Source organism: Epilithonimonas sp. (genome assembly GCF_056329745.1).
Genome location: NZ_JBWEYV010000014.1, coordinates 1 through 57,671, shown reverse-complemented (window position 1 = coordinate 57,671; position 57,671 = coordinate 1). Strand labels below are relative to the sequence as shown.

Below are 57,671 nucleotides of genomic sequence, written 5' to 3'. Positions count from 1 at the left end.
GCAACTGGAGAAGATATTCTTCCAGTGGTAGATCTACATGATAAGTTTCTAGGTTTTGTGGGGCTGAATGATGTCATCAGAATAGCCAAATTAAGGGAACCTACTGTGGAATCAATCATTAATTCCAATGTTCCTACTGTCAATACAAATACAACTGTAGAGGAAATGTTACCGCTCATCTCAGAGATAAGGTCGCCGATTGCGGTTGTTAATGAAGCTAACCGCCTGGTGGGTATCGTTACTCAAATATCGTTGATTATTGAGTCTACCAAGTATAACGAAGAAGAAATTATAGAACTAAAAGAAAAAGCAAACAACAGATAATATGGAAAAAATTATAGATATTGGACAGTACGTTGAAATAGCCATCAAATGGCTGATAGAGAATATGAAACCTCTTTTTGACTTGATTAAAAATGTAGGTAATGCAACCATATTAGGTGTTGAATGGCTCTTTTTGGCCGTGCCTTTTTATGTTGTTATAGGTCTTTTTACAGCACTGGCATGGTGGAAGTCGGGACGTACTGTGGCAATAATTACCCTTTTGGGATTCAGTCTTATCTATCTGATGGGTTTTTGGAAAGAGACCATGGAAACGCTTGCATTAGTATTAGTAGCCACCGTCACCGCACTTATTTTTTCTTTGCCATTGGGGATTTGGGCAGCTAAAAATAAAACAGCTGAAAAATTCATTCGTCCTATGTTAGACCTTATGCAGACTATGCCAGCATTTGTTTACCTAATTCCTGCCGTTTTATTTTTCAGCATTGGGAAATTACCCGGGGCATTTGCGACAATCATATTTGCAATGCCACCCGCAGTGAGGTTAACCACATTGGGCATTGAGTCTGTTCCTAAGGATATAGTAGAAGCAGCAAGGGCATTTGGAGCTACATCACGTCAAATCCTTTTTAAAGTAGAATTGCCACTGGCATCACAAACCATTTTAGCAGGTGTAAATCAGACCATTCTTTTATCATTATCCATGGTGGTAATTGCAGGTATGATTGCAGCAGGCGGATTGGGAGAGCGTGTTCTTGAAGGGATTAATAATCTGGATATAGGACTTGGTTTTGAAAGTGGACTTTCGGTCGTCATTCTGGCAATTATTCTGGATCGTATAACGCAGGGATTTGTCAAAAAGAAATAATTAATTATGAAAAAAATTACAGTAGTGCTGGGCGTGGTACTCCTACTTTTGGTAGCAGCTTGCCAGCCTGGCAAAAATAAAAAATATATAACAATAGGCACTGTAGATGGCTGGGCAGAAGGGATTGCAATGACAGAGGTCGTAAAACAGATTTTGGATGAGCAGGGGTATAATGTTGTCACACAAAAAGCGACACCGGATATGATCCTGGCATCCATGAATAATCAGGATACTGATCTCTATCTCGATATTTGGTTGCCTTTAACGCATGGCAGCAAAGTGGCTCGTTTCCCCGATTTGGTAGATATAGCTTCTACTTATGATCATGCAAAAAGTGGGCTGATTGTTCCAGACTTTGTTCCTGTTAATTCGATTGAGCAACTTAATACTTATGCTGACAGGTTTGGGCATCAAATCATCGGAATCGAAAAAGGTGCTGGCCTTACCAGAGCAACCGATAATGCAATAAAGGATTATAAACTCGATTATCGACAGGTCAACAGCTCAACAGTTGCTATGCTTACCGAATTAAAGAATGCAATTCGGGAAAAGCGATGGATTGTAGTGGCTGGTTGGCAACCTCACTGGATGTTTGGAGAGATGAAATTAAAATTTTTGGATGACCCCAAAAAAACTTATGGTACTACAGAAACCATACACATCTACAGCAGAAAGGATTTCCCCAAAGAGCATGCAGAGCTGATGCCATTTTTATCACAAATCAAATTTGATCAGTCTTCGATGTCGGAATTGCTGAAATCCATGGAGAAAAATAAAAGTAAAGAAAAGGCTGTCAAATACTGGATTGCACAACACAGGAGCCTTGTAAATAGCTGGGTAAAACATTTGCCGAGAAAAAAATAGGGAATAATGAGCTTAGATTTTGCATCTAATTAATATGGATCTATTGATTTTTGCATCTAAAAATATATCCCACCGAAACCATCCATCCACGATTATATATTTTAATATTATTGGTTTTGGTATCTCCATTAGTATAGCTATTGGTATATTGGAAAATATCGGTAAAACCGTGTGTATACTTTGCTCCTACGGAAAGTCCAAAATCAAAACGGTATTCTAATCCCAAATTCGCTCCGAAATCGAATTTTTGCAGGTAACGTGTTTCGGTTTCGTCATTATCGGTTGTGCCAAAAATGCTTTTATCCTTATACATTTTTCCGTTTGCATCGCTGCGCTTTACGTTTGCGTTCAGCAATGCACTGATATATGGACCGGCAAATAGCTGAAAACTTCCGACCTGAAAAGTCAGGCTGGCAGGCATCAGGTCAAGGTAGGACGTCGTGAGTTTCGATTTGTACATTTCATCGTTAGCATCTCTGAGCGATACACCGATGCGCTTTTGGCTGAACAGCAACTCGTGTTTCAACCCGAAATGTTTTGACATACGTGTATCTACGAATATCCCAGCGTGAAACCCGGATTGGTATTCCGTTTTGCCATCGGCAAACACATAGTCTATTTCCTTTCCGTAGAGGTTGCTGTAATTCCATCCTGCTTTGATACCGAATTGAAGATTTCCGATTTCCGATTTCGGATTTTCGATTTCGGATTGAGCAAAAGCGTTCAGGCTGATTAATCCAAAAAGTACTGCTGTGATTATTTTGATTTTCATACGATTTCTTATTTTTATTTCGGATTTCGGTTTTTTTGATTTCGCGCTAAATCCGCAATCTCACCTCCGTCTTCCTCAATCCTTTAAAAGTTAATATCCCAAATACCAGCTGCTCTTTCCAGTTCCACCAATGCGGCAGCGTGTTTGTAGAGGGTTTGATAATAGTTTTGCTGCACATCATTATACGTTCGCTGGGCATTCAGGACTTCCAGCAAAGAAGTTTCGCCCCTTTTGTAGCTGTATATCTTACCGTCCAAAATTGCCTTTGCTTCAGCAAGCAATCCCGTGTTGAACTGCAAGACCTGTTTTTGCGCAGCTTTGTAAGTATAAAAAGCCTGAGTCACTTCGGTTTCAATGGTCAGTTCCGTTTTCTTGTATAGTTGTTCTGCCTGTAGCGCACCATATTGTGCCGCCCGAAGTTCTCCAGGGCGGTTATTTGAAAATTTGAGTGGAATGCTAATCCCTGCATTCACCGTTGTAAAAGACGGCGTAGGGGCAATAATGTTCCGAACATACGAATTATAAACTGCGCCCACTGACAATCCTAGGTCAATGGCTCTGTTGGCTTTCGCCAGATTTACCGAGCTATGGGAAACATTTTTGTTCTGCAAAGCGGCTTTCAAGTCTGCCCTGTTGTTTTGAGCCATCGGTATCAAATCCTGTAGTACAAAATTCCTGTCAAAGCCCGTAAATTCTTCTTGAGGATAAAATAAGGCTTCCATTTGTTTTTGACCTGACAAAAGCGACAGGTTAGCCAATGTTGTTTTCAATTCGGCTTCTGCTTCATATACCTCATTCAACATCGTACCTGCTTCGAGCTTTGACTGCCGTGCATCAACCTGTGTAATAGAACCCAACTTAAAACGGATGCTGTCTGCTTCTGCCAGCTTTTTCATTTGCTGATAGGAATTGAGTTGCACATCTAATAAATGACGGTTCTGAATGGTTAACAGGTACGCCAGTGTAGCATCCGCCCGCAGGTTGCGAAAATAATCTTCGAGCAGATGACTGGTAAGCTGTGCTTCGTTTTTGGCAAGGTCTATCCTCGCTTTCCGTTTTCCACCGAGTTCCAGTGTCCAGGAAAGTTGAGAGGAAAAGCCATATCCCATTCCCATTCTTCGCTGACCGTTATCTGCATAGCCGAAACCAAGTTCAGGGTCGGGAAATATTTTGGCACTAAGGATGTTTGCTTCCGCAATATTGATGTTAAATTTCTCGGCTGAATATTCCAGGTTATTTTTACCAACCAACCCGATATAGGTAGGATAATCTATTTTTCTCTTGGTGAACAATGTGTCGATTTCCTGTGCATCTGCCGTATAGGAAAAATGCAGGAATGCCACACTGACAACTATTTTGATGTACTTTTTCATCCGTCTATAAATTGTTCTTTAAAGGTGATAAAGCAATCAGATTTATTCATTCCACTGTGTGATTTGAATAAATCATGATGGTTTCATTTGCACACTAATTTTTTACAGTGCAAAGGTCTTTATCCCCAACTGAAAGAGCCGTTAGAATGGGTATAGAAAAAAATTAGAATTTTATTAGAGGTTTTTTGAAATAGGCAGATAAGTCAAGTTTTTGAAGCTAAAAATTTGACATTTTAAGAATGAAAGTTCAGATTTTTGAATTGATAGGTACGCTTATAGAAACCCCAGTTACCAGAACGGGCTTTTGATTTTTAGTCGTCCAAGCCTTTATTGTCAAGAATTTTGGGAATATATTTTTCAATTCTCGCTTGTCTTGTTTTGGATTGTTTGGCTTGAGTGAAGTGAAATAAGTACCCTTTTTGCCGTCCGGGTGTCAAAGAATAAAATGCTTTGTTTAGAGCTTCGTCTTCGTCTAAAATCTTTTGAAATTCTTCGGGAACAGGATAGTCGTTTGCTTTCTTCATTTCTACTTTCTTTCCCGATTTTTCAATTTCAACCGCTTCATTGATATAGGCTTTAATGGCGGATTTTAGTTTTGTGATTTGTTCAACATTGGTAAATCTGATTTGCCTTGCCGACTGTACATTTTCAGTTTGCTGTATCAGAATGTTTTTCGGGTCTTTCAGTAAAACGCCCTTATGAAACAGCAAGGCAAAATAATCCTTAAAACCGTGAATGAGTACAATGTTTTTCCCTTGAAAAGTATAACAAGGATGCATCCATTTGTAATCTTCTTCAAGCGATGTGTTGTTACATACGATTTCACGCAATAAATTAAACTCCTTGTTCCATTTTTTTGCTTTCTCGAAAAATTGCTCTGCTTGTTGGTTCATTGAAGTTATTTTAATTTTTATCAAAGATGATTTTTCTGTCGGCAGGTCTAAAATACCAAGATAAAACAGTTACCGATAATAATATCAATGACGGAACAGCTTCGCTAAATGCTTGTCCAACTGCTAAATGAGAAACAAAAGCTCCCGACATTGCAAAGAAAAATCCTGCGTAAGCCCATTCTTTCAATAACGGAAATTTCGGGATAAGGATAACCACAACGCCCAATAATTTCCACACACCAAGAATGCTCAAAAGATAGAGCGGATAACCTAATGAGCTTACGATTTCATTATAACCACCGATTTGTAACATTTGTTGTACACCGCCTGCTGTCATTCCGATTGACAAAAATAGGGTAGTAACCCAATAAATTATTTTGTTTGTCTTTTGCATATTTTGCTATTTTAGGTTGCTTACTATTTCTTGTAGTTTGTTGTGTGCCATATCAAGACCTTGTGCAAATGGCATTTGCATTAATTGGTTTCTGAACTCAACGGACTTAAACACAATGTGCATAGTTAGTTTGCTTGTTTCGTTTGTCAGTTTTTCAAATTCTAAAAATTCAAGTTGAACGGGAAACGATGTGTCTTCCATTTCAAATGTTCGTGTGATTTTTTGGTTAGGGACAAATTCGTGTATTGTTCCGTTTGCACGAAAAACCACATTTCCGTTGTGCGATGTTTCAAAAGCATAAGAGCCGTGTTTTTTGTTTTCCATTTTCAGCACTTTGGTGTTCATCCACTGTTCAAAAAGTTCGGGTTCTTCGTATGCTTTAAACAACAATTCCAAAGGCAAATCAAATTCCCTTGTGATTACAATTTCCTGTGTGCCGTCTTCTGCATTTACTTTTGTTTTTTGTTCCATTTTTATTTATTGATTTGTTGTATAATTTTCATTGGTATCAATGCTACTTCGTGGTGTTATTATACTTTTTCATTACAGCTTCCAACTTGTTAAATCTGTCGTCCCACATTTGGCGGAACGGCTCAATAAAGTCTGCCACTTCTTTCATTTTTTTTGCGTTTAGATGATAATACATTTCTCTGCCGTTTTGCTCTTGTTTCAGTAACTCGCACTCTGTCAGAATTTGCAAGTGTTTTGAAACAGTTGGTCTTGCTGTGTCAAAGTTTGAAGCGATTGCCCCTGCGGTCATTGATTGCGTAGCAACTAACAAAAGTATTGCTCTTCTTGTCGGGTCGGCTATTGCCTGGAAAACATCTCGTCTTAAATTCATCAGTTGTTTTTTTTATTTTATTAATGGTATGATGGAACTTCGTTTCATTTATGAAGTTATTTGACTACAAATATAAATGTAGTTATTTGACTACGCAATTTTTTTACAAAAAAATAAGTCGTTGAAATTTAGGGCAGAGCGTTATTATTATGTCTGAACGGTTGTCTGTCGGAGTAACTTTTCTCATAGTCAGCATTGGACTGTCCAACTGCAAAAGTTGAGAAAAGAACTGCCGTTAAAGGATGTAAGTTCGTCAAGGACAGTCCTACGATTACTTTTTCAAGTGTCAGATTGTACGGTCATCTAACATTGTCTGTTATCTAAACGAAACTCCTTTTGTCAATGGTCTAAACCTGAAAATATAAAAAGGTGCTGTGGCTTTGTTTACTCCGTTATGAAAAACTGCTCCGAGATGAACTTGTGCAGCCGAAACATACATATAGCCGTCCACTTCGTTGTAACTTACTCCATCTGCCCAAAGTAATTTTTTGTCCGTAACAATGTTATGAACGCTTTTGTCTTTGGCAAGAATTACCGCAACGCTGTTACTTTCCATTGCGGTTAGATATAAATTGCCGTCAATGTCAATGCTTAAACCGCCATTGTTAGGCTTATTGGAATAAGTTTCTATCCGTTTGTCCAATTCAGTTTCGTTCAGATTTCCGTTTAGCAAATCATCCAATTTTACACGATACATTTTACTGCCGTTCAATGGTGCATAGTATAACCATTCAAAGTTTTTATCCGCAGTAATTCCGTCACAACCCACCAAAAGATTTTTGCCGTTAACGGTTAACGGTTTTCCGTTGATAATTGTCGGTAAATTTTCAGGTAAAGTCGTTCTATGACCTTGCAACAATCGTCTTGTTTCTCCTGTTTTCATATCTACAACAATCAAGGCTGCGGTATTTCCGTTGCCACCGTTTCCAATACCTTCGTCTGCAATTACAAAAACATTGTGTTTGGTATCTACCACCATATCATTTGGCTGTGAAGTAGGCACAACTGCCGTTTCTGGCAAATAATAAATCCGTTCTAATTTATCTGTAATGGTGTTCCAACCTACAATTTTTGGTGTTACAGGATTTCGTTGTCCCATATCTAACATCCACACAATTCCGTTTTTATCGTTTCTAATTCCCAAAACATTGCTCAAATAATGGTCGTCTGTTTCTCGAGGTGTATTCCATTCTTCATTGGGAAATGGCGTAGTTGTTTTGGTTTGGACATTGTATTTTACCACCCGAAATTGCGGATTAAAAAACGGGTGATGGCTGTACACCAAATCACCTTGATGTGTAAAAGCAATGTTTCCTACGGATTGCTCAACAGTGGCAAAAACTTCATAATCTGCTTTTTGAGAATAGGCGTTAATGCCTGTCAGCAGACTGAAAACTAAAATATACTTCTTCATATTCTTAAATAGATTTAATGATTTGCTCAAATGGTAAACGTGATTTGGGTTTTACAGACGGTTGATTGCTGTCTTCGGGATTTCTGTAACCAATAGCAACAGCAAACAATGTTTTGTAACCGTCCAATTTTAGGATTTTGTCATATTCATCTGGTTGAAGTCCTTCCATTGGCGAACTGTCAATTTCCAAACTTGCACAAGCCGAAAGGAAAAAACCGAGAGAAAGATATACCTGATGCCGTAACCAAGATTTAATTTCTGTTTCGCCTTTTGGTTTCAGAAATTGGTTATAGTAATTAACCGAACCTTCGGGTAGATTTTCTTTAATCTGTTTTTCAAAAAGGTCAACATCATCAATAGCACTAAACACAATTAAATGGCTTGCTTCGTTGATTTTTTGTTCATTAAAATAAGACACACTTGCCAATTCACTTTTTACTTTTTCATCGGAAATAAAAAAGAATTTCCAAGATTGGCTATTGATTGATGACGGACTTAACTGAAGGATTTCCTTTAACTGTTCAATTTTTTCGTCTGAAATTTTCTCGTTTGGATTATACTTTTTGGCTGTGTATCGCCATTTTGCAAGGTCTAAAAAATTCATTTTTCTAAAATTTGATTTATACTATACTTTTTAATGTTACAAAATTAAGTATAGTGATTTATCTTTGCAATAACGGTCAAAATTGATAGTATCAGATGTATTGTATAGACGATAAACAATTTCCTTGCAGCACAAGCCTGACAATGAAATATATAGGTGGAAAATGGAAGGCGGTAATCCTTATTCATTTAATCGAAAAAAAACGGTATAATGAGTTGAGAAAAGAATTACCAATGGTAACAGAACGCACAATTATTATGCAACTAAAAGAGTTGGAAGAGGACGGATTGGTTAAACGAACTGTTTACACAAGCAAACCGCCTTTGAAAGTGGAATACGAATTAACAGCATTTGGGAAAACGCTAATTCCATTGCTCAATGCTATTGCAGATTGGGGAAAAGAAACAGCAAAGAAAAATAAGCGGATTAAAGTCGTGAAATAGTTTTTGTTTCCTGCGTTATGTCTGTCTTTGGGTATGGCGGTTCGGTTGAGTAACATTGCTATAACGGTTCGGCGGATTGGCGAATTTCCCAATTGGAAGCTTGCTTCCTTTTGGGGATTTAGCCAATCCGCAGATGTGATGAAGGTTTTCGCGTAGCGAAGACGCTTTGACACATCTGCGGATGAAATCCGCCGAACCGATGTGCAAAAGGCGTAGCGTAGCGGAGGCTTTTGCACATCTCCTTTATAGATGCAACGAAATTACACATATATTCTGCTTCGCCTCCTACCTTTATTTTCATTTCGGATTTGGGATTTTCGATTTCGGATTATGGTTAAATCCGAAATCGAAAATCCACCCTCCGCAGTTATTTCTTCCATTTCTTTTCTACGAGGTAATACAATGCGGGCAGGGCAAATAGCGTGATTAAGGTGGAGAACAGCAATCCGTAAACAATGACCGTTGCCAACGGACGCTGTACATCGGAGCCGATGTCCGTAGCCAGCGATGCCGGAAACAGACCAAGCACCGCTACGGTTGACGTCATCAGCACTGGACGGAAACGGTGTTTTGCACCCTCTATCACTGCCTGTAATAAATCATAGCCTTTACGCCTTAGTTCGTTAATGTGCGAAATCATAATCACACCGTTCTGTATCGCTACACCAAACAGGGCAATAAATCCAACAGCAGAAGATACATTGAGCGTCATTCCTCTTACATTCAGTGCCAGCATCCCCCCGAATAGTGCCAATGGTACGATGCTCATCAGCAACCCTGCCTGACGAAACGAACCGAATGCACCATACAACAATATGAACATGATGCCTAATGCCAACGGAACGATAACTGCCAGTCTTTCATACGCCCTGTTTTGGTTCTCGAACTGACCGCCCCATTGGATATTAAACTTCTTATGTTCATACTGCACATTTTTCTCAATGGCTTTCTGTGCATCGGTCAGTAAGGATTTCAAATCCCTGTTGCGTACATTGAGTTTTACGGTCAGATGCCTTTTGTTCATTTCCCTTGTAATGGTACTTTCGCCTGTACTTAACTTTACTTCGGCTACCTGCGACAACGGTATTTTTGCCCCGGTTTTGGAGGTCAGCATCAGGTTGGCAATCTTATCGGGCGTGTTGCGGCTGGTTTCACTGTATCGGCAAATGATATCATAAACTTTGTGCCCGATGAATAATTGAGAAACGGCTTTTCCGCCAATAGCTACCTCAATCAATTCCGCCACGTCGGAAACATTCAATCCATATTGGGCAATCTTATCCCGGTCTGCGTGTATTTGAAGCTGCGGCAAAGGCGGCTCCTGGTCAATATCCAAATCCACTGCACCCGGTACGGTCTTCAACGTTGTCATTACTTCTTCGGCAATCCTGCGCGTTTCCTTAAAATCATCACCATATACTTTTACCACCAGTTCACTGTGTGCTCCCGAAATCTTGTCCATCACCCCGTCTATCATCGGCTGGGAAAAACCGACGGTGAAGCCGGGCAGTTGGTCATAGTCCTTTGCCAATTCTTCGATAAGGTCGTATTTGGTTTTGCCTCTTTTCCATTCTTTGTAAGGCTTGATGCCGACAGATACCTCAAAATGCGAAGCTGTCCACGGGTCTGTACCGTCATCGTTACGCCCTGCCTGCACCATAATGTAGTTTACTTCTTCGTACTTCATTGTCCTTGCTCTGAGTGTGTCGCTCATTTCTTTGGACTTTTCAACCGAAATGCCTGGTGGCAACTGTACCTGTAACCAAATAGAACCCTCGTCCAATGGCGGCAAAAAGTCTTTTCCCTCACGGATAGTCAGTACCGATGCCGCCACTAAAATCAATATCAATGGAAGAAATACCTTTTTCGGTTTACGCATTATTTTCTGTATTCTGCTGTTGTAAACGTTGGTCAGTTTTTCCAGCCATTTGTTGTGGTAAAGTTTCTGCGGCTTACGGTAGAGCACATACGCCAGTCCGGGGATAACCAATAATGCCACAGCCAAAGCCCCTAAGAGTGCATATCCCACGGTAAATGCCATTGGTGTAAAGAGTTTCTTTTCTACTCTTTCAAAAGCGAATAACGGCAGGTAGGCGGTAATGATGATAATGGTGGCAAAGAAGATAGGTTTGGCTACTTCTGCTGCCCGTTGTGCGATGGTTTTTTCCTGCAATTCTTCTTCGGGATTGTCTTCCCGTTTTTTCAGGATGGTTTCCATCATCACGATGGCTCCGTCCACGATGATGCCGAAGTCGATAGCACCGAGGGAAAGCAGGTTTGCCGGAATGTTGGTAAAGTGCATCAGTATGAATGCAATGAGCAATGACAGCGGAATAGTGATTGCCACGAGCAATGCTCCACGCCAGCTTCCGAGGAATACAATCAGCACGATAATGACCAATGTCATTCCCTCCATCAGCGTATGTGATACCGTGTTGAGCGTTGTATTGACCAAATCGGTTCTGTCAAGGAACGTATGAATACGCACGCCATCGGGCAGACCTCCGTTATTCAATTCATCAACGGCTGTGTGTATGCCCTCCAGCACGGTGGACGGATTTTGCCCTTTCAGCAGGAGTACGATACCCTCCAGACTTTCCGAATAGTTACGCTTCCGGTCGGTATAGCCCAACACACCTTTACGCTCCAATGTGCCGTATTTCAGTTCCCCGATGTCGTTCAGAAAAATAGGTACGCCGTTTTCGGATTTTACGACAATCTTTCCGAGGTCTTCCAAATTCTTTACTAATCCTATCCCACGGATTACATAACCCAGCTCGCCTCTTGGCAAAACGCTTCCTCCGGCATTCACATTATTCTTCTCTATGGTTTCGGTAACTTCGTTAAGTGTAATGTTGTACTGTTCCAGCTTGCGAGGATTTACCTCTACCTGGAACTGTGTGGTAATCCCCCCGAAATTGGTGACATCTGCTACGCCCGACACCTGTTTGAGACGGGGAATGATGGTAAAGTTTTGCAGGTCGGTCAGCTCCCGCAAATCCTGACCGCCGTCAGTCTCGATGATGTAACGGTACACTTCACCTATGGGCGATGTAAGCGGGTCAAGGCCCGGTACTGCCTGATACGGCAGTTCTACTTCATTGAGCCTTTCCTGAATACGCATTCTTGCCCAATAATCATCTACCCCGTCCTCAAACACAATGGTAATCATAGACAAGCCAAAGGTGCTTTTGCTACGCATCACGTGCATTCCAGGCAAGCCGTTCAATGCCCGCTCTACAGGTATAGTAATCTGCTGTTCTACTTCTTCCGCAGCCAGTCCGGGCACCTGCGTAACCACCTGTGAGGTAACGTCCGCAATATCGGGGTACGCTTCTATGGATAACTGTTTCCACGAATAGTATCCAAAAAACGCCAATAGGGTAAACAAGGCGACCATTACCCAGCGTTTTTCTATGCTTATATTTATTAGTTTATTCATTGTAATCCAATTGTTTAATATTCGCCATTTGTGTATTTATCAGTAGTTTCTGATCATCAGAAATCCTCCGTCGGTTACAATCACTTCGCCGGGCTGTAACCCCGATGTAACCACAATTTTTCCATCCGAAGTACCCGCAGTCTCAATCTGTCTTTTTACGAAATGGGTATTGTCGATTTTCACGAAAACAAATTGTTTTTCATTATTCTGAAATACCGCTTTGGCCGGAACCTGTACGGAGCTTTCCGGTGTGTCTTTAAAAAGTACGGTAACGTACATCCCTGGTTTCAGGTCGTGATCGGGATTTTTGCAGGCAATCAACACCTCCACACTGCGGGTTTCTTCATTCACGATTTCGTTGACGTGATATACTTTGCCTTTGATGATGCGATTAGGAAAGGCCAAAACTTTGATTTCAACTTCATCCAATTCGTGTATATAGCGAATATCTTTTTCTTTGACCTGTCCTACAATCCATACTTCCGACAATTCTGCAACCGTGGCAATAGCTGATGCATCTTCTTTTACATACTGACCCAACACGATGTTATTGTTCACTATTTCACCTTTGATGGGCGAACGCACGATTAAAGGCTGCCCCAATACCATATTTGCAGCATTGATGTTAAAGGTTTTTAGAGCAGCTGCCGCATTGGATAGTGCAGATTTTTTGATGGAAAATTCCGTTTCAGCTTCTTCGAGTTCCCGTTGTACACCTACGCCGTGTTTCAGCAGATCCTGCTGACGTTTCAGGTTCAGTTCGGCCTGGCGAAATTCCTGTTTTGCGTCAAAATATTCTTTTTGGGTGTTGAAATAATCCGGTGAGCTGATTTCAAATATGGGAGAGCCGGGAACTACTTTTTGTCCTAATTTTACATACGATTTCAACACTCTCCCGGCAAAAGGCGGTGCGATTTCGGCATAAGCATTTGGAATGGTTCTGACCGTGCCTGCAGTAGTCATTTCCCTTCTAAAATTCTGCTCGGCAATGGTGCTGAATTTCAAACTCGATATTATATTTGAGTTTTTAGTTAACACAACGGTATCGCCTTTTATGGTGTAGTTTGGTGTGTTTTCAGGACTATCTTCTTTTGCATTATTGCAGGAATAAAACAGGTACGAAGACATTGTGGTGAGCAATAAAAAGAGGATTGTAGTGCTTCTAACTTTGCGGGTTTTGATTGTCATCATCATAGTTTATTATGAGTTTGATTATGTTTAAAATTTCAATCTTCTGTTTCCTTTTCAGAAGATGCGGCAAAGGTCAGCAGACTACGGCCTTTTTACCGTTAGAAAACCCACAGAAAAAAATTAGAATTTTGTTAGAAAGCGTACTGTTTAAAAACAAAACAGGGATGAAATATGTACATTCCATCCCTGTTTATTATTATAAACTGGTTATACAGTTACAACCACGTATTAAATTTTTTGATAAACCAGTTTTTTACCCATTGCGTGAGGAAACAATATCCTGTTAATATCCCAATTAACCAAGGGAAATAGCTCATTGGCAAAGGTTGCATTTTCAGCATACTGGCAAAAGGTGAAAACGGTATCAAAATTCCGATTACCATAATGAGTGAAGTGAGTGCTACCACCGGTTTGGCAGCCCAACTTTGTATAAAAGGTATTTTTCGTGTACGGATCATATGGATAATCAGCGTTTGGGAAAGCAAGCCTTCTACAAACCAACCGGTTTGAAACAATGTCTGGTGTTCCGGTGAATTTGCTTTGAACACGAAGAACAACACGGCAAATGTCACAAAGTCAAATAAAGAACTTATTGGACCGATGTATAGCATGAATTTAGACACGCTTCCGGCATCCCATTTCTTGGGTTGTTCTATGAATTCTTTATCCATTTGGTCCCAAGGGATGGATATTTGCGAAATATCATAAAGCAGGTTTTGCACCAAAATCTGTACGGGCAGCATCGGTAAGAATGGTAAGAATGCACTGGCACCAATCATGCTGAGCATATTACCGAAATTGCTACTGGCTGTCATTTTGATATATTTAATGATATTACCGAAAGTTCTTCTCCCGTAAACAACGCCTTTTCGAAGCACCATCAGGTCTTTTTCCAACAAAATAATGTCGGCACTTTCTTTCGTAACGTCTACGGCGGTATCTACGCTAATGCCTACATCGGCCTCTTTGAGTGCCGCAGCATCGTTGATTCCGTCGCCCATGAAACCTACGGTATGCCCTTGGGCACGCAATGCTTTTACCACCCGCACTTTTTGCAATGGATTTAATTTGGCAAAAACCGAAACATGGTTCACCTGCTCCTGCAAATCTGCGTCGGACATTTTTTCCAGGTCGCTGCCGTTAATCAATTGCTGTACAGAAATCCCGACATCGCCGCATATTTTCTTCGTTACGGTTTCGTTGTCGCCCGTAATCACTTTGATGCCTATGCCCAATTTTTGCAATGCTTCAATAGCTGGTTTTGATGAAGGTTTTGCGGGATCAAGAAAACCAATAAAACCTGTTAAGGTCATCTTATTTTCATCCTCAACGGTATAATTAAGCGGATGCGTACCATCAAACTCACGAATGGCAACCAACAAAACACGAAGCCCTTCTTCGTTTAATTTTTTGGAGGTGTTGACTACAATTTCCCGTATTTTCTCGTCCATCGGTACCACTTTATCCCTTTCCATATGGATGGTGCGGTCTTCACCCGGATCAAAAGCGCTGCTGCACAATTCGAGCATTTCTTCCACCGCCCCTTTACAAATCAGCAAATGTTTACCGTCATTTTTTTTAAGTATCACCGACATTCGCCGGCGTTGAAAATCGAAAGGAATCTCATCCACTTTCACATATTGTTCATCCACTTTCAGGTAATCGTTCACTTCTACATGTTCCAACACCGCCTTATCCATCAGGTTGCGCAATCCGGTTTGGTGAAAGCTGTTCAGGTAGGCCCATTTCAAGACTTCATCATCCTCTACACCATCCACATTCAGGTGTTTTTCCAACACAATTTTGTCCATGGTTAATGTTCCCGTTTTATCGGTACAAAGGATGTTCATTGCGCCGATGTTTTGGATGGAGTTTAAGCGTTTCACAATCACCTTATGTTTACTCATATTTACGGCGCCTTTGGCGAGATTGGCGGTCACAATCATAGGCAACATTTCGGGAGTTAAACCGACTGCTACTGCAATGGCAAAAAGTAATGCTTCGCCCCAATCACCTTTCAATAGACCATTGATTAAAAAGATGAGCGGAACCATCACCAGCATAAATCGAATGAGTAAAAAGCTGACCTTATTAATTCCTTTATCAAAACTGGTTTCGGGACGTTCGCCCACAATAGATTTGCTGATGCTGCCAAAAAAAGTATAACTGCCCGTTGCAACTACCACTGCGGTAGCAGATCCACTCACCACATTGGTTCCCATGAAACAAAGATTGTTGAGCTCGGTGGGTTGCTTGTTTTGAGCATCTCGAATTGGAAAATGTCCCTTTTCAACGGGTAATGCTTCGCCTGTTAGCATGCTTTCGCTTACGAATAAATCCTTGCTTTGGACAATGCGACAATCGGCAGGAATCATATCACCGGCGGAAAGGTAGATGATATCGCCCGGCACCAGTTCTTCAATGGCGATTTCTTTTCGTTCCTGAAATTTCCGCTGCACCGTGGCGGTGGTTTTTACCATGCTTTTGAGCTTTTCGGCAGCGGCATTACTTCTGTATTCCTGTACAAATCGCAGAATTCCACTGATTAAAACCATAATGGAAACCACAACAACCGTTTTATAATCGCGATCTTGTGGCGTGGCAAGCCAAACATCGATGACCAAAGAAATCGCCGCGATAAACAGCAAAATGTAAATAAAGGGATTGGCAAATGCCTTCAAAAGCTGCACATACCATTTGGGGGCTTTCTGATGCTGTAACTCGTTTGTGCCAAATTTTTGCCTGCGGTCTTCAGCAGTTTCGTTGCTGATGCCTTCTTCACTGGTTTCGAGCATCGCATACACCAATTTATCATCCTGCTCGGCAGCGGATCTTAGTTTGGTCACCGTGCCCATGTTCATTCCGGTTGAATTCACCACCGAATGCAGTCCGTTTTGTTCTTTAATATTCCGTTTTAGCATTGCCTCTGCTTTTTAATTTTATTTATAATTCTGATTGTGTTCCTATAATTTCCCAACTCACTTTTATCACTTGATCTTCAATAGTCAAACGGCTGGCAGCACGTTCTATCAAACTATCCTGTTGGCTGAAAGATTGAATAACAGCGGTAATCACCACGGTATCAACATCCTCGGTATCATCACTACTCAACGATTTTAGCAGTATTTTTTCATCATTGCCTAACATCTGCACCAGCAGTACTCTAATGTGATTTTCTGCTGACACCTTGCATTTGATGGTAAATAAGTAATCGATTTGTGTAGCGGCCGTTTTAATCAGTGTAAAAGAACTCACTTTTTGTCCCAAAGGACGAAGCAATAGATGCGTAAGCATAACGGCTGCGGTAACCACGGCTGCTTCGCGAAACAACCCCAACCCACAAAGAGAACCTACCGCTGCTGAGCACCAAATTGTAGCCGCCGTATTCAAACCTTGCACACTTAAACCATCTTTCATGATGACGCCTGCTCCCAAAAAACCAATTCCCGTAACGATCTGTGCCGCAATTCTACTGGGATCACCCGCAGTATCCGTCATCGAAACAGAAATTAATAAATACGCTGCCGAACCCAAAGAAACCAAGGTATTCGTGCGCAATCCGGCACTTCTCTGGCGCCACTGGCGTTCAATACCAATCGCAACCCCGAATAGTAAAGCAGCGAATATTCGTAGTGTAAATTCCAATAATCCCATTGCTTTTCTCTTTTATTAAAACAGATTGCAAAGGTCTGAAACTCGCTTTACAACACGTATTAGAGATGCGATAGAAAAAAATTAGAATTTCATTAGAAAAGTACGAATAAAAGACATTTTTCCAAAATCAATTTTGAAAATACGATTCAACGGTAGAATTTTGATTTAGCACGAGGGCAATTCCACCGAGAAAACAGTTCCGCGATGCGGTACCGACTGCACAGCGATGCTCCCTTTGTGCAACGCAATAATTTTTTCGGTCAGGGGAAGTCCGATACCATTTCCTTCGGCGAAGGATTGATTGTTGCCGCGATAAAACGGATTGAAAATGTTTTGCAGTTCATCCTCTGAAATACCAATGCCGTGATCCTTGAAGTTAAGTTTGATGAATGAAGCGTGTTGAATGGCAGATTTCGGATTCGCACTTTCGGTTGTATGGAAAGAAATAGAAACCGTGCTGCTTTTGTCGGATGAAAATTTGCAACCGTTTTCAAAAAGATTAACGAAGGCGACTTTCAACAGATATTCGTTTCCGTTCACGGTAATCTGCTGCTCGGTGTCAAAATCATTTTCAAAATGAATATTGATTTTGTAATCGGCATTGGCTTGTACGACTTGCTGCCTGGCATCCAATAAAACCTCATCAATTCGCGTAGGTTTAAATGCAATTTCTGATGGATCGTAACTTGCTTTCGCCAAATCCAGTAAACTGTTGGACAATCGGGCTAATTTTTTGGCATCGTTGAGCGCATTTTCGATTGCATTTTTATATTCCGCAGTCGATCGGTCTTTGCTCAGAGACCAATCCAGTTCCGTAATAATGGCGGCAAGAGGAGTGCGCAGTTCGTGGGAAATATTGGAAACAAAATGTTTTTGGGCATCAAAGGAATTCTCCAACCGCCCCAACATTTCATTAAAGGTATTCGCCAATTCCGAAAGTTCGTCTTTGCTATTCTTGGACGGTAAACGCAAATCGAGGTTCAGCGCGGAAATATCGGCTGCCTGTTGCGTCATTTTCTTAATCGGATCGAATGCTTTTCGCGAGAAAAAACGTCCCGCCAGATAAAGAAATGCGATAGAAATAATGAAAACAATCACCATCGTCTTTAGCAAATTGTCTAATTTATCGTAGCCATACTGATCAATCGCCGCGGCAGTAATAATGTAATTTTTCCCTTTAAAATCATACTTTAAACCGATGACCTGCCATTTTTTTTGATAAAAACGAATTTCATTCTTTTGATCAATTTCGTTGATCATGGGCTTGGTTTCCTTCACAAAATCAATATCCACCGCATCATGATATAATAAATGAAAATCGGTATCGTATATTGCGACTTCCACCTCATTCAAAATCTGCCGGTTATTGTGGTAAATATCTTGCAACGTGCCTTTATCAACCTGCGCATTTAAAAACAAATTGGCTTTCGTAATGGCTTCCTTTTTGAGCAGCGCATAAAACTCTTTTTCCCTGTTTTCATTAGCGGTAACATAGATCACAGCCGCAAACGCCATTAAAATAGTAGCGGTAATGAGGGTAAATAAAAGGGTGATGCGGGTGCGGATTGTCATTTTAGAATGTTTTGATTTCGGATTTTCGATTGGTGAATTCGGATTTTTTATTTCGGAACAAATCCGCAGTTAAACATCCGCTTTTCCACATCCCGAATCATTTACGTTTTGGATTGTTTAGTTTAGCAGTCTTACCTGCTGCTGTAAAAATAGCCGTTAATTCATCTGCTTCTTTCAATAAATCTTTTACTCTTTCTGGTTTCATCAAATTAGTCTCCACAATAAGTTCAAGCCAAAATAATGTTTCGTCGCTTTCCTCTTCTACAATTGTTATTTTTGAAATAAAATCTGCGGCACTTCTTGCCCTGCACGCAGCACGATAATTTGCAGCCACAGAAGTACCTGAACGAATAATTTGATTGCCTATGGTATGCCCAGCTTTTGTATTAGGTAATTCTTCCACTAATTTTATTACCCTTAATGCAAATTGCTTTGTTCTGTTTTTAAGTTCCTCTTTGTTCATTTCACTATGTTTTAGAAAAATTTCGGATTTCGGAATAAATCCGCAATCAAGAATCACAATTCCGCCTTTAGGACAAATCCCATTCCCGATTTGGTATGAATGAGTTTTTGATCGAAATCCCGGTCAATTTTTTTTCGGAGATAGTTGATGTAAACATCGATGAAGTTGGTGCCGGTATCGAAATGGGTATCCCACACTTTTTCGGCAATTTCCACCCGCGATAATACCCGTTCTGGATGGTGCAGCATGTATTCCAACAGATTAAATTCCTTTGGGGTGAGGCTTATTTCTTTATCGCCACGCTTCACAATTTTGGTGTGCAAATTCATTTCAAGGTCGGCAAAGCGCAGGATAAAACCTGCCGCATTGTTCATTTTGCTGTTGCGTTTCAGCAAAACTCGGATGCGTGCCAACAATTCCCGCATTTCGAACGGTTTTACGAGATAATCATCTGCTCCGGCATCAAAACCTTCCACTTTATCATCCGTTGTACCCAACGCCGTAAGCATGATAATGGGCATATCTGGTTTGACTTGCCTGATCTGTCTGCACACATCGATACCATCCATTTTGGGCAGAATAATATCGGTTATCATCAGATCAAAAGGATACTGCAACGCCAATTTCTTACCCGAAAGTCCGTCGTAGGCGAGCGTGGTTTCAAAACCCTGCTCATCCAAACCTCTTTTAATAAGTTCTGCTACCCTTTGGTCGTCTTCAATGATTAAAATTTTCATGGAATGCCTTGTATTGCGATGACAAAATTACGTATTTATGTTACTAAATTTGATTTTTAACAGACTAGGATTTTTGTGCAATTTAGTGATGTGATATTCATAAATGATCGCAAAAAGAAGAGCAAATAAAACTTACATTTAAAAGCCAATTTTATTGGCGCTAAAAAATTGGTAATTAATAACTGTTTTTTTTTTTAACGGTTGCTAGTAGTATAGGGAGGGTTAATACTCTCTCATTGGAAGTATTCTTAGGCAATGTTTGTTGATTATAATATAAAGATTAATAAAAAAAACCGCTATCAAAAGAGGCTTTGGCTTGATCTTTTATTTTAATGCAGCACTGTAGCGTTGGCTGATTTCGTCCCAGTTAACGACATTCCATAAGGCGGAAAGGTAATCGGCACGTTTGTTTTGGTACTTTAGGTAATAGGCATGTTCCCACACATCGATACCAAATATCGGTGTCCCTTTAACTTTAGCAACATCCATCAATGGATTGTCCTGATTGGCACTGGATGTAACTGCTAGTTTCTTGTCTGGTGTAACGATGAGCCATGACCAGCCAGAACCAAAAACTTCTGCACCAGCTTTACTGAGTTCTGCTTTCAGGTTGTCTAAGCTTCCAAAAGATTGATTGATGGCATTTTGCAATTCGGCAGAGGGTTTTGTGTTGTGATTGGGAGTCAATACCTTCCAGAAAAGTTCATGGTTGTAATGCCCACCGGCGTTGTTGCGTACCGCATTACTTTCTTTGGAGATATGCGATAATATTGTCTCCAGATTTTCCTTTTCCAAAGCAGTTCCGGCAATGGCTTTATTAAGGTTGTTTACATACGCTGCTGCATGCTTGGTATAATGGATTTCCATCGTTTTAGCATCTACAAATGGTTCTAATGCATTGTATGCATAAGGCAGTGGCGTCTGCTTAAACTGGGCCGAAACAAACTGGGCTGCCACAAGCATTAGGGCTGAGCTGATTTTTAAAATTGTCATAACATTTATTTTATTAGATAATTGAGGAGGCTGGTTGGGATACCAGCCATGGCTAAATTAAAAAAAAACGACCAAATACTAGTAGAAGCTTTTGTTACAAACGCATTACATTTTTATTGTACATTTGGATTACCTCAAAACTGATATATAGTATGAAACGTTTTAAAAAATTGTTCCAAGCCGTTGCCTCATTGTTGCTTTTACTGTCTTCACTAGTGTTGCTTTCGCAGGAAAAGCCTTACTGGCAGGACATTCAGGATTTTAAAACCAAAGATCAGCAAAACGGTATCCCGAAAAATGCAATTCTTTTTGTCGGTAGTTCTTCATTTACAAAGTGGCAGGACGTGAGTGATTATTTTCCGGGTAAAACGATTATTAATAGGGGATTTGGAGGTTCTCGGCTGGTAGATCTTAACCATTATGCGAATGACCTTCTGGATCCTTATCATCCGAAACAAATCGTTATTTATTGTGGTGATAATGATTTTGCAATGAACAATCCTTCTGTAGATACGGTCTTTAAAAGATTTACTTCTTTTTTTTCTAAGATTCGGCAAAAATATCCTAAAGTTCCTGTTGCTTATGTCTCTATCAAATATTCCCCAAGCAGAGAGGCACTTTGGCCAAAGATGAAGGAATTGAACAACAGGATAGAATCATATTTAAAAACAAAAAAGAATACCGACTTTATTGATATTACTAAAGTGATGAATGATAAAGACGGCCAAGTGAGGAGAGATTTGTATAGAGAAGATTGGTTGCATATTACACCCGAAGGTTACAAGCTCTGGGCAGGGGTGATGGCACCTTATCTAAAATAACTAATGTAAATATTTGCTGTTATAGTAACTTGCAATCTTAGAATTAATTTGTATTTATTCTAAATTAATTTATATTTGCAGTTATGAATTCTCAGGTAACAGCTTTCAAAATTGCGCCATTGGCTCCCGCTTACAGATATGATGAAATGATGTATTGCGACAAGAAAAAGTGCTGCAAAAAGTTTAAAAAAGGGAAACGTTGTAAAAAGTGTCCCGGGCGTGCTAAGATCAGCTAAAGATCAGCCATACTATTAGCATTGCTAATATCAAAAATATAATGAGAGAAACCATCCGTTGCGGCTTGGTTTCTTTTTTTGCCTTGGCTTGGGGTTTTGTAAAAGACTCGCCGGCAATGTTACCATCATGATTCTCTGAGACGTCTCCGGTAAGTTCTGTGATTGTAATGCCCTGGACAATAGTTTTGTGTAAGATGCTGTTGGTGGCATGCAAAAGGATCTGAAACTTTCCGGAATTATCAAATTCTTTGATCTTTATCCGTCTTTCGCCACTGGGTTTTTCCAGGCCAAACGGTACTATTTTTACTACATCGGCATCATAAGTGCTCCAGTAGACCGTGACTTCTTCTCCTTTGCGCACCCGTATTTTGCTTACAGAGAAATTTTTAATCTTAGGAGGCAATACACTTCTGGTATTCTGCTGCTGGTTGCTTAGGTTTTGGTCGTAGAGTTTTTTTCGATCAGTGTCGATCAATGTTTCGTAAGCTTCCTGCACTTCCCGGAAACGATCAGAGAAAAACACATCATTATCATTTTTGTCCGGATGGTATTTTAAAGACAATTTGCGATAGGCTTTTTTGATGTCTTCAGCCGAAGCATTTCTGGCAATCCCGAGAAAGTAGTAGTAATCCTTCACAAAGCAAATTTAGCACTTTAGGATTTAACAGCATTCTACATTTTAAGGTGAAGGTGCATAATTCCTTCATACAGTTTATAAGTCTTGTATCATTTTGTCATCATCTACTTAATATTCATCAATAAAAAAACGGAAACCATAAGCTTCCGTTTTTCTAACAATTCATTTAGTTTTTCAGTCGGTTATTCCGCCGCTTTTGTCCTGCAACAGCCTTTTCCAAACTGTGCTTTTACTTTCTCTTTAAAAGCATTGTACTCGTTGTCATCCATGGTTCTGATGCGGTCTGCAAAGCCAAATGGCGTTCTTTCCTTAACATCGTACTCATCCATAATGTTTTTGAAGATAGCTTTTCTTTTCTGAGCCTTTTTGGCAATGATTGCAATGGCAGCTAAACCTGCGATGGCTAAAATTCCTTTTTTCATTATTTTTAAATTTACGTTTTACATTTAAGAAGACGTCGCCACGCTGGCTTTACTTTAAAAAATATCAATATTCGCAGGTGATTGATTTTAATATAATTTAAGCACAAAAAAAGACCCACTTGGAGTCTTTAGTATTAATTAAAAAGGTCTTTTACCTTATCAAAAAACGTTTTTTCTTTCCCGGTTGGTTCGGCAGTCATCTCGCCGCTGTCCATCTGTTTTTGGAAAAATTCTTTTTGTTCTTTGTTTAGTTTTTGTGGGGTCCAAACGTTGATATGAACAAACATATCACCCTTTCCGCCATAACCTTCTATATTAGGAAGGCCTTTTCCTGCCAGTCTCAGGATTTTCCCAGACTGTGTGCCTTCGTCCACTTTTATTTTTACTTTTCCGCCAACAACATTGATTTCTTTGGTGGTTCCCAAAGCTGCTTCGGCGAAAGAAACATAAAGCTCTTGGTGCAGGTTGTCGCCTTCTCGCTTGATCAATTTATCCGCTTCCTCCTCAACCACTACCAGCAAGTCACCAGGTGTACCACCTAGCGGAGCATCGTTACCTTTCCCTCTCACATTAAGCTGGATGCCGTCTCTTGCACCAGCCGGAATATTGATAGAGATCTCTTCTTCCTCTTTGATAAGTCCCTGAGCGTTGGCTCCCGCCGGGATTTTATCTGCAACTTTTCCTACACCGTGGCATGTGCCGCAGGTAGTTTGAGTCTGCATCTGCCCAAACATGGTGTTCATTATTTTAACCTGAACGCCGCTGCCGTGGCATGTAGGACAGGTTTTAGCCGTCACGCCAGCTGCCAGTTTCATTTTTTTGACTTTAACGGTTTTCTGTGTACCGTTAATCATCTCTTCTAGATTCAGCTTGATGCGGATTCTCAGGTTAGAGCCTCGGGATTGCTGTTGTCTTTGACCTCCGCCAAATCCTCCGCCAAAAATGTCCCCAAACTGGCTGAAGATATCCTCCATATTCATACCGCCACCAAAACCGCCAAAGCCGCCACCGCCGGCCGCGCCGCCCATGCCTGCATGGCCAAACTGGTCATAGCGTGCACGTTTGTTGTCGTCGCTTAAAACTTCGTAGGCTTCCGCAGCTTCTTTGAATTTTTCTTCTGCCGCCTTATCGCCAGGATTCTTATCCGGGTGAAACTTGATGGCCATTTTCCTGTAGGCCTTTTTGATCTCTTCTCCGCTCGCTGTTTTTGTAATTTCCAAAACCTCGTAATAATCTCGCTTCGTCATAATGGGATTAATATTGATAACCGTATTGCCGGTTATCTTTTATCATTGATATTTTTAGTTTCCGGTTACTACTTTTGCAAAACGGATCACTTTGTCATGGAGTTGGTAACCCGTCTCTATCACATCTACAATTTTACCTTTCAGTTCTTCTGTAGGTGCAGGTATTTGGGTAATCGCCTCGTGGTAATCTACATTGAAGTCGTCCCCGGCTTTCACTTCGATGGGCTTAAGGCCTTTTTCCGTCAACTTGTTACGGAATTTTTGATAAATCAATTCCACACCTTTAAAGTCTGCTTCGTTACCATTTTTAGAGATTTCTTTCAAAGCTCTTTCGAAGTCATCCAAAACGCCAAGCATAGAAGTCATCAAATCCTGAGATGCATAGAGGTAGAACTCATTTTTCTCTTTCAGTGTTCTTTTTTTATAATTTTCGAACTCGGCGTAAAGACGAATGTAACGGTCTTTTTCTGCTGCCAATAATTCTTCTGCTGTTGGCTGCTGTGACACATTTTCCTGATTTTCCTGAGCTTGGTCTTGTGTGTCCTGATGGTCTGTTGCCAGATTTTCTTCGTGTTTATCGTTGTTTTCTTCCATTTTAAATAATTTTATAGTATTGATTTCACAATTTTTTTGCCAACTGTCAGGTTTTGACAATTAGGCAGATTTATTCAATTAAGATAAGTTGAGATTTGAGTTGATTAAGAATCCGGGTCGGAAAGTCAGGATAGAATGAGGCTGTTTATTTCTTCTTTTTTTTCTTTTTATCCTGATGTTTTTTCTTATCCTTTTTGCTTCCGGTAAGTTCTTTTACCAGTTCTTTTACAGGATCTTCTTTATCTTCGTGTTCCATCAACGGTACCAGAGTGGTTTTCACTTCAAAAAGCTGGCTGAAATCCTGCCCGTTCAGCAGGTTTTCTTCTATCATCATTTTAAGAAGTTCGGGGGCAGAACCTTCATAATAATTCTCCAGGAAGTTTTTGAGAACAAATTTTCTATAATCCAGCAACGCCACGGCAGGCGAGTAGAGGTTGATGCGCCCTTGTTTTTCAGTATTCAGGTAGTGTTTTTCCACCAATATTTTCAGAAAAGTGGAAACGGTATTCTGATGCGGTTTTGGTTCGGGAAAAGCACTCATCAGATCACGGAAATACATCTGGCCTTCTTTCCAGATGAGTTGCATTATTTCTTCTTCAGACGGTGTAAGCGTTTGTAGTATCATTCTTAATATTTATAAAATAATGGCTTTCACCATTATCAGATAGGCCAAAGATACAAAAATCGCAATCACTGCGCCGGCAAGTACTTCCTGCACGCTGTGTCTTTTCAGGATAACTCTCGTAATGCCTATGATGACGGATAATATGAACCATAAGATTCCCAGCACAGGGTTGATTGCAAAAAACAATGCCGCCACATAGATGTTAAGGCTTGTATGCATAGAACTTTTAATAAAAAAATTACTAATCTGCATGATAATCAATAAGATGCATAACAGTATAATAGCCCAGTCTATCTCTTGGTGAAGGAAATAATCCACTGCCAGAAAAACAATGGTGGCCAGGATGATAAAAACATACAATGAGTGCCGCTGCTTTCTGTTGGAAACATCCATATTGGTATATTTACCTTTTTTCACATTACTGTATATCCAAAGACTGATGGGTACAATAAGAAGAAGTAGGATAGGCAGAAATTTTTTGGAAGCTTCCGCCAAAGTGTAATTCTTGTAACTGTAGTAGAAAAAATAGAGGAGTAGGGAAACTAGTGGGTTAAAAAAGTTGGAAATAGCTTTTGAAAGCTTAATAATTGTAGGGTTAGAGATTGGCATCTGGATAGGTTTCGGGTTCAATTTACAAAATAAATGCTTTGTCAATCAAAAGTTGATAATGATCAATATTTATTTTGCTGACAGTTAATATGTTATAAGCTGTTTGTTTTTGTTTAGATGAAGCGAGTTGAATCTAATAATTTAAGAACCCATTTTATGAAAATTGAATGAAAATAAAAACACCGATCATTTGAAGTGACCGGTGTTATATATTGTAAAAAAGTAAAGGAGCAGAATTAAATATATGTTTATAGTATATAAATAGTTTAGAAGTTTTTCATCTGTTTACCTTCATCTAATTATTTAATGTAATCATTATCCTAGTTTTTTGGAGTCAGCTACGAACTGAGCAAGCCCAGCATCCGTAAGAGGATGTTTCAAAAGATTAAGGATAGAAGCCAAAGGCGAGGTGATAACGTCAGCACCAATCTTCGCACAGTTGATGATGTGCATTGGGCTACGGATAGAAGCTGCAAGGATTTCGGTATCAAAAAGATAGTTGTCATAGATGACACGGATTTCTTCGATCAGGTTAAGGCCATCCACCGAAATATCATCCAACCTTCCCAAAAACGGGGAAACATAAGTAGCACCAGCTTTGGCTGCTAAAAGTGCCTGGCCTGCGGAGAAAATAAGAGTGCAGTTGGTTCTGATGCCTTTGTCAGAAAAATATTTGATAGCCTTGATGCCGTCTTTTATCATAGGTATTTTCACCACAATACGCTCATGTAGCGCAGCCAGCTCTTCCCCTTCTTTAATCATTTCTTCGTAAGTTGTAGAGAGAACCTCTGCAGAAACATCGCCATCCGAGATATTGCAGATATCAACATAATGCTGGTTGATAGCCTCTTTGCCCGAGATTCCTTCTTTAGCCATTAAAGACGGATTGGTTGTAACACCGTCCAAGATGCCCAGGTCCTGAGCTTCTCTGATTTGGTCCAGATTGGCTGTGTCTATAAAAAATTTCATATTAAGTTTTTTTGAAAAATTATATCGCAAAGATACAGTTTACTCCAGAAGATAAAAAGAAAAGATGATTCAAAAATATTTAAGATTAATCAAATGAAATAGGTAATCAGAATAAAGAATTATAAAACACATTTATGTGTAGGATACTGTCAATCTTTAATAATTTTGCCAAAAATAGATTTAGATTAATATTCTATTAAGATTTTGAGAATGATTTGTTAATTTGGGATGAAAACTCTAAGTTTGCCAACTTAATTTGAAACCAATGGAATTAGAATACACAGAACATCTGAGTCCGATGCTGAAGGGCGATATCAAGAATTACCTGATAGACATTGACGGCACCATTACCGATGATGTACCCAACGAAGAGCCGGAAAGAATGATCACCTGCGAACCTTTTCCTGATGCCTTGGAGACCATCAACAAATGGTATGACGAAGGGCACCAGATATGCTTTTTTACTTCGCGCACAGAAGATCTTAGAAAGATTACAGAAGATTGGCTTAATACACATGGTTTCAGATACCACAGCGTGCTTATGGGCAAACCACGGGGCGGCAACTACCACTGGATAGACAACCACCTAGTAAGAGCCACGCGCTACAAAGGGAAATTTACAGACTTGGTAGAAAAGCAGGTAACCATAGAGGTTTTCCGTGACTAAAAATAAAACGACTAAAAATTCCCGAGGTTTCAATTTTCGGGAATTTTTGATTGGATACCAAAACCTTTAGACCCAATAACATCAGAAATCGTTTTTGCAAACTCTTGTAAGCAAAAGATTTTAACCCCAGGCAGGTTTGGGATAAAGTATTCTTGAAACTAACAATTATAAAAAATGAAGCCCAGTGCTTCTCAATCATTTATATTAACGGACAGATAATGTCCCAAAAACAACATCAAAGATCATGAAAGTATTGGCCAATGACGGACTGACACAATCCGGAATCGATGCACTTAGAAACAACGGATTTGAAGTAATTACAGACAAGGTACCTCAGGAAAATCTTATCAATTATATTAATGAAAACCAGGTGACGGTATTGCTTGTGAGAAGTGCTACCAAAGTGACCAAGGAAATGATAGACCATTGCCAAAGCCTGGAGATTATCGGCCGTGGCGGCGTAGGAATGGACAACATCGAGGTGGCTTATGCACGCGAAAAAGGCAAACATGTTATCAATACGCCGGCAGCATCGTCAGAATCTGTGGCCGAGCTGGTTTTCGCACACCTTTTCTCAGGATGCCGGTTTTTGGAAGACTCTAACCGTCAAATGCCTGTAAAAGGGAACACCGAATTTGCTAAACTTAAAAAAGCCTACGAAAAAGGTATAGAACTGAGAGGCAAAACCATTGGTATTATCGGGATCGGAAGAATCGGGCAAGAGGTAGCCAGGATAGCTCTGGGACTCGGGATGAAAGTTGTTGCATCCGATACCAGGATTGGTAAAGCCAGCGTTCGGGTTAATTTTTACAACAAGCAATATATCAATGTAGAGATAGAGACAGAACCTTTGGATCAGCTCATCCAGCATGCCGATTTTATCACATTGCACGTACCTGCGCAAAACGGGCCTATCATTGGCGCTGCAGAACTGGCTCAGATGAAAACCGGGGCGGCCATCGTTAATTGCGCCCGTGGCGGCGTTATAGATGAAGAGGCCTTGATAGAAGCCTTGGATAGCGGCAAATTGGCTTTCGCGGGATTAGACGTTTTCGAGAATGAACCTACGCCGTCAGAGAAAATCCTTAACCATCCCAAGATCTCTCTTACCCCGCACACGGGAGCGGCTACCGTAGAAGCCCAAGACAGAATTGGGACAGAGCTGGCCAACCAGATTGCAAGCATTCTTTTGGTTAAATAGAAATCTTTAAAATGATACAAATGCCGGTCTATGCGATCGGCATTTTTTATTTTCCAGGTTAATTCTAATACTTTATTTTTGCTGCAAATTATGATGGCAGCTTAATCCGCCTTCCGCTATTATCTTTTTGCTCGGCAAAGCCTCTCGCAAAAAGGATAACCGCTCAAGTCGGGCTGCGGTGTCAGCCATCTTTCAACATATCCTATGAAAAGAAAAGTTCTCCTCATATACACCGGCGGCACCATTGGTATGGAAAAAGATTATACCACCGGAAGCCTTGTCCCGTTCGATTTTTCCACCATCTTCAAGCGCATCCCCGAGATGAACCTGTTGGACTGCGAAGTCTCGGTACACCCGTTTGAGAATCCTGTAGATTCATCAGATATGGGGCCGAAGGAATGGCGGATGATTGCCGACTGGATTGCCAAGAATTATGAAGCCTATGACGGGTTTCTTATCCTGCACGGGACAGATACCATGTCTTATACAGCATCGGCACTCAGTTTTATGCTGAAAAACCTGGGTAAACCGGTGATCCTAACAGGCTCACAGCTACCAATAGGCGATCTGAGGACGGATGCTAAAGAGAATTTGCTCACCAGCCTCTACTATGCCAGCCATTATGAGAATGATGAGGCCGTGATCCGGGAAGTGGCCATCTATTTTGAATACAAACTCTTGCGCGGTAACCGTAGTTTAAAATATTCGGCAGAATTTTTTGATGCTTATCAGAGTCCGAATTACCCTATTTTGGGTCAGTCCGGCGTTCATCTCAATATAGAAAAAGACCTGTTGTGGAAGCCCAAAGGTACATTTGAACTCGATATTTATCTCAACGAAAATGTCCTTTTCTACCGCATTTTCCCAGGAATGAATTTTGAATCGTTACTGGAATTTAAAACACCGGAAGCGATTGTCTTACAAGTATTTGGATCTGGGACTATTTTTAATCCGTCAAAAACCTTGGACGTTTTGCAGCAATTGCGCAACAGGGGGATAGAGATTGTCGTCATCAGCCAGTGTGTATCCGGCGGGATTAGCTTTGGGAAGTACAGCAACAGTAATATTTTCAGCAAAATAGGAGCTATTAGCGGAAAAGATATGACCGCAGAATCTGCGATTACCAAGGTGATGCATCTTTTGGGCAACCCTTCTTATAAAGAAACCTTTGCGGACTCTTTTTTACAAGATATTTGTGGAGAAGTTACCGAAGAATTTCAATAATATTTTTGTATTCGGGATATTTCATTATATTTGCAACCTCAAATAGAAAGGTGTCCGAGTGGTTGAAGGAGCTACCCTGGAAAGGTAGTATACGGGTAACTGTATCGAGGGTTCGAATCCCTTCCTCTCTGCAAAAATCCCTGTAAGTGATTAGCTTACAGGGATTTGTATTATCAGGTGCTAATATAGGTGCTAATTGCTTAATTCTTGCTCAAATATTTGTAAAGATTTTTAGGAAACTATTTCACTTAAGATGCTTTCTGAATCTTCTTGGGGAATTTTAAAGTGATAATAAAATTGAAAGTATCTTTTATCCTGAACCAATCTATATTGAAATTTTTCATAATCCCAAATTCTATCAGTCCAGTGATTATTCTCATCAATTTCTGATTCATCAAAATATCCTTTATCATTGCTGTCAGTTCCTAAATAATCAACTATAATTTTAACCATCTCATTAATTTCCTTGTAAAAAACACCCAAACAATTTGTCGGTAACTCTTTACCAAACATAAAACTGATTGAATTTTTATCTTCATCAGAATTGAAAAGATATATTCTATTAAAATATCCAAAATAGTTGAAAGTAGAAAAATGGACTTGGTTTAAATCATCAGGATTATTTTTATCTGAAATATCGTAGAATTTTCCTGACTTTGCTACTTGTTCAAATTTGTTCCAGCTTGTAATAAAATCAACCTTTTCAAGATTTTCCTTATAAAAATTGATAAACTCATCTGCTTTTAAAACATGAGTGAAAATATTTTTTTCTTTAAAAATTGCCTTTGCTTTTTGATAGTTCTTCTTATCATTTGTAATGTAAAAATCACAAGTACTTGCAAATGCAGTATGGAAAGAATCTTGGGTAGTGTTTTTAAATGTTTTCTTTTTTGTTTCTGTAACTTTAACTTCATCAGAATGGAAACCATGCATATCTAAACTAATATATGCAGAGGTTATATCATCAAACCATATTGGAGCATTTTTCCCCTTCTGATAATAGTCTTTTTTTAACGGACTCTCTTCAATACCTAATTTTTTGTAAGCCTCATTCAAAACATCAAAAGGATTGTTATTAGGATTGGTTAATGTTCCTTGATTAACATTTAAATGTTTAAAAGGAGTTTTTAAATCTTTATATCCTTCTTTTTCATTGAGGTTTTCTAACATTTCGCCCATTCCATCAAAAAGTCCTTCAAATGTGGGGTTATCTTTTAGACCAGGAAACATTGAGTTCATTATTTCTGCACTTTGAGGATTTTCAAAAGCATTTTTAAACACATCATCAAGTGGAAAAGATTGTAACATTACTTTCAATGGTGCAATCAATTCAGTATTTTTCCCATCATCATCTATTATCTTGAAAATATTTTTTAATGAAAAATCGTTCATTAAATCTTTGCTTTCTATCTCATTTTCAAATAAATAAAATGGATCATTTTGTCGAAAAACAATATCTTTTCCAGTGTTAAACACACACATAAAATCTGTTATTTCAGCAAGAAACTCTAAATCTGATTGAATTTCAGGATTTTCTTGATCTTCAGAATAACTTGCAGCTATATCAGAAATATGAGCAGTAGAATAAATGATAACAAATTTATCTTTTTGCCTAATAATTTCTTCAAATTCCTTGAAATTCCCATTCTTAATTCCATTAAGAACATTCCAATCAATATAAAGTTTCATAAATACTATCTTTCAGTTGCGATGTTATTAATTTTAATGAGTTCATGAATGAATGGAATTGTATGCCAATGCCCATAGGTAGTCCTTTTTTTATTTTCTTTTTCAACAAGTTCCTCATAATTTGAAATTAAGGATTTGAAACTTTGAATATCTTCTACATCAAAAATCTGTTTAACCTTTTCAAAAAATCTTTTTGAATTTAGTTTTACAAAAAAATCAAAATCTTTGTATTCATCCTTATACAAATATGTTGTTGGAAACCATTTTTTATAATTTTTTGATTGCAATTCAGAAATATAATGACAAAGTAAGTCAGCAAAAATAATTTCCATCTTACTAAAATTACTATTTAGATTTGTAATGATATAATGTCCAAAACCAGTAATTTTATTTTCTAATTGTTTGTAATAATTTTCCAAGTTCTGATTATATGAATAAAGATGATAGAATTTTTCAAGCTCTTGATTTTTTCCAGTGACTTCACTAAAATAATAGCCAGAATTTAATAAATCTGAAATCAAATTATAATTGCCATTTTTGTAAATAATAGCAATTGTATACAGAAAAAGTTCATGAAAAATTATATTGAAATTTTCAAAATCTGCTTCATAATAAGCTCTAACATTAGTTCCAAAATCTCTTGGCTTCTTATATAATGAAACTTTTTCAAAAAAATAAATTAATATATCGACGTCAAGGTTAAACTCTTCTTTACTAACTTTCAAGAGAAAGAGTATATAATCTTCCCTCATTTCTCTGTAAGAAGATAAGTTATCAATTAACATTTCTCCAAACTCAACAATCGTTTGTGGAGTATCTATCATTTGAAAATTCCAAAGATTCTCTAGAAAATCATTCAAAAAACTCTTTGTTAATGAATTAACTTTTAATGGATTCTTATTTAGCTGGTTATCTAAACTTTTTAAGTGAAAGTATGTTTTGCTATCATGTTGCTTCTCCTCTGTGATAAAACTTGGAATAGTTCCAAGCTTTGGTTTACGAATCTGAGGAGCATCCAATATGTTTCTAACTAAATTTTCATACTCTTCTTCATAGTATTCTTCAGTAGATAAATCAATATACTTTCTGGATTTTAAGAATGTTGGTAAATACGGTTTGTTTTCTTCATCTCTTTCAAAGACTATAGGAATAAATTTTTCCTGTTGGGTATTACCATATATTTCTGGTGTCAGTATTTGTGCTTCTGTACCAACACCACCTTTTCTTCCATCCGCTTTTAAGGAATAATTTTTATCCGAAATAATTAATACTTTACTTATTGTATTATCATTAACAATTGATTCCATAAAAAAATTCACATCATGACCGTCTTTTAAACTCCATTGATCTAAGATTACATCAATTCCGTCACTCATCAATCTTGTTCCAATTTCTCTTACTTTTTCCTGGTGTTCTTGTAATCCCCAGCTATAAGAAATAAATACCTTTTTTGTTTCCATTTAGTTTACTTAGTTTTATTATACAAAGGCTAAAAAATATTTGATTTTCTTTTTAATTCATTTAGAGAATAAATTTCAACATCTTTTACATTTTCAATTAGTTTTAAGGGTAGTTGAAATGAAGATACTAAAAGAGATTTAACACTAAAATCTGTAAAATCATATTTGAATCTTTGCGATAGAATCTGTTTATTCTCTTTTACCCACTGTATTCTATTCAAATGTTTAGGTAATTGTTTTTTAATGTAATTCTGAATGCTTACTGCAAATTCATAAATAATTTTAGTTTGTTTTGTATTCTTACATTCTATACAATAAATAATTTTTTTCTTTTTATCAAATGCTAAAACATCAACATCTCCATAATCCTTAATTTGTCCTTTGCGTGGAATTTTATATTCATGTGGGATAACTTCTAAATTATGATTATGATTTTGTTTAAGCCAATTTGCCACCTCATTTCTAAATTCTTTTCCTTTAACATTATTCCTATTAGCAAGAAATGAATTTATTTTCTTATACTGAGAATCTACCTTTAAAATTCCATTTATTAATGCATAATGCAAATTACCATATGCTGAATTAAGATGCCTTGCTGAAAAAATTATAGTATCTTCACTATTTTCATTCTTGACTAAGATAACAGGTCTAAGTAAGTAAGATAATTTTCTATTGTAACGCCATGGAAAAATATCTGAATAATTATATCCCTCTGGTGGTATTCCAATATTCCCTCTCGGTGTTAATCCAAAATGATACAAAAAAGAGTTAATTTCAGAATGTGATAAATCTGTTTTTTCATTTAATAATTTGATAAAAGATACTTTTGATAAAGCAAGACATGATGTATTATAATCTTCAATACAAATATGTGCAAGTTCATTAAATAATCTTAAAGCTAAATAGAATTCAATTCCATATTCTTCCTTAAATATTTTGTCAATTCTATCAAGACATTCATCAGTTAAACTATTAGATGATGTTTCCTCACTACCATATGATTCTAAATATTCTATTAATTCATCTTTTTTAAATTCTAAAGAAAATTCGTTCATTTTATCAAAAGATTCTTTAGAAACACCCAGTCTACCAGATGGTAATAAGCCAATTTTAGGATTACCAATTTTTGATTCTATTAAGTCAATAGTTGCTCCTAAAAATAAAATTTCATCCATTAATGCTACTAAAAAATCTATATCTGAATTATTTATGATTTTATTACCAAAATAAACTTCTGCCGTTGCAAATTCTATTAAATTTCTTAAACACAATGCAGTCCTAATAATAGCAGAATCTTCATCCATAAAATCTTTGAATATGTCTTCATATTTTCCATAGCATTCATGGTATGTTACCAATCTTAGTTGATAGAAAGAATTACTATTTAAAATTGATTCATGTCTTTCCATTAAAAACTTTAGTAACTCAATTGAATTATAATTTTTCAATTCAGTTCTAATTTTTTCAATTAAAGTATCAATACCAATCCTACATATTTCTTTCTTCTTCTCATCATTGGTAACATTTACTGGTATTTTAATCTTCATCCAACCAGCCATATCTTCCAAAACTATTGAAGTATTGGCTTTTTCTAATTTTACAGATTTATCAATATATCTATTATCTTTTGATATATCGTAAATAGAAGTTCCTGTAACTATCATTTTTGCCATACCAATTGGTATATGATTTTTTAGAATAAGATTGATGTTCTCGACAGAAAGAGTTACTTCTGATAACTTAATAATTTCTGAAAGGTTATTTAACACCTTTCTCATAAGAATAAGTTCACCCAAATTATTATTTTGATTTAGATAAAAAAATAATAATTTTGGGATTAAAATTTTTGTTACATTGTTATTAAAATCAATTTCTGATTTTATGACAACTTCATCAGGATTATTATATTCTTTATTTAATTCGTCATCTGTTAAATCAAAAAACTCAGGTTCAAAATCTATAATAAATGTAATTGGAGAAGAAATGTCACTATTCAGGTAGTTTTTTAAAGTTGGAAAAAACTCATTTAACCAATATATTATACAGTCTGTAAATGAATTTCCATAAACATTAGCTTTCGTTGATTTTACCCATATTGGCACTTCGTATTTTTCTAAGACTTGTTCTAAAATTCCATTAAAAATTCTATCGGAAGTATAAATAGGAAATAGTTTTCGAGTTTTTGTAACTGGTGAATAAACCCACTTATCATTAATTTTATCTAAAACCAAATGTCTATCGTTTTTTTGTAATGATTCAATTACTTTGTTTCCCTGTATATCAAATCCAAAGGCAAGAAGTTGTACTGGTTGGTTATCACTTGGAAAGAAAGATTTTCCATTTTTTTCGTACCATGAATAATATGATAGTATAGAATAATGTGGTAAGATTTGAAGTCCTTTCTTTATTGCTCTTTCTTGTGCAACAAGATAATTCCATAAGTCTAAATCGTTCAAATTGTATAAATTCATTAGCCTTTCTAAATCATGAAAAGAAAGCATTAATTGATAATCTAAGAAATTTATGTTTTTTTGATAAGAATAAGATGGAGTTATTACAGAAAGACTTGCTACTATTGTGATATACATTGTATTAAAGCCATCTCTTTCTTTCAAAATCTCCTTTATTTTTTTTGTATTGTCAACATTTTCATTACTAATACTAAAATTTACAATTGCAATTTTATTTAAGTCAAATTGCCAAACTTGAAATTCATCAGAATCATCTTCAATATCCAGACTCTTCCAACCCATTGCATAGAAAAAAAGACTTGTTTTATGTTTAATTATATTTTCAAATGTTTTTTTGAATTCATCATTTTGATTATATGCTGTTATTTTATTATTTATAAAATAATTTAAAGAGTACATTTGAGAAGATGGAAGTACTAAAATATATTCATCATCAACCTTTACAAAAGGCTTCTTTAATAGTATTGAATCATCTGGATTATAAGTTTGTGAAATATCCTTAAGTGAAATTGAGAAGTTCTCTATTGTGTTAGCTGGTAGTTTCAATCCTGTACAAATTTCCTTTATCCCAATCTCTGGGAACACAAATATGTCAAGCTTTTCATTGTTAATCAAATGAATAGGAAACTTAATTTTTCCTTTATAATCATCTTTATGTTCATATCTTGTAATTCCTAATCTTCTTGCTATATAATTATGAATAGTTAAATTAAGCAAAATGCCACTTTCTATATCATTTAGGCATTCCTGAGATATATTGCTTTCATTTTTGTATAAAGCTTCTATTAATATCTGATTTGTTTCAGTACTATTATTACAAATACCAGGAAAAACAATGTTATTTCCATTTTTAAACATTATTATTTCTGAAAAGCAACTTTCTGCTGGGTCTTCTCTATAATCTTCAGAAAATTCAGCATCTAGAATATTATTGAATGTTTGATAATTAATTTTATTATCCAATCTATTATAATTGGAAATTATTGAATGAACAATTTCTTCTAATCTAACTAATTTAGTTGCATTTTCAGGAATCAGTTGCAAGAATGAAATTATTTTTAGAAGTTCCTTTGATGAATTTTCTTTGATAAATTTTCCAAAACTGTTTTGCTTTGTAGTATAACTATTAGTTATTTGTTTAATTCCACAACAAAATTTTATTTTTTTACCACTTCCACAGGGGCATGGTTTATAAACATCTGCTTTCATATCACTTTTTTATAAACTTCAACCCTTCTCCACAACCTCAATCTCCTCTTCTGTCAACCCATAAAGCTCATACACCATTTGGTCGATTTCTTTGTCGGTGGATTGGATGTTGGACTGGCAGTCTAATGCCTTTGTTTTTTCTTGTAAGAAATAGTCTTCCCATTCTGCTTTTTGGGAAAGCGTGAGTTCTACTTTTAGTTTTTTGAGTTCTTTTAGGAAATCATCATAGGAAAGATCAAACCAAGATTCTAACTTTTTGCTGAGTTTCTCCAAAGAAAACTCTCGTTGCAAATTGCGTTGAAACTTACCCGAGATCTCCTGCAATTCTTTGTTGAGCGTAAGCATTTGGTCAGCTTTTTCGATGAAGGGCTGTTGAAATTTTAAAGATATATTTTTAATAGGTAAATTAGCTAAATGAAATAATTTAACTTGTGCTAATGCTTCACCCTTTTCAGGATTTATTAATTGATAATAATAGTTTAAAAGTTTTGAATTTAAAATCGCCAAGGCAAATTTTAAATCAATTTCAATAGTATTCTTTTTTAACAAAATATGGGTATTATCTCTCATTACAAAACCATCAGTAATGTACATACCAATTATTTTATCAGAGGTTTGTCTAAAAATCAACTTTTCTTTGGCCTCAAAAATATCTATATTTCTTGGAGCAGCTAACCACTCTCCATATTTAATCCAATAATCATTATTCCATAAAAGTTGATACTTATTAAAAGAACTACCACCAATTAAAGGAGAAAAGGAATCATCGATTTTAAATTCCGAAGTATAAGGTTTCAAATCTAAAATTTCTTTTGTTTGCGCTGGTTTCCCCTTTCCTACTTCATAAGGTTTTACACCGTTTCTCACTTCAAATAAATCTTTTACTAATTGAGAATTATTTTCAATTTTACTTTTTAACTCATAAATCTCACTAGTTATAAAAAGATTAATATACTCTTGCTTTGCTAATGTTACTTGTGGAATTTGATGAGTCTCAAAACCATTATTCAGATTTCCAATGGTAATCTTGGTATGAGCTGTATCGGACGAAATAGAATTTTGAATAATTAATGAATCAACATCAACCGTGGCATCTGCAAAAACCTTTTCCGTATGCTGAACTATTTCTAAAATTAAAAAATTTTCCGAAGTAATAAATTTTCTAAAGCTCACACCATTTCCTACAAGCCTCCACGTATTTGGTGCAATATATCCTAAAATTCCATCTTTCTTCAGTAAGAAACTAACTCCCCAAATATAGAACGCTACATAAGTATCTGAAAAAACTTTATTTAATCCTCCTTTAACATATTTGTTCACAAAAAAGCTAATTTCATTCTTAGATACTTTCGCACCATAAGGCGGATTCCCAATCACCACATCAAAACCGCCTTTGGCAAAAACCTGCGGAAATTCCTGTTGCCAGTTAAATGCTTTGTCGCCGGCAACTTCGGGATCGTCGATCAAGGAGTTTCCACATTTGATGTTGTTGTTCAAGCTGTTGAGTTTTCGGTTCGGTTCTGCGGTGCGCAACCAAAGCGAGAGTTTGGCAATTTCTACGGATTCTTCATTCAGATCCACGCCAAAAAGATTGTTCTCCAAAATACTTTCAGAATGGTAGGTGAACGCAATGGAAGAGCCTGTAAGTTTCGCTTCCAGTTCATCTACATACTGATGTTCTGAAATCAGGAAATTGAGTGCTTCATTCAGAAATGCACCCGAACCGCAAGCCGGATCTACAATGGTTAATTGATGCAGCCAAGCTCTATACTCATCTAATTTTTCCAAAAGATGAAGTTTGGTTCTCTGTTGTCTCTTTTTATCGGTAAAATATTCTTCTTCGATAACTCCGATTTCGGTTTTTTTTTCTTCGCAAAGTTTGCCAACGGTATTTTCTACAATGTATTTGGTGATGTATTTTGGGGTGTAAAAAACACCGTCTTTCTTACGTTTGGTTTTGGATCTATCGATTTCCTGACCTTCCAGTTGGGCTTTTACTTCATCCAGTTCATTCAGTGAGTTTTCAAAAATATGCCCGAGAATGTTGACATCTACTTCGCTTGCAAAATCGTATTCGGATAGTTTTAAACTGTATTTGTAAAGGATTTCGTCTGCAATTTTTACTTCGTCCAAAATTTCATCTGCTTTGAAAAGTCCGCCATTGTACGCAAAAACATCGTATTGTTTGCCTTTAAAACCGGTATTAAGATACCCGAAATATTTTCTCAACCGATTGTACAAAGGTGTGTATTCGTCCAGATCCTTAAGTTTGTTCCATTGCTCCAAAATCATACGGACAGAGTTGGGCGGAAGAAGTCCACGGTCTTCACCAAAGAATAAGAACAAAAGCCGATCGAGAAGTTTTTGGGATTTTTTGAACAATTCCAATGCGTCATATTCCAGATTGAGTTCTACTAAATTCTGAAACAGTTCTCTTTTAAAAACCGAGTAATCTTTGTATAGTTTTTTGGTAATGGCATCTTCCTGACTCACGGATTCTGCTTTTATTTTGGCCGGTACATTCGCAGAAATATTCTCGAAAGCCAAACACAGATAAAGAAGTTGGAACTGCTCAAAGGTCAATTCAAATAGATTAAATTCCAAATATTCGATGGCATTATCAATATAAAATCTCAGTTTCTCGAAATTGGAAGTAATGATGTATTTGCAATCGGGTTGATTGTTTTTGTACCCAAATGCCTGATCCTCAATCTTAGAAAGATCGGTGATATTGGTACCTTTCAGCTCAATAATTGCTTTTACCGAACCGTCGATAACGATGGCACCGTCGGCTTTTTTGCTGTCTTTTACGTTTTTATATTCGGTGGTAATATTAAAATTGGGCGTAGGATTTTTGGTGTAGCCCAATACATTTACAAAAAGATCAATCAGGAATTCGCCCTGATATTGTTCCTCTTTGGAATGTCTGATGTTATCCTGAATTTCAGCGTTGAGAAAATGTTTCTGAAAAAGATTCCATTTTTCTGTGATTGTATTTTGATCCTGAGTTTTCAGGTATATGTGAATGACTGTTTTTTGAAACATGGTTGTGTTTTTATTGCTTTAGTAGTTTTTGGATGGTGTTTTCGGAAAGGGAAAACCATTGATTATTCATTTTCGATCGATTTTAGCATTATTACTCTAATCCAAGCAGGTGCAAGTTTTGCATCATGAAGAATATTTTCATTTGATTCTTTTTTCAATTGCTGTAAGATAAGATGCAATGATTGCTCATCAATATTCTCTTTTTTTATTTGCTTTAGTGCCTGTATTACTAAGGTTGAAATTTTGCCTTTTGTCGCTAAATTTTTTGGAACCGTTTTCTTAAAATTAATTTTTCTATTACCAATTATTACGGCTCTTGCTGCACCGTCGGTCAAAAAAACAGGATTCATCGGAACTTGTGTCGTAAGTCCCAAAATATTTTCAGCATACACTCCGGTGGGGATTATCCTTGCTTTATCTCTTCTCGCAATGGCTTGAGCAACGTCATCAATAGACGGAAGTAATTCTCCAATAATTTTGCTGAATTCAGGTTTGTAATAAATACCGTGAGAGAGTCTTTTTATCTTCTTTTTTTCTTCAAGTCGGAGAAGCGCTTTCTTTACACTTTCAGAGCTTCCAAAATCGAGAAAATCTTCAACAAAGAATATCGATCCTCCTTTGAATGAATCAATTTGTTCGGCAATATTTTCTTCTATTTTTATTCGCATAACAGTCCCAAATATAACAAAAATTTGGGACGAAATAGAGTCATGCAATCGATAATTTTTTTTGTTAAAGAAAAAGGTAGACTCAACGATAATCAGATACTTGTATTTGAAAAACGCTTATGGAAAAATATTACAATTCAATAATCAATTCCTTCTCATATCCATTATATACTTCATCAATATAACCAACAGGATTACAAATGATTTCAGTTTTGCCAATGTGATAGCGCATTGGTGTATGAATATGCCCATGAATCCAATATTCAGGCTGATGCTCTTCAATAAATGATTCCATATTAGAAGCATACGCAGAAGTTAGAGGATCATTTTTGTAAATTTCTGGAACCGAATTAATACTTGGTGCATGATGGGTTACTACAATGTTTTTTGGCTGATTTGAGCTTTCCAAACTTTCTTTCAACCATTGCTTTGAAACCTGATGGATTTTGAAAGTATCAAGGGTTCGCATTTTGAAATAAGATGGATCACGCTTTATCATTTTGTAGTCGTTCATTTTCGATTGACAATACATCCCAAATTCCATTGGATTTCCGAAAATGGAAAAATCTGTCCACAACGTACAGCCATGAAACCGAATATCCTCAATATCCACAAAGTCATTTTCTAAAACATGAACATTTGTATTTTCAGCTTCAGCCCTTATTTTATTTAAAGTTTTAGGATATGATCCCTTATAATATTCGTGGTTGCCTAAAACATAAATGACGAGTTTGTTTGGTATCTTTTTTTTAATCCATTCAACTCCTTTTGTACCTAAATTTACATCACCAGCAATTACAACAACATCGGCATTGTCGAAAGATAAATCGGTCATTCCAAATTCTTGATGCAAATCACTGATAATTTGAATTTTCATAGAAACAAAAATACTAAAGTTTAAACCGTAATAATTATCTTTGCTTAAGAAATAAAAAATCAACGTAAAGCGTAAGCTATCGTATTGGTTACAGAAAACTGCGAATCTTCTATAAACCCAAATTCGATAGGCTTACGCCCATGTCATCTTATGGCGTGGGCTGTAAGTTTTATCTGGGTTAGGGTTCTTCGCAGTACCTCTGTAACGGATTGGCTTCAGCTCCACGCTTTCTTATTTTAAATCGGAAGTTTCGGAACTGGACTTTCATCAAATCAAATTTTATAAATTATGGAAAATCAAGATTCCACAGAAAAAAGATGGGCAAAAGCCATGCTCAAACTTGACTTAGAAATGCAGTCCGGAGCCATTTGGACTGATGAAAAAACAGGGTTGCAGAAAGAAGAAAAGGAAGAAGTTACACAGAATGAATCTATCAATCATTTAAAGCAAAATTCGGAAATACCGAAAGATGCATCAGAGAATAAATCAAAATGTGCATTTACCTACCAAGAACTTGATTCCGATGCGATTATTTTAGATGGTGAGCCTGTAAAGTATGGCAATCACCTCATTCAAGACCGAGTGCAAATATTAAGATAAACATTTAAACCAACATTAATAATGATGAAAAAATTATTTCTCGCAGCAAGTATTTTTCTTTCTGCATCCGTAAGCGTTTCTGCTCAATTGGCGGTAACCTCAATCCAAAACAATCAAACCGAACTCGTGGTAAATGATTCAATTTCCCTGAAAAAAGGAGGAGAAATTCAGGTGTATTTACCTGCAGGAAAAGATTTTGTTTTTGTGAAACAGAAAAAATCGGGACTGAATGCAAAGTTACTCGGAAAAGTAGCTGATATTGCCGGAACAGGAGCTGCTGCCGTTGGAATAGGTTCCGGAAATCTGAAAACCCTTTCTGGTGCCTACAAAGTGATGAGAACAGCCAGTGCCGTGCAGTATGGCGCTGATGCTTTGGACAGAATTCAGGATTTGCCTATTTCCAAAGATGCCAAGAAAATCGCCGGCAAGAAAATGGAAATTCAGAATTGGGAAATGACGGATGACGGCTATATCCTTACTGCTATCCTGGATAAGAAAAAATATGAAATCAATCTGCAGGAAGCTGTGATGGCCGGAGAGGTGAAGTTGTAGCAGCATCTTATCGCTAATGACACTTGCATCGGATTATATTGAGATTAAAAAGATTATGTTAAATGTTTAAAGATCTTAAAAAATAAAAGAGTAAATAAACAGTAATTTGTTTTATTTCTAAGCAGAAAAATTCCCCATTTTTTTAAGCATTCTTAGAAATATACAGACTACACACCAATTAGTTGGTGTGGACTTTTGTATATTAAGAATGCGGGTATGGGGATACCTTCTGCTTGATGTTACAATTTGATCCACACCTTTTTTTGTGGGGTAACCTGAAAGTAACATTTTGTAATAATAACAAATTATTAGGAGTAAATTATTGTTAATTTATTGAAATATTAAAATTTAAACGAAATGATATTTTTGCCTGAAATTATATGAAAAACAAAATGCTGAAAAACTTCCTTCATTATATGAACCATTTTCCAATAAAGTGGTGGATTATTATTTACGTATTAATTTTAGCAAGTCACATTACCTCTCTATTAATAGGATACGACCTAAGTACTTTAGGATTCCTGCTGTCTGTGGTTACTTACTATATTTTATTGACGAAAACCAAATTATGGACAACCATTGCTTTTATGAATGGGCTGTTAATGTTTATCATTTTTTTATTCCTAAGTGTAGTTTTAGTAGCCACGGACTACATCGGTTTTTACGAAATGTGTATATTAATAGGTTTCTATGAATTGACTTTAATGATTATGTTTTTCAAGATCCCAATCATTAAAAAAAGAAATATTGATTACAAGAAAATTAATTTTATCAGAAATCTTCTTGCTTTTATTCTTTTGGCAGCAGCATTATATTACATTCCTTTAGGATTTTATGGTTACTATAAAGAAAGAGAAGAAGAAAATATCTCAGGCTTTGCATATCCATTATACCTGATTGCTGTACTAGTTGTCCTAATAAGTACCATTTCCGCCAATATTATTAAAGATGACAGCAATACGGAAACAGAAAATGATATTATTTTGACCGAAAACGACCAGTTAGACATTGAGACAATAAGGAATTTTTTTAGAACCAGCAATCTTTATCTTAACCATTATTTTTCGATCGATGATCTGTCTCACCATACAGGTATTGAACGGAAAAGACTTTCGTTCCTGATGAATTCAGGTATGAACATGAATTATTACAAACTCATCGCTTATTACAGAATATTGTATGCAAAGAAATTGCTGGAAACCGAACCGGATTACACAATGGATTATATTGCTTTGCAGTGTGGTTTCACCTCTATTCCTGTTTTTATAAAATACTTTAAAACATTTGTAGGCACGACTCCCAAAAGGTATCAGGATCAATGTATCAAACAAAATTAAATGGAAACATACATTATACAATTTCTGACGCTAATTATCACTTTATCGGCAATCATTCTGGGATTGACAATTGTTCTTAAAACAGTTGGAAACAGGAACAAAAATATTGTTTATATAACGACTATGCTGGTAAACAGTGTCCTATTAATACTGTTTTACGTTTATCAAGAGAACTGGCTTCTCCTCTTAATAGTTTTAACATATATCTTTTCATCAAATCCATTTTTTAAAGAGCTCAATATCCCTGCAAAGTGGTATATCTGGAATATGTTCTTTTTGATACCGCTTTTTGCAGTTATAGAAATTGTTGTATTTTTCTTGCTAACAACACCATACATTTTGCTTATTAACAGTATATTCTTAATTATTTCCCTTTTAATAGAACTTATATCTCATCTAAAAACGAATATTGAAAACAGTACAAAATCAACATTACACATTATATTAGTTTCTTCCGGAATCATACTAAACTTTGATTTTTTCTTAAATATTTTTCCTTTAGATTCAAGTGTGTCGTTTTGGTTTTTGGGATATAATGCTTTATTTATATCCACTTATAGCTATCTCTATTTAAAACAAATTACCGATTTGCTCACAGCCAAAGAAAATCCTGAGCAGAAGAACATACTCCACCTTAATAATGAGCAGAATACTCCGAAGAATTCATCCAAATACAGCAAATCTTCTCTTAACACTGAGACCGCAAATGATTTGGTACAAAGATTATTAATGATGGACAAAAGTTATTTTCTTAATCCGTCTCTAAAGCAGGAAGATATGGCAAATATGCTGAATACGACCAAACATTCCCTTAGTCAGGTAATGAATGAAAAGCTAAACTGCAACTTTACCCAATATGTCAACCAACAACGCTTGGAATATGCCGAGACTCTTCTTACAAAAACCCAAACGGACATCGAAACCATCGCTATAAATAGCGGTTTCAGTTCCAAAGTTACATTTTACAGAGCATTTAAAAACAAACACGGGATTTCTCCCGGAGATTTCAGGAAACAAACATCAGACTAATACTTTCTGATAATTAAACAATTACAATTATCAATTGTTTCAAATTATTGGGAATTACTTATATCCGATATTCTGAAATCATAAATCACTAAACTGAGGTATACTTTTGTCCACAGAAAACACAAATAGTGGAAAAAAGTTTATCCTTAAGCTTTATCAGAAGTAAATACCTCAATCTTGCATCTAAGATATTGCAGGTATTTACTTTTGTTTTTTTTCAAAATTTATTTTCGCAAATCTATATTACCGATTCCTCTGCATTATCCATATCTGATAAGGCATTTATTTCCACACCGGAAAATCGCATTCCCGCCAAAATTTATCTTTCAGAAAGTACCTTCGTTACAAATACAGAAGCACTCAGTAACGTTGTAATCATTAAAAGTAAAAATCCCGATTCAGACGAGCTAAAACCATCAGCTCTTGCCAAAAAAGTATTTGACAAAAAGACCGGTACAAAAAAATACGGTAGAATTACTACGGACGGCAAAATAAAATCCGATTACAAATTTCTTGACAGCAGCAGCCAAAAGACATTTATCTCTCTATCAGGAAATTGCAATACAATAGGTATCGTACCTTATTTTTTTCATACCGAAGGTATAATTCCCTATGAAGAAGAAAAAACTATTCAAAATTCAGGGGCATTCAAAAACAGTACATTTTACAATGAAAATAGTTATAATAAAATTATCTCATTCAATCATCGGGTGAGACCTCCACCAATTTCCTAATCTCAAAACACCCATAACAAATTTAAAAGACTTAAATAACAATATATAAAATTAAGAAATGAATAAAAATATTATAGTATTTGCATCATTGTTTATATCAACTACAATATTTTCGCAAGTCGGAGTTAATGTGTCAACTCCAACAGAAACATTTGATGTTAACGGAACTACCAGAATAAGAAGTCTACCTAATGATGGTGACACTAATGCAATTTCAACCACAGGTACTAACTCAAGTACAAGTACCCCATCACAAACATTTACAGCAGGACGTCCAATAGTTACAAATTCTTATGGTGTATTAGGTCAAACTACTTATGCGGAACTTGTTCCAAACAATACAACTTCTGGATTTAACACTACAAATGGATCCTCTGCTATGTTTATGGTGAAACGTTTTTACTTAGAAGATACTATAGGAGGACCTACAGGTTCTTATAACAATTCTACAGGTTTTGATACCGGGATTAATGTTAATGATTGGCAAGGAATAATTTCCAATATAATGTGGACTATTACATCAGCACCAGTTGGTTCTCAGTTTTTGCTTAATAATTATTTCAATTATAGATTAAAGGGGGATGCTGGTGGTACATGGAAAATTGTAGGAGATATTGTAAATGTTACCGAGAAAGGATATGTAGACATTTTGTTTATAAAATCAAACGTAGTTGCTGCTGACTCTAGAAACCAATAATTATGAAGAATATTAAGCATATAATTGTTTTTCAATTATTTTTCTTAGGAATCAATGCATTTTCACAGAGTCCTTATGAAGGACATGTCGGCGTTAATACAGATACTCCAACTGAAATTATTGATATCAAAGGAACGTTAAGAATCAGAAAACTACCTAATGACGGAGAGTCTAATTCTATTTATACAACGGGAATCAATACGAATTCAGGTAATAGTCCAACTCAAACATTTAACGCACAATTTCCAGTAGTTAATAATACAAACTACAATGTGATTGGAAAAACGGACAAAGCTGATTTAGTTCCAAATAATACTTCTTTATCATTTAACACTAATGATGACTCTAAAGCTATGTTTGTTATCAAAAGATTCTCTATTGGAGACTGGCCTTCAGGAAGTTCTGGGTTTAACACAGGTATGTCAGTGAGCAAATGGGAGGCTATTTTATCGAGTGTAAGCTATGAAGTGTATTGGATTAATGCTGTTGCGAATATGTATTCAAATGGGGCACAACATTTATGGTCGATGAAAGGACAAGCTAATGGAACATGGAGAATTATTGGTGATCTAAATGGTGTTCAAGAAAGATCATATTATGTGGACGTACTTTTTATTAGAAAAAATAATATCGCTGCCGATGATCGAACTAATTAATTGCTACATATAATTTTAAAAAAACACAATTAACACAAATGCTGAAAAATTTTCTCTGTTAACACATAAAAGTTAACAGAGAATTTTACCAAATAATACAAATATGAACAAAATACTAAAATTTATTTTCCTATTATTTTTGCAAAATCTATTTGCACAAGTGGGAATCAAAACGATCAATCCACAACGGATTTTACATGTTGAAGGAGGTTTACGAGTACGAAATTTAGCCGAAAAAGGTACCGATTCAGATTATAATAAAATTTTGGCTGTAAATCCATCGGGAAATATTGATTACATAAATAAAAGTGAACTTTTACCTTCAACAAGCATTAATAATACAGGAAAAAATGTATACAATGTCACTTATACTTCTCCAACGGGGCTTCCTGATGAGACCCATGCAGTAAAATGTGGAAAATTTATGTTTTCATATAGAATTAATGATTCGTCTGCTTATGTAAGGGTAAAATTGGCAGATGCGCCGACTGATAATGTTTATGTGTATGACAATTTTGTACAAAAATTCGATATTGGTGGTATAGGATTTCAATATGAAGCTTCACCTACCCCGCTTATAATGACTTCCGCCAATAATTATATTGATGTCACAGTCGGAAGTGGATATTCTCAATCTTTTATAGCAGACCAGGAGTATAATGTTCTTTATATAAATTATCCTCAGGATGTCGATCTTTATAAAGTATCATTTTATCGTGTTAAAGTAAGTTCTACAACACAGAGGAAATGGGCAATTGCCTGTGAAAAATATTAGAATAAAAATACAAGAAAATCTTATGAAAAAAAATATTATATATATGCTTTTCTTAATTTCCGTTAGCTGCCTTGGGCAAACTGGAAATGTAGGAATAAATATCTCAGCACCAGAAAGAACCTTGGATGTAAACGGTGATGTTCGTGTAACGCAATATTCTGACAAAACATCCGACTCCACTTTTGATCAATTGGTAACTGCTAATTCAACAGGAAATGTAGATTTTGTTAGAAAGCAATCTTTGGTTCAAAATGATGATAATCAAGTTGAAGTAGGTAGAGTCATTTACAATGCAACAACATCGACAGAACAATCGGATAAATGGGCAAAATGCGGAATTTTTAAAATAAGTGTTGGAAATGGTTATAGATGGGCATTTATTGATCCAACTCAATCATACACAATTAATTTCGGTAGAGAAAAAAGAGGAAACGGAACTTATTCATATCAAGATTTAGCTGCATTTGATCCTAATACAAGCATAACGAATTTTTCAGGTGATGCTATCATCGAGGGTAATCGAAATGTAATTAATGTCATCGAAAATAATTCTGGTGATCTTTATCGATTAACCTTTACAGTTAATAAAAACACAGCAACAACCAATACCTATGTTGCGGTTTGTGAAAGGTTTTATAATATAGACTAAATATTAAATAAATGAAAATCAAATCATTATATATAACACTGATTTTATTGATTTCTAATATTACCAATATACACGCTCAGGTATCGGATAAAGTTGGAATCAATACTCCTACGCCTACAAAAGATTTAGACATCAATGGCAATCTAAAAATTAGAACTTTACAGGATAAAAGTACTGATAATCAATATAACAGAATTTTAGTATCGGATGAGAGCGGAAATATAGAATCCGCCTCAAGAACAGATGTTAAAAACCAGATTGAATCTCAAATTATTGAAACACAGAAATTAAAATATCTATCCACAGATGCAGATGCAAGTCAAACAATGAAATGTGGAAGATTCAGTTTTAGATTCTCTTCTTCAGGATATCCTCAAATTATGTTAAATAATCCGGATAATGCAATAATATATTATTATATATTGAGATCTCAGGTTGTAGATTATGCTAATTATTCTGTTTCTCAGAGTTTAAATTTTACAACTACAAATTATAATACTTTTCAAAATTTAGGCTCTTTAAGTGAGTCACAATTGGGAGAATATTATATAACATATCCAAACGTGGAAAATTATTATAAAGTAATTGCAAGGGTGAGAAAAAACTATACTGATCCTTCTACAAACCAATTAACTTATTCTTATGCAATCACCTGTGAAAAATTCTAAATAAGGTGTCGAATTTCAAAAACATCCACATAGGACAAATGATTGAAGAGAGAGTTACAGAAAGCGGGATAGAAATGTCCCGCCTCTGTAATTTCTTTAAATGCACGGAAGAAGAAATTAAAACAATGTTTTCTCAAAAAAGTATGGATACAGAAATCCTCCTAAATTGGAGTAAAATTTTGGATTATGATTTTTTCCGGATTTATACACAACACCTAATCCTGTACGCTCCTCCATCAGCAGGAGTAAAAAGTACTAAAAGCAAAAAATCATCTTCACCGCAATTCCGGAAAAACATCTATACCAAAGAAATTATCAATTTTGTTTTGGAACAGATAGAAACTGAACAAATGACAAAAATACAAGTTATTGAAAAATATGGTATTCCCAAAACCACTTTGTACAAATGGATAAGCAAATACAGAAACTCCAAAACTATTTGAAAAAATATTTCGGCAGCAGCAAAAGCCAGATTCTTACTGAATGGGGAAATCCACAAACTATTTCAGACGAAAATCTATGGTTTTATAGCAAGAGGAGATTCCTAATTTTTAAAGATGAAATCTGTTTCTTTTTTAAAAATGGAAAAGTCGATGATATCGTGATTACAGAGTATATTATGGGAATTCCTCAGCACAATATATTTTTCAGCAAAAGCGAAAATCCACCATTTAAAATCTCATCCGTAAAATTTTAGCAGCAATGAAGCGTCCGCAAAAACCATCCATTTTGGGATCTGCATTAAAAGGAAAAACAAAAACCCAAGTATTGCAGTACATGGACTATGGTAGTTACCATTCCGGTTTTGATGTCTGGAAATATGAACTGATCCGAAACTGGATTTTCTACCGTGAAATGATTCTGTTCTTTGCAGGAGAAGAAGTTTACGACATTCAAATAACCGATTATCTGCTGGGCAACAAAATCCGAGAATATATCTATTAAATCAGAACAAAATGAAACTTTCAGATTACCTGTATTTGATAGGGAAAGACAAGTCGTTTGTAATTGATAATTTGGGTTCAGAATTCAATTATTACCACGCAGAAATTTGGACGTATCACCTCAAAACCAATTGGATCGGAAAGAAGTACTATCTGCTGGTACGTTTTAAAGATAATATTGTGTATCAAATAAAAATCAAGAAAACCTATGCAAAACTCGGGTATTAATTATCAGCAAATTTTCAAGGATATCATCTCCTCCAAATATCCGGAGAAACGGGGAAAACGCCTTCCTTTATTGGAAAAAGAACACTTATCTGCTATTGATATTCTAAAAATCAACCAAAAAATCTTCGGCACCGAAAACAAATCTGCCAACCAAAAACATCGCTCCTATACAAAATCAGACATATTAAAAATACTGGATTTTCAGAAAAAACACCATCTAAACAATTCCGAACTTTCCAAACATTTCGGGATCAGCAGGAATACGATTACCAAGTGGAAAAGGATATTTGTTTAGCTCTTTCTCTATTTCGCTTCTTTAAGTTTCCATTCTTTATACTTTTGCTTGAGATTATTTTCTTTCAAAAAATCATTGCGTGAAGCAGCTTCTTTGAAATAAAATTCCATTTTTCTTTCTGCCTCTTTTTTTTGATGATGTTGATTTAGACCATAAGCCAGAAAAACAGAGGATAAACTGAAAAGAAAAGCCAGTGCTGAATAAAAATACAACTCATATTGATTGGCTTTTTTAGAAGCGGCTTTAATCTTCTTTTCATGGTCAATGGAGAGATTTTTCAAGGCTTCTTCATATTTTTTAAATGTCTTTTCATTCCTTTGAAGAATAGCTTCCAAAGAAGAGGAATCCACTTTCACTTCGGTATTTTTAATTTCTTCAAGTTTTTGGTTGGTCGCAGAAATAATTTTTTCATCAGTTCCTAATTTGGTTTTAACGGTTTCAAGTTCCTTTATAAATACCATTAAAACATCCTGTAATTTTAAATTCTTTGTCATTTGCTTAGATTATCTTCGTTTTTTTCTTCTCTTTTTAAGCGGATCGTTATCCGGTTCTGCCATCGAGTAGGAAGGTTGGAGCAAAATGTCCAGTACAGATTTTTGCTCTTTGGTTTTCTGTTCATTAGAATAATTTTCTAAGGAATGAAAGATATTTTTGTTCTCTTTTTCATTGTTCATTGTTGTACTGAGATGATTGTGGTTTTCAAAATACAAACCAGCATTTATTAAACCTTTCAGACTCATTTTCCGGTGAACATCACTGGCTTTCATCTCGGTTTGGGTTTCCAAATCCCGAATCCGGAAACCTTGCAATTGCCCCTGCCTGTTAATGCTTGGGATAAATGAAATCCCAAGTTTTCTCATCTCTGAAAGATATTTTTCCATTGTTCCGGGGTTTTTGGCTATTACCAAAAGATGTTTTCTGTAAATATCTTTTCTGATTTTTTGCGAACCCATGTGTATTTTTTCTGTTGCTTTAATTTTATCAATCCTCATTTGTTTGGCAGATATAAGTCCGTTTTTTTCCGCCACACGGTGCGCTGCCCATTGAGCTTGTTTTCCAATATGATGATCCGGAATTAGGTTTGAATCTTCTTTCACGCGGTTCAAAAGAATATGGATGTGTCTGTGGCGTTTTTCCGTATGTACAAATGCAAGATATTGGTTATCTCGAGCGTGTATATTCATTTCATCAAAAAATTGGCTTAGCAATTCTCGCAGTTGCTTTTTAGTCAGTTTCTCTCCGTCTTCAACATGGGGAGAAAGCACCATCGAAATAAGTTTATTGGTCGCCCTTTGGTTGAAATCCTGCAGGATTTTCATTTCCTGCATAACTTCCAAAGGTGTTTCGCCACAGAGATTATTCCTTTCCAATTCATATCCCTTACCCGGATCGATTACATAATGGAACAATGAATAACCTCCAATACAGGATTTTGCTTTCCCTATCATTTCCTACTTTTTTAATTTTTCCAAATGTTCGCGGATCAGTCTTGATGTTTCCATGGTTTCATATTTCATTCCTGTAACATCTCCCTGTTTAAATAAATTGGAAATTCTACGGAAGTTGTCTGAATATTTAGAGAGATTTTTGTAACAGATTATCTCATCTTCTGTAAGCTTGTTTTTTATTTCCAGATCAAGAGCTGTACGTCTCAGAAATTCGGATAGGCTAAGTCCGGAATTTTCTGCTTTCATTCTAATAATTTTGCTTTCCAGAGGTGTTATCCTAAATTTTAGCATTTGTGTCTTTTTCATATTTTTTTAAAATTAAATTGTGAAGAAATTTTCCCCTTTTGCGACCTTCGGGAGACAAAAGCGAGATGCCCAATGCGATGCAAATCCGGTATGGTTTGTGGCCCATTTGGCACATCTCGATATTTCGCAGCGTTATAAGGCTTTCCGACATCTAACCTCACTGATAATAAAATCTCCAAGATCCAACTGCTTTTCTTTATCAAAGTCAGATGAAAACTTCTCTAAATAATTGTTGATTTTAATGTTCATTTTTAGTTTTTTGCCAAGTATTTCTGCTTTCGTTTTCCATTTCGCATAAGCACTATTATTTGATTTTTGATTACTTAAATCGGGAAATAAAATCAACTCTCGATCTTTCAAATCTTTTAGTTTTCTTTCATTAATTCCTTCCAATCCTCCCGTAGCCAACCAGATTATTTTCTCATCAAAGAACAAATCGCAAAGCATCGCCGTTTTTTCAGATTCAACAATTCCAATTTTGCAATTCTTGAAATAGTTTATTAAGTGTAATCCGAAAAAGGATTGTCTCATTTCTGTGTTTTCTGTTTGGTTTTTAATCCAAAAAAATTTCTTTTTGTCTCGTCGTCCTGTTTCAGGATTGTATTGCATTATTTTCCCCGCTCGAACTTTCATCTCTTGATCAACCTGCCAGAAAATGGTTGCGTTTTGCCATTTGTTGGAAACTCCAACCAAATACTTCCTGAATGTTCTTTCTACTTTTCCTTCTTCAAAATATTTAGTGAAAAAACTATAAAGATTACTCGATTGAATGTCAGAATGTAGAGATTCTAAAAGCAAATTTTCATAAACAAATGAGGTGTCTCTTGGTTTATTTGGGATTCTGTCTGATGAAAAATACTGTACTTTTTCGCCTTTACTTTCAAAGTATTGTCTGGGCGATAAATGATAGCCGCATTGCTCTATCCGATTGCATCTGCCTACATAATCATCCAAATATTCTCCGGATTCATTATCAATGTATCTCACAAATTCCTTTCTGCCACAATTCGGACAAATGAACCTGGTTTGTGATCCATTGTATTTCTGAAGGGAAAATCTGAAATTTGCCATTTTGTATAATTTATTATGGTTTAGCGACGAGGATCGACGAGTTAAATTTTAAAAAATATCATTTATAAAATATTGATAATCAAATGTTTTTAGTCAATTTCTGTTTAAAAACTATCTCAATTCGTCTCGTCGCTAAAATGTCCCGGAAAACATTCGTCGCCTACCGACGAGCAATTACTTATATAATCCGGCGACGAGACGAACATGTTAAAATTTATAACATAATAAATTGAATATCAAAAAGTTAATATAAATAATAGTCTCGTCGCAATTCGTCGGAGTTTACTGTATTCTATTTTGAAATTTATTAAGTCGCCTTCTCACTGCAGATTCACTGACCCCTAAAATTCTACCGATTTCAACATTAGATTTCCCTTCATTTTTTAGCTCAATTATCTCTTGAATCCTATCATCAGAAGTTTCAGCGGGTTTCTTCAAATGCTCTTCCTCAGTTGTAAAGTCCACAAAATTGAATTTCAAAAAAGTATTTTCTTTTAGCAATTCACATTCTATCACATTATTTTCGTCAAAATGAATAGGATAATTTCTATTTTTTAATTGTTTGATATAGCGAATGTGACTTCCTTTGATGGATTCACCAATACAAAAACAGACATCTGTAAAATTGGACAAAGCCTTAGAGCCTGCTAAATCTTCCAATTGTATCGGTTTGTAAATATCTCTTTTGGGAGTATGAGCTATAAGCAAAACAGCAATATTTCTCTTTCTAGATAGATCTAAAATAAGTTTCATTAAGGCTAATGCCTCTTTACTTTTTTCGTTCGTAGCTGATAAGAATGTAACATTGTCTATGATAATAACTTCGGCTTTAGATTTTTCTATGTGATAGGTAATAGATTCAATTATTAATTCTTCGAATGACTTTTCCTCTGATTGAAGCGATTTATTCCGGTCTATCTCTACCCGAATAAAATAATTGCTGAAAATATGAGAGATGTTATTTTCATTCGTATATCTTCTTTGGAAGGATTTCGATGACAGCTCGAAATCAAAAAGAATGGTTCTTTGCTGAGTGGTCTCCATATTCAGAATATTAACACCTGAAGCAATGCACTCTGCCAACTGAACCCCTAATATAGATTTCCCTTTTCCTGTATTTGAAAAAAGGAAAGCAACTTCTCCTTGATGCCAGATATTGCCGAAAAGAGGTTTAGGATCAGGAAGCTTTTTTGCCCGTTCTATCCATTCGTTTGCCAATAAATCCATAAGAATTGTTTGATGTTGCTCTTGTTTATATATCGTTTCATTGAACTGATCTTTGAATAGATCGGTTAGTTTTAATCTGTTTTCGTCCATCTTTGTAAAGGATTTTTCAGAAATATGGACTATATTTGCTCCATATTTCAACTGTTAGAAATAATAAAATACAAAGCACTACAACTCGTAATTGTAGTGCTTTATCTTTTGTATTTTAAGGATTTTACATCTTTAAGGGCTTCCATTAAATCAAGATGGTTGATTCTGTAAAATCTACCAATTTGTTCCGCTTTAATATTTCCCTTTAACACATGAGAACGTACAGTTTGATAATCAACTTTTAGAATTGCCGATGCTTCTTTGAAGGAGTAGAATTTTTGTTTTAATTCTAGATCTGGTTCTTTTTTAATGGAATGAAGGAGTTCTTTTAACTCATCAATTCCATCCATGATGGGTTGAAATGGATTAGGTGCTTGCATAAACTTTGATATTTTTATGCAAGTTTATAGCTGATTTTTAATAAAATCTGGTGGATCCAGTGGATTTCATACTGGATTCATCAATAACTATATTTTAGTAAGATATTCTGATATGAAAATATTGATATTTTTGATAGCATCTAGATCAAAGATTGAAGGATCTTTTATTTGTGGATATAAATATTTTTTTTTGCACTCTGAAAAGGTTGTTGTAGATACTTCCTTACCAATTACTTCTAGGAGTATCTCATTTATGTATTTTAAAGTTGGAAGTTTAATTATTTTTTTATCATCTAATATTATTAATAATAGCGATAAATCCGAAACAGATCTATCGGTAAACTCCAGTCCTTCCGTTGTTTTTTTATAAAATATGTTATATTCTTTCAATTTAAAAGGATTAATCTTATTAAACAAAATCTCATTAATAAATAATTTTTTGAACTTTATCGATTGACATAGATTTGGCAAAGTTTTATTAATTTCAATTGTGCTAGGAGTTATTTCAATGTTTTGAATTTCGTTTAAACAATTTCCAAATCTATCACTTTCAATATCATGTTTTTCTAACAAAAAATACAAGCCAAGAGTTTTCTTAGCTCCTTTCAGAAAATTTTCTTCTAAAACTACAGTATTAGTTGCGGATAAAAGACTTTTAGCTTCTTTTGCATACTTGTCTAAACAATAGTCAATTTTATCATCAAAAGAATGAGCCTTTGAATTTTCCAAAGCTTTAAAATGATTCGCAAAAAAATCATCTAAATCATCATAATCAATTTGTTTTACATATTTCTCTTGTTCTGTTAATGTTCCGTTTAGTGTTTCTTTTTTAGCTGATTCAATAACTTCATTTAATCTTGCTTTGATTGTTTTTCTTCTTATAACATTATTAATAATAAAGGGAATTGCTATAAGCTCAGAGGCTGGATTATAAGCTGGGTAAATATTTTTTTTCATCATATTGGTTATTTAAAAACTTCATTCATATAATTCACTTTATCTTCTTCACTTGGACGATAATATGCATTAAAGACTTCAAGGCTCGTATGACCCGTATATGACATGATGACTTTATCAGGAACACGTTTATTCTTCATAATGGTAATGAAGCTTCTTCTTGCTGTATGTGAAGATATTCTTTTCCAAAATTCTGTGCTGTTTTCAATTAATTCATCGCCATACTTCATGGTTTTTTTTATTTCATCATCAAATTCTAATAATTGAAAAACCTCTTTGATATATTTGTTCATTTTTTGATTTGTAATCTTTGGCAAATCGTAATCATATTTTTCTAAGATTTCTTTAGATATTGAATTTAAAGGAATTGCTAATTTCTTTGATTTACTTTTCAAATCTGTAACTCTAATAAAATCATCTTGAATATCATTTTTAGAAATTCTACTATAGTTTCCAAAACGCATTCCTGTAGTACAACCCACTACAAATAAATCTCTAACCCTTTCTAATCTTTTATTTTGCGAAAAATCATGTTCATAAATTTTTGTCACCTGTTCCATATTTAAAGCAATTTCATCTGTTTGAAATTTTGGTGGCTTTTTGAAATTTATAAACTCATTATTGAAAGTGTATTTTTTATTCAATGCCCAATAAAGAAATGTTTTTAATAATCCTACATCTCTGTGAACGGTATTTGCTGAGTGATCTTTGATTTCTACACTGTATTTTAAAAATTTATTATACATTTTTTCATTAAAGTTCCCTAAACTTATCTTTATCTTGTAGTAATTCTGAAACTCAAATAGTAAATTTTTGTTGAAAGTGTATCTTGTTTTAGTTGATTTAGAAATCCCTTTTCCGGTGTAATCATTTGATTTTTCTTCTATAAATTCCTCATAAAGTCTAAAAAAATCATCTTTAATTTTTATTTTCTTAAATTTTTCGTCAAATCTTTGTCTTACAACATCAATAGTAAGTTCTTCATTAATATTTTTATACCTATTTACAATTTCGACAAAGTAAGAGCTATATCTATCTAGTTGCTTTTTTATTGTTCTATGATTTTCAGCCTTCATTGTTCTTCCGTTTAAATCATTGGGTTGCCTATTTTTTAAATCCCACTCCGAAGGTTTGATTTTTTCACCAGTAGAGTAAATGAAATTTTTTCTTTCAGTTCCGAAATATGCCCTAAAGTAAATGAGCGTTTCTTTATCTGAATTTGGTTCTTTTAATTTGAATGTGAAATTCATTGGGTGCTAATTTAGGTGCTACTAATTTTATAAATGAATATAAAAATTACCTATATTCATTTATACAAAAATAGGTAATTAATTGATAAATAGTGATATTATTGGAAATTAGATATAATAGAAATATCAAGGTTCATTTCCCTTCCTCTCTGCAATTTACACTGTATATCAATCAGTTACAGTTATTAGGGACTAAAATAGGGTTTTTTTCAAAATCCTATTTTTTTATTTAGAATTTGAATGTTTCCAGTCAAGGTTCAAAACCTACCACCTGCAAAATATCCATCAAGGTTCAGAACACGACCTG

General features: G+C 35.8%; 61 protein-coding genes and 1 tRNA gene (1 of these 62 running past the window's edge). 24 read left to right on the top strand and 38 right to left on the bottom strand.

Annotation, left to right across the window (positions count from 1 at the left end):
* The 3 genes in view from AC00Y6_RS10940 to AC00Y6_RS10930 are tightly spaced (at most 6 nt apart) and all read left to right on the top strand, a layout consistent with a single transcriptional unit that may run on beyond the window.
* Positions 1 to 324, top strand: the 3' portion of a protein-coding gene (locus tag AC00Y6_RS10940) for a quaternary amine ABC transporter ATP-binding protein (protein ID WP_474490649.1). Its footprint begins 915 nt before the window's first position; only the last 324 of its 1,239 coding nucleotides appear in the window; its start codon lies off the left edge, out of view; the stop codon is at positions 322 to 324.
* Between the two features lies 1 nt (position 325).
* Positions 326 to 1,150 carry an ABC transporter permease gene (locus AC00Y6_RS10935; protein ID WP_474490648.1) on the top strand — a complete coding sequence of 275 codons (825 nt, stop codon included), beginning with the start codon at positions 326 to 328 and terminating at the stop codon, positions 1,148 to 1,150.
* Between the two features lie 6 nt (positions 1,151 to 1,156).
* Complete coding sequence (locus AC00Y6_RS10930; protein WP_474490647.1) at positions 1,157 to 2,014, top strand: glycine betaine ABC transporter substrate-binding protein; 858 nt, start codon at positions 1,157 to 1,159, stop codon at positions 2,012 to 2,014.
* Between the two features lie 40 nt (positions 2,015 to 2,054).
* Here the strand turns inward: AC00Y6_RS10930 and AC00Y6_RS10925 are convergent, their stop codons facing one another.
* From AC00Y6_RS10925 to AC00Y6_RS10890, 8 genes are all read right to left on the bottom strand, one after another.
* On the bottom strand, positions 2,055 to 2,786 hold the full coding sequence (locus AC00Y6_RS10925; protein WP_474490646.1) for a porin family protein: 732 nt from the start codon (positions 2,784 to 2,786) through the stop codon (positions 2,055 to 2,057).
* Between the two features lie 83 nt (positions 2,787 to 2,869).
* Positions 2,870 to 4,159 carry a TolC family protein gene (locus AC00Y6_RS10920; protein ID WP_474490645.1) on the bottom strand — a complete coding sequence of 430 codons (1,290 nt, stop codon included), beginning with the start codon at positions 4,157 to 4,159 and terminating at the stop codon, positions 2,870 to 2,872.
* A 311-nt stretch (positions 4,160 to 4,470) separates the two neighbouring features.
* Entirely contained in the window at positions 4,471 to 5,052 is a 582-nt protein-coding gene (locus AC00Y6_RS10915) for a YdeI/OmpD-associated family protein (protein WP_474490644.1), read from the bottom strand.
* Between the two features lie 10 nt (positions 5,053 to 5,062).
* The gene (locus AC00Y6_RS10910) at positions 5,063 to 5,446 is read right to left on the bottom strand and encodes a DoxX family protein (RefSeq protein WP_474490643.1); all 384 of its coding nucleotides are present in this window, start codon (positions 5,444 to 5,446) and stop codon (positions 5,063 to 5,065) included.
* A 6-nt stretch (positions 5,447 to 5,452) separates the two neighbouring features.
* Positions 5,453 to 5,917, bottom strand: a complete 465-nt coding sequence (locus tag AC00Y6_RS10905; protein ID WP_474490642.1) for an SRPBCC family protein — start codon at positions 5,915 to 5,917, stop codon at positions 5,453 to 5,455.
* Between the two features lie 43 nt (positions 5,918 to 5,960).
* Positions 5,961 to 6,287: an ArsR/SmtB family transcription factor gene (locus AC00Y6_RS10900; protein WP_474490641.1), complete on the bottom strand. Its 327-nt coding sequence runs from the start codon at positions 6,285 to 6,287 to the stop codon at positions 5,961 to 5,963.
* Positions 6,288 to 6,603: 316 nt separating this feature from the next.
* Positions 6,604 to 7,701 carry an L-dopachrome tautomerase-related protein gene (locus tag AC00Y6_RS10895; RefSeq protein WP_474490640.1) on the bottom strand — a complete coding sequence of 366 codons (1,098 nt, stop codon included), beginning with the start codon at positions 7,699 to 7,701 and terminating at the stop codon, positions 6,604 to 6,606.
* A gap of 4 nt (positions 7,702 to 7,705) precedes the next feature.
* On the bottom strand, positions 7,706 to 8,305 hold the full coding sequence (locus AC00Y6_RS10890) for an NAD(P)H-dependent oxidoreductase (RefSeq protein WP_474490639.1): 600 nt from the start codon (positions 8,303 to 8,305) through the stop codon (positions 7,706 to 7,708).
* Positions 8,306 to 8,400: 95 nt separating this feature from the next.
* Between AC00Y6_RS10890 and AC00Y6_RS10885 the strand changes: the two genes are divergently transcribed.
* Positions 8,401 to 8,748, top strand: coding sequence for a winged helix-turn-helix transcriptional regulator (locus AC00Y6_RS10885; protein WP_474490638.1), 348 nt, complete (start codon positions 8,401 to 8,403; stop codon positions 8,746 to 8,748).
* Between the two features lie 15 nt (positions 8,749 to 8,763).
* Here AC00Y6_RS10885 and AC00Y6_RS10880 read toward each other — a convergent pair whose 3' ends face one another.
* The 9 genes from AC00Y6_RS10880 to AC00Y6_RS10840 form a co-directional block, all read right to left on the bottom strand.
* A complete protein-coding gene (locus AC00Y6_RS10880; protein WP_476589244.1) occupies positions 8,764 to 8,955 on the bottom strand; it encodes a hypothetical protein in 192 nt (63 codons plus the stop codon).
* A 160-nt stretch (positions 8,956 to 9,115) separates the two neighbouring features.
* Positions 9,116 to 12,190: an efflux RND transporter permease subunit gene (locus AC00Y6_RS10875; protein ID WP_474490637.1), complete on the bottom strand. Its 3,075-nt coding sequence runs from the start codon at positions 12,188 to 12,190 to the stop codon at positions 9,116 to 9,118.
* Positions 12,191 to 12,229: 39 nt separating this feature from the next.
* Positions 12,230 to 13,381 (bottom strand): efflux RND transporter periplasmic adaptor subunit, encoded by a 1,152-nt coding sequence (locus AC00Y6_RS10870; protein ID WP_474490636.1) that lies wholly within the window; start codon positions 13,379 to 13,381, stop codon positions 12,230 to 12,232.
* Between the two features lie 215 nt (positions 13,382 to 13,596).
* Positions 13,597 to 16,302, bottom strand: a complete 2,706-nt coding sequence (gene mgtA / locus AC00Y6_RS10865; RefSeq protein ID WP_474490635.1) for a magnesium-translocating P-type ATPase — start codon at positions 16,300 to 16,302, stop codon at positions 13,597 to 13,599.
* Between the two features lie 22 nt (positions 16,303 to 16,324).
* Positions 16,325 to 17,035 carry an MgtC/SapB family protein gene (locus tag AC00Y6_RS10860; RefSeq protein WP_474490634.1) on the bottom strand — a complete coding sequence of 237 codons (711 nt, stop codon included), beginning with the start codon at positions 17,033 to 17,035 and terminating at the stop codon, positions 16,325 to 16,327.
* 165 nt (positions 17,036 to 17,200) lie between these two features.
* Positions 17,201 to 18,607: an ATP-binding protein gene (locus tag AC00Y6_RS10855; RefSeq protein ID WP_474490633.1), complete on the bottom strand. Its 1,407-nt coding sequence runs from the start codon at positions 18,605 to 18,607 to the stop codon at positions 17,201 to 17,203.
* 97 nt (positions 18,608 to 18,704) lie between these two features.
* Entirely contained in the window at positions 18,705 to 19,070 is a 366-nt protein-coding gene (locus AC00Y6_RS10850; protein ID WP_474490632.1) for a four helix bundle protein, read from the bottom strand.
* Positions 19,071 to 19,123: 53 nt separating this feature from the next.
* Positions 19,124 to 19,807, bottom strand: a complete 684-nt coding sequence (locus tag AC00Y6_RS10845; RefSeq protein ID WP_474490631.1) for a response regulator transcription factor — start codon at positions 19,805 to 19,807, stop codon at positions 19,124 to 19,126.
* A gap of 324 nt (positions 19,808 to 20,131) precedes the next feature.
* The gene (locus tag AC00Y6_RS10840; protein WP_474490630.1) at positions 20,132 to 20,800 is read right to left on the bottom strand and encodes a superoxide dismutase; all 669 of its coding nucleotides are present in this window, start codon (positions 20,798 to 20,800) and stop codon (positions 20,132 to 20,134) included.
* 152 nt (positions 20,801 to 20,952) lie between these two features.
* On the opposite strand from AC00Y6_RS10840, the gene AC00Y6_RS10835 reads away from it, so the two are divergent.
* Entirely contained in the window at positions 20,953 to 21,621 is a 669-nt protein-coding gene (locus AC00Y6_RS10835) for a GDSL-type esterase/lipase family protein (RefSeq protein ID WP_474490629.1), read from the top strand.
* 228 nt (positions 21,622 to 21,849) lie between these two features.
* On the opposite strand, the gene AC00Y6_RS10830 is transcribed toward AC00Y6_RS10835, so the two are convergent.
* The 7 genes from AC00Y6_RS10830 to fsa form a co-directional block, all read right to left on the bottom strand.
* Positions 21,850 to 22,494 (bottom strand): J domain-containing protein, encoded by a 645-nt coding sequence (locus tag AC00Y6_RS10830; protein WP_474490628.1) that lies wholly within the window; start codon positions 22,492 to 22,494, stop codon positions 21,850 to 21,852.
* A gap of 182 nt (positions 22,495 to 22,676) precedes the next feature.
* On the bottom strand, positions 22,677 to 22,916 hold the full coding sequence (locus tag AC00Y6_RS10825) for a hypothetical protein (protein ID WP_474490627.1): 240 nt from the start codon (positions 22,914 to 22,916) through the stop codon (positions 22,677 to 22,679).
* Between the two features lie 134 nt (positions 22,917 to 23,050).
* Positions 23,051 to 24,163, bottom strand: a complete 1,113-nt coding sequence (gene dnaJ / locus AC00Y6_RS10820; protein ID WP_474490626.1) for a molecular chaperone DnaJ — start codon at positions 24,161 to 24,163, stop codon at positions 23,051 to 23,053.
* 54 nt (positions 24,164 to 24,217) lie between these two features.
* Complete coding sequence (locus AC00Y6_RS10815; RefSeq protein ID WP_474490625.1) at positions 24,218 to 24,757, bottom strand: nucleotide exchange factor GrpE; 540 nt, start codon at positions 24,755 to 24,757, stop codon at positions 24,218 to 24,220.
* 145 nt (positions 24,758 to 24,902) lie between these two features.
* The gene (locus tag AC00Y6_RS10810; protein WP_474490624.1) at positions 24,903 to 25,382 is read right to left on the bottom strand and encodes a BlaI/MecI/CopY family transcriptional regulator; all 480 of its coding nucleotides are present in this window, start codon (positions 25,380 to 25,382) and stop codon (positions 24,903 to 24,905) included.
* A gap of 9 nt (positions 25,383 to 25,391) precedes the next feature.
* Positions 25,392 to 26,012 carry a phosphatase PAP2 family protein gene (locus AC00Y6_RS10805; RefSeq protein WP_474490623.1) on the bottom strand — a complete coding sequence of 207 codons (621 nt, stop codon included), beginning with the start codon at positions 26,010 to 26,012 and terminating at the stop codon, positions 25,392 to 25,394.
* A 294-nt stretch (positions 26,013 to 26,306) separates the two neighbouring features.
* Entirely contained in the window at positions 26,307 to 26,960 is a 654-nt protein-coding gene (gene fsa, locus AC00Y6_RS10800) for a fructose-6-phosphate aldolase (protein ID WP_474490622.1), read from the bottom strand.
* A gap of 265 nt (positions 26,961 to 27,225) precedes the next feature.
* Here fsa and AC00Y6_RS10795 point away from each other — a divergent pair, with 265 nt between their 5' ends.
* From AC00Y6_RS10795 to AC00Y6_RS10780, 4 genes are all read left to right on the top strand, one after another.
* Positions 27,226 to 27,627 (top strand): LNS2 domain-containing protein, encoded by a 402-nt coding sequence (locus AC00Y6_RS10795; RefSeq protein WP_474490621.1) that lies wholly within the window; start codon positions 27,226 to 27,228, stop codon positions 27,625 to 27,627.
* A gap of 244 nt (positions 27,628 to 27,871) precedes the next feature.
* Positions 27,872 to 28,828, top strand: a complete 957-nt coding sequence (locus AC00Y6_RS10790; protein WP_474490620.1) for an NAD(P)-dependent oxidoreductase — start codon at positions 27,872 to 27,874, stop codon at positions 28,826 to 28,828.
* A gap of 204 nt (positions 28,829 to 29,032) precedes the next feature.
* Positions 29,033 to 30,052 carry an asparaginase gene (locus AC00Y6_RS10785; RefSeq protein WP_474490619.1) on the top strand — a complete coding sequence of 340 codons (1,020 nt, stop codon included), beginning with the start codon at positions 29,033 to 29,035 and terminating at the stop codon, positions 30,050 to 30,052.
* A 44-nt stretch (positions 30,053 to 30,096) separates the two neighbouring features.
* Positions 30,097 to 30,183: transfer RNA gene (locus tag AC00Y6_RS10780), tRNA-Ser, on the top strand.
* 100 nt (positions 30,184 to 30,283) lie between these two features.
* Here AC00Y6_RS10780 and AC00Y6_RS10775 read toward each other — a convergent pair.
* The 6 genes from AC00Y6_RS10775 to AC00Y6_RS10750 all read right to left on the bottom strand — a co-directional run bounded on the left by AC00Y6_RS10775 (position 30,284) and on the right by AC00Y6_RS10750 (position 41,471).
* Positions 30,284 to 31,741: a hypothetical protein gene (locus AC00Y6_RS10775; RefSeq protein ID WP_474490618.1), complete on the bottom strand. Its 1,458-nt coding sequence runs from the start codon at positions 31,739 to 31,741 to the stop codon at positions 30,284 to 30,286.
* 5 nt (positions 31,742 to 31,746) lie between these two features.
* Positions 31,747 to 33,201: a toll/interleukin-1 receptor domain-containing protein gene (locus AC00Y6_RS10770; protein WP_474490617.1), complete on the bottom strand. Its 1,455-nt coding sequence runs from the start codon at positions 33,199 to 33,201 to the stop codon at positions 31,747 to 31,749.
* Positions 33,202 to 33,230: 29 nt separating this feature from the next.
* Positions 33,231 to 36,881 (bottom strand): YecA family protein, encoded by a 3,651-nt coding sequence (locus AC00Y6_RS10765; RefSeq protein ID WP_474490616.1) that lies wholly within the window; start codon positions 36,879 to 36,881, stop codon positions 33,231 to 33,233.
* Between the two features lie 18 nt (positions 36,882 to 36,899).
* Entirely contained in the window at positions 36,900 to 39,926 is a 3,027-nt protein-coding gene (locus tag AC00Y6_RS10760) for an Eco57I restriction-modification methylase domain-containing protein (RefSeq protein ID WP_474490615.1), read from the bottom strand.
* 62 nt (positions 39,927 to 39,988) lie between these two features.
* Positions 39,989 to 40,594 carry a DUF6088 family protein gene (locus AC00Y6_RS10755; protein ID WP_476589243.1) on the bottom strand — a complete coding sequence of 202 codons (606 nt, stop codon included), beginning with the start codon at positions 40,592 to 40,594 and terminating at the stop codon, positions 39,989 to 39,991.
* 130 nt (positions 40,595 to 40,724) lie between these two features.
* Complete coding sequence (locus AC00Y6_RS10750; RefSeq protein ID WP_474490613.1) at positions 40,725 to 41,471, bottom strand: metallophosphoesterase; 747 nt, start codon at positions 41,469 to 41,471, stop codon at positions 40,725 to 40,727.
* A gap of 288 nt (positions 41,472 to 41,759) precedes the next feature.
* On the opposite strand from AC00Y6_RS10750, the gene AC00Y6_RS10745 reads away from it, so the two are divergent.
* The 15 genes from AC00Y6_RS10745 to AC00Y6_RS10675 all read left to right on the top strand — a co-directional run bounded on the left by AC00Y6_RS10745 (position 41,760) and on the right by AC00Y6_RS10675 (position 50,635).
* Complete coding sequence (locus AC00Y6_RS10745; protein WP_474490612.1) at positions 41,760 to 42,071, top strand: hypothetical protein; 312 nt, start codon at positions 41,760 to 41,762, stop codon at positions 42,069 to 42,071.
* A gap of 24 nt (positions 42,072 to 42,095) precedes the next feature.
* The gene (locus AC00Y6_RS10740) at positions 42,096 to 42,623 is read left to right on the top strand and encodes a hypothetical protein (RefSeq protein WP_476589242.1); all 528 of its coding nucleotides are present in this window, start codon (positions 42,096 to 42,098) and stop codon (positions 42,621 to 42,623) included.
* A gap of 380 nt (positions 42,624 to 43,003) precedes the next feature.
* Positions 43,004 to 43,960 carry a helix-turn-helix domain-containing protein gene (locus tag AC00Y6_RS10735; protein WP_474490610.1) on the top strand — a complete coding sequence of 319 codons (957 nt, stop codon included), beginning with the start codon at positions 43,004 to 43,006 and terminating at the stop codon, positions 43,958 to 43,960.
* Positions 43,961 to 44,548: 588 nt separating this feature from the next.
* Positions 44,549 to 44,989 (top strand): helix-turn-helix domain-containing protein, encoded by a 441-nt coding sequence (locus AC00Y6_RS10730; protein ID WP_474490609.1) that lies wholly within the window; start codon positions 44,549 to 44,551, stop codon positions 44,987 to 44,989.
* 128 nt (positions 44,990 to 45,117) lie between these two features.
* Entirely contained in the window at positions 45,118 to 45,723 is a 606-nt protein-coding gene (locus AC00Y6_RS10725) for a hypothetical protein (RefSeq protein WP_474490608.1), read from the top strand.
* 58 nt (positions 45,724 to 45,781) lie between these two features.
* A complete protein-coding gene (locus AC00Y6_RS10720; RefSeq protein WP_474490607.1) occupies positions 45,782 to 46,420 on the top strand; it encodes a hypothetical protein in 639 nt (212 codons plus the stop codon).
* 2 nt (positions 46,421 to 46,422) lie between these two features.
* Positions 46,423 to 47,076, top strand: coding sequence for a hypothetical protein (locus AC00Y6_RS10715; protein WP_474490606.1), 654 nt, complete (start codon positions 46,423 to 46,425; stop codon positions 47,074 to 47,076).
* A gap of 103 nt (positions 47,077 to 47,179) precedes the next feature.
* Complete coding sequence (locus AC00Y6_RS10710) at positions 47,180 to 47,851, top strand: hypothetical protein (protein WP_474490605.1); 672 nt, start codon at positions 47,180 to 47,182, stop codon at positions 47,849 to 47,851.
* A complete protein-coding gene (locus AC00Y6_RS10705; RefSeq protein ID WP_474490604.1) occupies positions 47,838 to 48,500 on the top strand; it encodes a hypothetical protein in 663 nt (220 codons plus the stop codon). Before AC00Y6_RS10710 ends, AC00Y6_RS10705 begins: the two co-directional genes overlap by 14 nt.
* Positions 48,501 to 48,511: 11 nt before the next feature.
* Positions 48,512 to 49,168, top strand: a complete 657-nt coding sequence (locus AC00Y6_RS10700; protein ID WP_474490603.1) for a hypothetical protein — start codon at positions 48,512 to 48,514, stop codon at positions 49,166 to 49,168.
* A 38-nt stretch (positions 49,169 to 49,206) separates the two neighbouring features.
* Entirely contained in the window at positions 49,207 to 49,611 is a 405-nt protein-coding gene (locus tag AC00Y6_RS10695) for a transposase (RefSeq protein WP_476589241.1), read from the top strand.
* Positions 49,608 to 49,865 (top strand): hypothetical protein, encoded by a 258-nt coding sequence (locus AC00Y6_RS10690; RefSeq protein ID WP_474490601.1) that lies wholly within the window; start codon positions 49,608 to 49,610, stop codon positions 49,863 to 49,865. Before AC00Y6_RS10695 ends, AC00Y6_RS10690 begins: the two co-directional genes overlap by 4 nt.
* Positions 49,866 to 49,870: 5 nt before the next feature.
* A complete protein-coding gene (locus tag AC00Y6_RS10685) occupies positions 49,871 to 50,113 on the top strand; it encodes a hypothetical protein (protein WP_474490600.1) in 243 nt (80 codons plus the stop codon).
* Between the two features lie 11 nt (positions 50,114 to 50,124).
* Positions 50,125 to 50,340, top strand: coding sequence for a hypothetical protein (locus AC00Y6_RS10680; RefSeq protein WP_474490599.1), 216 nt, complete (start codon positions 50,125 to 50,127; stop codon positions 50,338 to 50,340).
* Positions 50,321 to 50,635 (top strand): helix-turn-helix domain-containing protein, encoded by a 315-nt coding sequence (locus AC00Y6_RS10675; protein WP_474490598.1) that lies wholly within the window; start codon positions 50,321 to 50,323, stop codon positions 50,633 to 50,635. The genes AC00Y6_RS10680 and AC00Y6_RS10675 overlap by 20 nt, the downstream gene beginning before the upstream one ends.
* Positions 50,636 to 50,643: 8 nt before the next feature.
* Here AC00Y6_RS10675 and AC00Y6_RS10670 read toward each other — a convergent pair whose 3' ends face one another.
* The 8 genes from AC00Y6_RS10670 to AC00Y6_RS10635 all read right to left on the bottom strand — a co-directional run bounded on the left by AC00Y6_RS10670 (position 50,644) and on the right by AC00Y6_RS10635 (position 57,364).
* Entirely contained in the window at positions 50,644 to 51,129 is a 486-nt protein-coding gene (locus AC00Y6_RS10670) for a hypothetical protein (RefSeq protein WP_474490597.1), read from the bottom strand.
* Between the two features lie 9 nt (positions 51,130 to 51,138).
* Positions 51,139 to 52,083: a relaxase/mobilization nuclease domain-containing protein gene (locus AC00Y6_RS10665; protein ID WP_474490596.1), complete on the bottom strand. Its 945-nt coding sequence runs from the start codon at positions 52,081 to 52,083 to the stop codon at positions 51,139 to 51,141.
* Positions 52,084 to 52,086: 3 nt separating this feature from the next.
* Positions 52,087 to 52,389, bottom strand: coding sequence for a plasmid mobilization protein (locus AC00Y6_RS10660; protein ID WP_474490595.1), 303 nt, complete (start codon positions 52,387 to 52,389; stop codon positions 52,087 to 52,089).
* Positions 52,390 to 52,521: 132 nt separating this feature from the next.
* Positions 52,522 to 53,460 (bottom strand): DUF6371 domain-containing protein, encoded by a 939-nt coding sequence (locus tag AC00Y6_RS10655; RefSeq protein WP_474490594.1) that lies wholly within the window; start codon positions 53,458 to 53,460, stop codon positions 52,522 to 52,524.
* A gap of 282 nt (positions 53,461 to 53,742) precedes the next feature.
* A complete protein-coding gene (locus tag AC00Y6_RS10650) occupies positions 53,743 to 54,777 on the bottom strand; it encodes an AAA family ATPase (protein ID WP_474490593.1) in 1,035 nt (344 codons plus the stop codon).
* A 101-nt stretch (positions 54,778 to 54,878) separates the two neighbouring features.
* On the bottom strand, positions 54,879 to 55,157 hold the full coding sequence (locus AC00Y6_RS10645; protein ID WP_434981063.1) for a helix-turn-helix domain-containing protein: 279 nt from the start codon (positions 55,155 to 55,157) through the stop codon (positions 54,879 to 54,881).
* A gap of 87 nt (positions 55,158 to 55,244) precedes the next feature.
* Complete coding sequence (locus AC00Y6_RS10640; RefSeq protein WP_474490592.1) at positions 55,245 to 56,117, bottom strand: hypothetical protein; 873 nt, start codon at positions 56,115 to 56,117, stop codon at positions 55,245 to 55,247.
* Positions 56,118 to 56,122: 5 nt separating this feature from the next.
* Positions 56,123 to 57,364: a tyrosine-type recombinase/integrase gene (locus AC00Y6_RS10635; protein WP_241280329.1), complete on the bottom strand. Its 1,242-nt coding sequence runs from the start codon at positions 57,362 to 57,364 to the stop codon at positions 56,123 to 56,125.
* Positions 57,365 to 57,671 lie beyond the last annotated feature (307 nt).

What these genes read in the sequence shown, in the direction of transcription:
- AC00Y6_RS10870 (WP_474490636.1), bottom strand. Translation starts at nt 13,381, where the DNA reads ATGATGACAATCAAAACCCGCAAAGTTAGAAGCACTACAATCCTCTTT.
- AC00Y6_RS10720 (WP_474490607.1), top strand. Translation starts at nt 45,782, where the DNA reads ATGAATAAAAATATTATAGTATTTGCATCATTGTTTATATCAACTACA.
- AC00Y6_RS10760 (WP_474490615.1), bottom strand. Translation starts at nt 39,926, where the DNA reads ATGTTTCAAAAAACAGTCATTCACATATACCTGAAAACTCAGGATCAA.
- AC00Y6_RS10695 (WP_476589241.1), top strand. Translation starts at nt 49,207, where the DNA reads ATGATTGAAGAGAGAGTTACAGAAAGCGGGATAGAAATGTCCCGCCTC.
- AC00Y6_RS10685 (WP_474490600.1), top strand. Translation starts at nt 49,871, where the DNA reads ATGAAGCGTCCGCAAAAACCATCCATTTTGGGATCTGCATTAAAAGGA.
- AC00Y6_RS10660 (WP_474490595.1), bottom strand. Translation starts at nt 52,389, where the DNA reads ATGAAAAAGACACAAATGCTAAAATTTAGGATAACACCTCTGGAAAGC.
- AC00Y6_RS10855 (WP_474490633.1), bottom strand. Translation starts at nt 18,607, where the DNA reads ATGACAATCCGCACCCGCATCACCCTTTTATTTACCCTCATTACCGCT.
- AC00Y6_RS10925 (WP_474490646.1), bottom strand. Translation starts at nt 2,786, where the DNA reads ATGAAAATCAAAATAATCACAGCAGTACTTTTTGGATTAATCAGCCTG.
- AC00Y6_RS10770 (WP_474490617.1), bottom strand. Translation starts at nt 33,201, where the DNA reads ATGGAAACAAAAAAGGTATTTATTTCTTATAGCTGGGGATTACAAGAA.
- AC00Y6_RS10915 (WP_474490644.1), bottom strand. Translation starts at nt 5,052, where the DNA reads ATGAACCAACAAGCAGAGCAATTTTTCGAGAAAGCAAAAAAATGGAAC.
- AC00Y6_RS10735 (WP_474490610.1), top strand. Translation starts at nt 43,004, where the DNA reads ATGAAAAACAAAATGCTGAAAAACTTCCTTCATTATATGAACCATTTT.
- AC00Y6_RS10745 (WP_474490612.1), top strand. Translation starts at nt 41,760, where the DNA reads ATGGAAAATCAAGATTCCACAGAAAAAAGATGGGCAAAAGCCATGCTC.
- AC00Y6_RS10835 (WP_474490629.1), top strand. Translation starts at nt 20,953, where the DNA reads ATGAAACGTTTTAAAAAATTGTTCCAAGCCGTTGCCTCATTGTTGCTT.
- mgtA (WP_474490635.1), bottom strand. Translation starts at nt 16,302, where the DNA reads ATGCTAAAACGGAATATTAAAGAACAAAACGGACTGCATTCGGTGGTG.
- AC00Y6_RS10680 (WP_474490599.1), top strand. Translation starts at nt 50,125, where the DNA reads ATGAAACTTTCAGATTACCTGTATTTGATAGGGAAAGACAAGTCGTTT.
- AC00Y6_RS10920 (WP_474490645.1), bottom strand. Translation starts at nt 4,159, where the DNA reads ATGAAAAAGTACATCAAAATAGTTGTCAGTGTGGCATTCCTGCATTTT.
- AC00Y6_RS10875 (WP_474490637.1), bottom strand. Translation starts at nt 12,190, where the DNA reads ATGAATAAACTAATAAATATAAGCATAGAAAAACGCTGGGTAATGGTC.
- AC00Y6_RS10905 (WP_474490642.1), bottom strand. Translation starts at nt 5,917, where the DNA reads ATGGAACAAAAAACAAAAGTAAATGCAGAAGACGGCACACAGGAAATT.
- AC00Y6_RS10675 (WP_474490598.1), top strand. Translation starts at nt 50,321, where the DNA reads ATGCAAAACTCGGGTATTAATTATCAGCAAATTTTCAAGGATATCATC.
- AC00Y6_RS10850 (WP_474490632.1), bottom strand. Translation starts at nt 19,070, where the DNA reads ATGAACAAAGAGGAACTTAAAAACAGAACAAAGCAATTTGCATTAAGG.
- AC00Y6_RS10895 (WP_474490640.1), bottom strand. Translation starts at nt 7,701, where the DNA reads ATGAAGAAGTATATTTTAGTTTTCAGTCTGCTGACAGGCATTAACGCC.
- AC00Y6_RS10755 (WP_476589243.1), bottom strand. Translation starts at nt 40,594, where the DNA reads ATGCGAATAAAAATAGAAGAAAATATTGCCGAACAAATTGATTCATTC.
- AC00Y6_RS10930 (WP_474490647.1), top strand. Translation starts at nt 1,157, where the DNA reads ATGAAAAAAATTACAGTAGTGCTGGGCGTGGTACTCCTACTTTTGGTA.
- AC00Y6_RS10655 (WP_474490594.1), bottom strand. Translation starts at nt 53,460, where the DNA reads ATGGCAAATTTCAGATTTTCCCTTCAGAAATACAATGGATCACAAACC.
- AC00Y6_RS10645 (WP_434981063.1), bottom strand. Translation starts at nt 55,157, where the DNA reads ATGCAAGCACCTAATCCATTTCAACCCATCATGGATGGAATTGATGAG.
- AC00Y6_RS10885 (WP_474490638.1), top strand. Translation starts at nt 8,401, where the DNA reads ATGTATTGTATAGACGATAAACAATTTCCTTGCAGCACAAGCCTGACA.
- AC00Y6_RS10795 (WP_474490621.1), top strand. Translation starts at nt 27,226, where the DNA reads ATGGAATTAGAATACACAGAACATCTGAGTCCGATGCTGAAGGGCGAT.
- AC00Y6_RS10815 (WP_474490625.1), bottom strand. Translation starts at nt 24,757, where the DNA reads ATGGAAGAAAACAACGATAAACACGAAGAAAATCTGGCAACAGACCAT.
- AC00Y6_RS10670 (WP_474490597.1), bottom strand. Translation starts at nt 51,129, where the DNA reads ATGACAAAGAATTTAAAATTACAGGATGTTTTAATGGTATTTATAAAG.
- AC00Y6_RS10890 (WP_474490639.1), bottom strand. Translation starts at nt 8,305, where the DNA reads ATGAATTTTTTAGACCTTGCAAAATGGCGATACACAGCCAAAAAGTAT.
- dnaJ (WP_474490626.1), bottom strand. Translation starts at nt 24,163, where the DNA reads ATGACGAAGCGAGATTATTACGAGGTTTTGGAAATTACAAAAACAGCG.
- fsa (WP_474490622.1), bottom strand. Translation starts at nt 26,960, where the DNA reads ATGAAATTTTTTATAGACACAGCCAATCTGGACCAAATCAGAGAAGCT.
- AC00Y6_RS10790 (WP_474490620.1), top strand. Translation starts at nt 27,872, where the DNA reads ATGAAAGTATTGGCCAATGACGGACTGACACAATCCGGAATCGATGCA.
- AC00Y6_RS10785 (WP_474490619.1), top strand. Translation starts at nt 29,033, where the DNA reads ATGAAAAGAAAAGTTCTCCTCATATACACCGGCGGCACCATTGGTATG.
- AC00Y6_RS10740 (WP_476589242.1), top strand. Translation starts at nt 42,096, where the DNA reads ATGAAAAAATTATTTCTCGCAGCAAGTATTTTTCTTTCTGCATCCGTA.
- AC00Y6_RS10775 (WP_474490618.1), bottom strand. Translation starts at nt 31,741, where the DNA reads ATGAAACTTTATATTGATTGGAATGTTCTTAATGGAATTAAGAATGGG.
- AC00Y6_RS10635 (WP_241280329.1), bottom strand. Translation starts at nt 57,364, where the DNA reads ATGAATTTCACATTCAAATTAAAAGAACCAAATTCAGATAAAGAAACG.
- AC00Y6_RS10910 (WP_474490643.1), bottom strand. Translation starts at nt 5,446, where the DNA reads ATGCAAAAGACAAACAAAATAATTTATTGGGTTACTACCCTATTTTTG.
- AC00Y6_RS10665 (WP_474490596.1), bottom strand. Translation starts at nt 52,083, where the DNA reads ATGATAGGGAAAGCAAAATCCTGTATTGGAGGTTATTCATTGTTCCAT.
- AC00Y6_RS10845 (WP_474490631.1), bottom strand. Translation starts at nt 19,807, where the DNA reads ATGAAAATTTTAATCATTGAAGACGACCAAAGGGTAGCAGAACTTATT.
- AC00Y6_RS10715 (WP_474490606.1), top strand. Translation starts at nt 46,423, where the DNA reads ATGAAGAATATTAAGCATATAATTGTTTTTCAATTATTTTTCTTAGGA.
- AC00Y6_RS10810 (WP_474490624.1), bottom strand. Translation starts at nt 25,382, where the DNA reads ATGATACTACAAACGCTTACACCGTCTGAAGAAGAAATAATGCAACTC.
- AC00Y6_RS10860 (WP_474490634.1), bottom strand. Translation starts at nt 17,035, where the DNA reads ATGGGATTATTGGAATTTACACTACGAATATTCGCTGCTTTACTATTC.
- AC00Y6_RS10640 (WP_474490592.1), bottom strand. Translation starts at nt 56,117, where the DNA reads ATGATGAAAAAAAATATTTACCCAGCTTATAATCCAGCCTCTGAGCTT.
- AC00Y6_RS10650 (WP_474490593.1), bottom strand. Translation starts at nt 54,777, where the DNA reads ATGGACGAAAACAGATTAAAACTAACCGATCTATTCAAAGATCAGTTC.
- AC00Y6_RS10825 (WP_474490627.1), bottom strand. Translation starts at nt 22,916, where the DNA reads ATGAAAAAAGGAATTTTAGCCATCGCAGGTTTAGCTGCCATTGCAATC.
- AC00Y6_RS10840 (WP_474490630.1), bottom strand. Translation starts at nt 20,800, where the DNA reads ATGACAATTTTAAAAATCAGCTCAGCCCTAATGCTTGTGGCAGCCCAG.
- AC00Y6_RS10750 (WP_474490613.1), bottom strand. Translation starts at nt 41,471, where the DNA reads ATGAAAATTCAAATTATCAGTGATTTGCATCAAGAATTTGGAATGACC.
- AC00Y6_RS10900 (WP_474490641.1), bottom strand. Translation starts at nt 6,287, where the DNA reads ATGAATTTAAGACGAGATGTTTTCCAGGCAATAGCCGACCCGACAAGA.
- AC00Y6_RS10765 (WP_474490616.1), bottom strand. Translation starts at nt 36,881, where the DNA reads ATGAAAGCAGATGTTTATAAACCATGCCCCTGTGGAAGTGGTAAAAAA.
- AC00Y6_RS10710 (WP_474490605.1), top strand. Translation starts at nt 47,180, where the DNA reads ATGAACAAAATACTAAAATTTATTTTCCTATTATTTTTGCAAAATCTA.
- AC00Y6_RS10935 (WP_474490648.1), top strand. Translation starts at nt 326, where the DNA reads ATGGAAAAAATTATAGATATTGGACAGTACGTTGAAATAGCCATCAAA.
- AC00Y6_RS10700 (WP_474490603.1), top strand. Translation starts at nt 48,512, where the DNA reads ATGAAAATCAAATCATTATATATAACACTGATTTTATTGATTTCTAAT.